Origin of the sequence: Streptomyces sp. NBC_00873, assembly GCF_045207415.1 — a bacterium.
In the GTDB taxonomy this organism is placed as follows: domain Bacteria; phylum Actinomycetota; class Actinomycetes; order Streptomycetales; family Streptomycetaceae; genus Streptomyces.
In genome coordinates this window covers 917,300-974,017 of the sequence record NZ_CP108803.1, presented here as the reverse complement: position 1 = coordinate 974,017, position 56,718 = coordinate 917,300, and the positions used below count along the sequence as shown (strand labels likewise).

Annotated in this window: 53 protein-coding genes, 1 pseudogene and 1 riboswitch (2 of these 55 only partly in view); of the genes and pseudogenes, 27 read left to right on the top strand and 27 right to left on the bottom strand. The window is 69.3% G+C overall.

All coding sequences use genetic code 11. The annotated features are described in order from the left end of the window. Window positions 1-111 carry the end of an extracellular solute-binding protein gene (locus OH809_RS04605; RefSeq protein ID WP_406514849.1) on the top strand. It extends 1,524 nt beyond the left edge of the window, so only the last 111 of its 1,635 coding nucleotides appear in the window; its start codon lies off the left edge, out of view; its stop codon occupies window positions 109-111. A 40-nt stretch (window positions 112-151) separates the two neighbouring features. On the opposite strand, the gene OH809_RS04600 is transcribed toward OH809_RS04605, so the two are convergent. The 5 genes from OH809_RS04600 to OH809_RS04580 form a co-directional block, all read right to left on the bottom strand. Then, window positions 152-613: a universal stress protein gene (locus OH809_RS04600; RefSeq protein ID WP_406423734.1), complete on the bottom strand. Its 462-nt coding sequence runs from the start codon at window positions 611-613 to the stop codon at window positions 152-154. A 10-nt stretch (window positions 614-623) separates the two neighbouring features. Further along, complete coding sequence (locus OH809_RS04595; protein WP_406423736.1) at window positions 624-866, bottom strand: hypothetical protein; 243 nt, start codon at window positions 864-866, stop codon at window positions 624-626. A gap of 259 nt (window positions 867-1,125) precedes the next feature. Then, window positions 1,126-1,653 (bottom strand): hypothetical protein, encoded by a 528-nt coding sequence (locus OH809_RS04590; protein WP_406423738.1) that lies wholly within the window; start codon window positions 1,651-1,653, stop codon window positions 1,126-1,128. A 183-nt stretch (window positions 1,654-1,836) separates the two neighbouring features. After that, window positions 1,837-2,601 (bottom strand): hypothetical protein, encoded by a 765-nt coding sequence (locus tag OH809_RS04585; RefSeq protein ID WP_406514848.1) that lies wholly within the window; start codon window positions 2,599-2,601, stop codon window positions 1,837-1,839. 15 nt (window positions 2,602-2,616) lie between these two features. Next, the gene (locus OH809_RS04580; protein WP_327242784.1) at window positions 2,617-2,748 is read right to left on the bottom strand and encodes a hypothetical protein; all 132 of its coding nucleotides are present in this window, start codon (window positions 2,746-2,748) and stop codon (window positions 2,617-2,619) included. A 562-nt stretch (window positions 2,749-3,310) separates the two neighbouring features. Here OH809_RS04580 and OH809_RS04575 point away from each other — a divergent pair. The 3 genes and pseudogenes from OH809_RS04575 to OH809_RS04565 all read left to right on the top strand — a co-directional run bounded on the left by OH809_RS04575 (window position 3,311) and on the right by OH809_RS04565 (window position 7,480). Further along, window positions 3,311-4,288: pseudogene (locus OH809_RS04575) on the top strand (SCO0930 family lipoprotein). A gap of 202 nt (window positions 4,289-4,490) precedes the next feature. Beyond that, window positions 4,491-5,309, top strand: coding sequence for an SAM-dependent methyltransferase (locus tag OH809_RS04570; protein WP_406514847.1), 819 nt, complete (start codon window positions 4,491-4,493; stop codon window positions 5,307-5,309). Further along, a complete protein-coding gene (locus OH809_RS04565) occupies window positions 5,306-7,480 on the top strand; it encodes a putative bifunctional diguanylate cyclase/phosphodiesterase (RefSeq protein ID WP_406423744.1) in 2,175 nt (724 codons plus the stop codon). The genes OH809_RS04570 and OH809_RS04565 overlap by 4 nt, the downstream gene beginning before the upstream one ends. A gap of 28 nt (window positions 7,481-7,508) precedes the next feature. Here OH809_RS04565 and OH809_RS04560 read toward each other — a convergent pair whose 3' ends face one another. Further along, window positions 7,509-8,429, bottom strand: a complete 921-nt coding sequence (locus OH809_RS04560; protein WP_406514846.1) for a LysR family transcriptional regulator — start codon at window positions 8,427-8,429, stop codon at window positions 7,509-7,511. 95 nt (window positions 8,430-8,524) lie between these two features. Between OH809_RS04560 and OH809_RS04555 the strand changes: the two genes are divergently transcribed. From OH809_RS04555 to OH809_RS04545, 3 genes are read left to right on the top strand one after another with little or no spacing between them, the layout of a single operon-like run. Beyond that, on the top strand, window positions 8,525-9,232 hold the full coding sequence (locus OH809_RS04555; protein WP_406423748.1) for a succinate dehydrogenase: 708 nt from the start codon (window positions 8,525-8,527) through the stop codon (window positions 9,230-9,232). A 1-nt stretch (window position 9,233) separates the two neighbouring features. Next, window positions 9,234-11,183, top strand: coding sequence for a fumarate reductase/succinate dehydrogenase flavoprotein subunit (locus OH809_RS04550; RefSeq protein WP_406514845.1), 1,950 nt, complete (start codon window positions 9,234-9,236; stop codon window positions 11,181-11,183). After that, the gene (locus OH809_RS04545) at window positions 11,180-11,926 is read left to right on the top strand and encodes a succinate dehydrogenase/fumarate reductase iron-sulfur subunit (RefSeq protein ID WP_406423752.1); all 747 of its coding nucleotides are present in this window, start codon (window positions 11,180-11,182) and stop codon (window positions 11,924-11,926) included. The genes OH809_RS04550 and OH809_RS04545 overlap by 4 nt, the downstream gene beginning before the upstream one ends. A gap of 91 nt (window positions 11,927-12,017) precedes the next feature. On the opposite strand, the gene OH809_RS04540 is transcribed toward OH809_RS04545, so the two are convergent. From OH809_RS04540 to OH809_RS04530, 3 genes are all read right to left on the bottom strand, one after another. Next, on the bottom strand, window positions 12,018-15,206 hold the full coding sequence (locus tag OH809_RS04540; RefSeq protein ID WP_406514844.1) for a glycosyl hydrolase family 95 catalytic domain-containing protein: 3,189 nt from the start codon (window positions 15,204-15,206) through the stop codon (window positions 12,018-12,020). 372 nt (window positions 15,207-15,578) lie between these two features. Beyond that, complete coding sequence (uvrA, locus tag OH809_RS04535) at window positions 15,579-18,002, bottom strand: excinuclease ABC subunit UvrA (protein WP_406423756.1); 2,424 nt, start codon at window positions 18,000-18,002, stop codon at window positions 15,579-15,581. 152 nt (window positions 18,003-18,154) lie between these two features. After that, entirely contained in the window at window positions 18,155-19,546 is a 1,392-nt protein-coding gene (locus tag OH809_RS04530; protein WP_406423758.1) for a polysaccharide pyruvyl transferase family protein, read from the bottom strand. Between the two features lie 268 nt (window positions 19,547-19,814). Here OH809_RS04530 and OH809_RS04525 point away from each other — a divergent pair, with 268 nt between their 5' ends. Continuing rightward, complete coding sequence (locus OH809_RS04525) at window positions 19,815-20,273, top strand: hypothetical protein (RefSeq protein ID WP_406423760.1); 459 nt, start codon at window positions 19,815-19,817, stop codon at window positions 20,271-20,273. A 15-nt stretch (window positions 20,274-20,288) separates the two neighbouring features. Here the strand turns inward: OH809_RS04525 and OH809_RS04520 are convergent, their stop codons facing one another. Continuing rightward, complete coding sequence (locus OH809_RS04520; protein ID WP_406423761.1) at window positions 20,289-20,504, bottom strand: dodecin; 216 nt, start codon at window positions 20,502-20,504, stop codon at window positions 20,289-20,291. A gap of 584 nt (window positions 20,505-21,088) precedes the next feature. Between OH809_RS04520 and OH809_RS04515 the strand changes: the two genes are divergently transcribed. Both OH809_RS04515 and OH809_RS04510 read left to right on the top strand, forming a co-directional pair. Further along, window positions 21,089-21,946, top strand: coding sequence for a GNAT family N-acetyltransferase (locus OH809_RS04515; protein ID WP_406423763.1), 858 nt, complete (start codon window positions 21,089-21,091; stop codon window positions 21,944-21,946). Continuing rightward, window positions 21,943-22,800, top strand: a complete 858-nt coding sequence (locus tag OH809_RS04510) for a lysophospholipid acyltransferase family protein (RefSeq protein WP_406423764.1) — start codon at window positions 21,943-21,945, stop codon at window positions 22,798-22,800. The genes OH809_RS04515 and OH809_RS04510 overlap by 4 nt, the downstream gene beginning before the upstream one ends. Here OH809_RS04510 and egtD read toward each other — a convergent pair. Genes egtD through egtA form a run of 4 tightly spaced genes read right to left on the bottom strand, consistent with a single transcriptional unit; the run spans window position 22,743 to window position 27,125 of the window. Beyond that, window positions 22,743-23,705, bottom strand: coding sequence for an L-histidine N(alpha)-methyltransferase (gene egtD, locus OH809_RS04505; protein WP_406423766.1), 963 nt, complete (start codon window positions 23,703-23,705; stop codon window positions 22,743-22,745). The genes OH809_RS04510 and egtD overlap by 58 nt on opposite strands. Further along, window positions 23,702-24,457, bottom strand: a complete 756-nt coding sequence (gene egtC / locus OH809_RS04500; RefSeq protein ID WP_406423768.1) for an ergothioneine biosynthesis protein EgtC — start codon at window positions 24,455-24,457, stop codon at window positions 23,702-23,704. The genes egtD and egtC overlap by 4 nt, the downstream gene beginning before the upstream one ends. Continuing rightward, entirely contained in the window at window positions 24,457-25,791 is a 1,335-nt protein-coding gene (egtB, locus tag OH809_RS04495) for an ergothioneine biosynthesis protein EgtB (protein WP_406423770.1), read from the bottom strand. Before egtB ends, egtC begins: the two co-directional genes overlap by 1 nt. Then, entirely contained in the window at window positions 25,788-27,125 is a 1,338-nt protein-coding gene (egtA, locus tag OH809_RS04490; protein WP_406423772.1) for an ergothioneine biosynthesis glutamate--cysteine ligase EgtA, read from the bottom strand. Before egtA ends, egtB begins: the two co-directional genes overlap by 4 nt. A gap of 148 nt (window positions 27,126-27,273) precedes the next feature. Between egtA and OH809_RS04485 the strand changes: the two genes are divergently transcribed. After that, window positions 27,274-28,128, top strand: a complete 855-nt coding sequence (locus tag OH809_RS04485; RefSeq protein ID WP_406423774.1) for a TIGR02452 family protein — start codon at window positions 27,274-27,276, stop codon at window positions 28,126-28,128. A 99-nt stretch (window positions 28,129-28,227) separates the two neighbouring features. Here OH809_RS04485 and OH809_RS04480 read toward each other — a convergent pair whose 3' ends face one another. Next, window positions 28,228-28,722 carry a type II toxin-antitoxin system PemK/MazF family toxin gene (locus tag OH809_RS04480; RefSeq protein WP_406423775.1) on the bottom strand — a complete coding sequence of 165 codons (495 nt, stop codon included), beginning with the start codon at window positions 28,720-28,722 and terminating at the stop codon, window positions 28,228-28,230. A 492-nt stretch (window positions 28,723-29,214) separates the two neighbouring features. After that, window positions 29,215-29,418: a hypothetical protein gene (locus tag OH809_RS04475; RefSeq protein ID WP_406425384.1), complete on the bottom strand. Its 204-nt coding sequence runs from the start codon at window positions 29,416-29,418 to the stop codon at window positions 29,215-29,217. Window positions 29,419-29,482: 64 nt separating this feature from the next. Here OH809_RS04475 and OH809_RS04470 point away from each other — a divergent pair, with 64 nt between their 5' ends. The 3 genes from OH809_RS04470 to OH809_RS04460 all read left to right on the top strand — a co-directional run bounded on the left by OH809_RS04470 (window position 29,483) and on the right by OH809_RS04460 (window position 32,624). Further along, a complete protein-coding gene (locus OH809_RS04470; protein ID WP_406423777.1) occupies window positions 29,483-30,505 on the top strand; it encodes a LacI family DNA-binding transcriptional regulator in 1,023 nt (340 codons plus the stop codon). A 56-nt stretch (window positions 30,506-30,561) separates the two neighbouring features. After that, the gene (locus OH809_RS04465) at window positions 30,562-30,894 is read left to right on the top strand and encodes a hypothetical protein (RefSeq protein WP_406423778.1); all 333 of its coding nucleotides are present in this window, start codon (window positions 30,562-30,564) and stop codon (window positions 30,892-30,894) included. Between the two features lie 293 nt (window positions 30,895-31,187). Further along, entirely contained in the window at window positions 31,188-32,624 is a 1,437-nt protein-coding gene (locus OH809_RS04460; RefSeq protein ID WP_406423780.1) for an aldehyde dehydrogenase family protein, read from the top strand. 98 nt (window positions 32,625-32,722) lie between these two features. On the opposite strand, the gene trxA is transcribed toward OH809_RS04460, so the two are convergent. Beyond that, a complete protein-coding gene (trxA, locus tag OH809_RS04455; RefSeq protein WP_406423782.1) occupies window positions 32,723-33,094 on the bottom strand; it encodes a thioredoxin in 372 nt (123 codons plus the stop codon). A gap of 117 nt (window positions 33,095-33,211) precedes the next feature. Here trxA and OH809_RS04450 point away from each other — a divergent pair, with 117 nt between their 5' ends. After that, a complete protein-coding gene (locus tag OH809_RS04450; protein ID WP_406423784.1) occupies window positions 33,212-34,651 on the top strand; it encodes a dihydrolipoyl dehydrogenase family protein in 1,440 nt (479 codons plus the stop codon). Between the two features lie 156 nt (window positions 34,652-34,807). On the opposite strand, the gene OH809_RS04445 is transcribed toward OH809_RS04450, so the two are convergent. From OH809_RS04445 to OH809_RS04435, 3 genes are all read right to left on the bottom strand, one after another. Then, complete coding sequence (locus OH809_RS04445) at window positions 34,808-34,963, bottom strand: hypothetical protein (RefSeq protein ID WP_406423786.1); 156 nt, start codon at window positions 34,961-34,963, stop codon at window positions 34,808-34,810. Between the two features lie 219 nt (window positions 34,964-35,182). Beyond that, window positions 35,183-35,677 (bottom strand): Asp23/Gls24 family envelope stress response protein, encoded by a 495-nt coding sequence (locus OH809_RS04440; RefSeq protein WP_406423788.1) that lies wholly within the window; start codon window positions 35,675-35,677, stop codon window positions 35,183-35,185. Between the two features lie 364 nt (window positions 35,678-36,041). Continuing rightward, the gene (locus OH809_RS04435; protein ID WP_406423790.1) at window positions 36,042-36,620 is read right to left on the bottom strand and encodes a histidine phosphatase family protein; all 579 of its coding nucleotides are present in this window, start codon (window positions 36,618-36,620) and stop codon (window positions 36,042-36,044) included. A 325-nt stretch (window positions 36,621-36,945) separates the two neighbouring features. Continuing rightward, a riboswitch (adenosylcobalamin (AdoCbl) riboswitch) is annotated at window positions 36,946-37,094 on the top strand. A gap of 3 nt (window positions 37,095-37,097) precedes the next feature. Here OH809_RS04435 and OH809_RS04430 point away from each other — a divergent pair. After that, the gene (locus OH809_RS04430; RefSeq protein ID WP_406423792.1) at window positions 37,098-37,316 is read left to right on the top strand and encodes a CbtB-domain containing protein; all 219 of its coding nucleotides are present in this window, start codon (window positions 37,098-37,100) and stop codon (window positions 37,314-37,316) included. 28 nt (window positions 37,317-37,344) lie between these two features. Continuing rightward, entirely contained in the window at window positions 37,345-38,118 is a 774-nt protein-coding gene (locus OH809_RS04425) for a CbtA family protein (protein ID WP_406423794.1), read from the top strand. 67 nt (window positions 38,119-38,185) lie between these two features. Here the strand turns inward: OH809_RS04425 and OH809_RS04420 are convergent, their stop codons facing one another. Both OH809_RS04420 and OH809_RS04415 read right to left on the bottom strand, forming a co-directional pair. Then, on the bottom strand, window positions 38,186-38,749 hold the full coding sequence (locus OH809_RS04420; RefSeq protein WP_406423796.1) for a GNAT family N-acetyltransferase: 564 nt from the start codon (window positions 38,747-38,749) through the stop codon (window positions 38,186-38,188). Window positions 38,750-39,178: 429 nt separating this feature from the next. Then, window positions 39,179-39,535: a tetratricopeptide repeat protein gene (locus tag OH809_RS04415; protein ID WP_393310120.1), complete on the bottom strand. Its 357-nt coding sequence runs from the start codon at window positions 39,533-39,535 to the stop codon at window positions 39,179-39,181. A gap of 165 nt (window positions 39,536-39,700) precedes the next feature. Here OH809_RS04415 and OH809_RS04410 point away from each other — a divergent pair, with 165 nt between their 5' ends. After that, window positions 39,701-40,666: a pirin family protein gene (locus OH809_RS04410; protein WP_406423798.1), complete on the top strand. Its 966-nt coding sequence runs from the start codon at window positions 39,701-39,703 to the stop codon at window positions 40,664-40,666. Window positions 40,667-40,853: 187 nt separating this feature from the next. Here OH809_RS04410 and OH809_RS04405 read toward each other — a convergent pair whose 3' ends face one another. Further along, window positions 40,854-41,603, bottom strand: a complete 750-nt coding sequence (locus OH809_RS04405; protein WP_406423800.1) for a restriction endonuclease — start codon at window positions 41,601-41,603, stop codon at window positions 40,854-40,856. A gap of 97 nt (window positions 41,604-41,700) precedes the next feature. Between OH809_RS04405 and OH809_RS04400 the strand changes: the two genes are divergently transcribed. Beyond that, complete coding sequence (locus tag OH809_RS04400; RefSeq protein WP_406423802.1) at window positions 41,701-41,838, top strand: hypothetical protein; 138 nt, start codon at window positions 41,701-41,703, stop codon at window positions 41,836-41,838. A 797-nt stretch (window positions 41,839-42,635) separates the two neighbouring features. Next, a complete protein-coding gene (locus tag OH809_RS04395; protein WP_406423803.1) occupies window positions 42,636-44,762 on the top strand; it encodes an alpha-L-fucosidase in 2,127 nt (708 codons plus the stop codon). A gap of 172 nt (window positions 44,763-44,934) precedes the next feature. Here the strand turns inward: OH809_RS04395 and OH809_RS04390 are convergent, their stop codons facing one another. Further along, window positions 44,935-45,123, bottom strand: a complete 189-nt coding sequence (locus OH809_RS04390; protein ID WP_406423805.1) for a hypothetical protein — start codon at window positions 45,121-45,123, stop codon at window positions 44,935-44,937. Continuing rightward, window positions 45,099-47,306: a DUF4838 domain-containing protein gene (locus tag OH809_RS04385; RefSeq protein WP_406423807.1), complete on the bottom strand. Its 2,208-nt coding sequence runs from the start codon at window positions 47,304-47,306 to the stop codon at window positions 45,099-45,101. The genes OH809_RS04390 and OH809_RS04385 overlap by 25 nt, the downstream gene beginning before the upstream one ends. A 495-nt stretch (window positions 47,307-47,801) precedes the next feature. Between OH809_RS04385 and OH809_RS04380 the strand changes: the two genes are divergently transcribed. The 7 genes from OH809_RS04380 (at window position 47,802) to OH809_RS04350 (ending at window position 55,415) form a co-directional block, all read left to right on the top strand. After that, window positions 47,802-48,944: an ROK family transcriptional regulator gene (locus OH809_RS04380; protein ID WP_406423809.1), complete on the top strand. Its 1,143-nt coding sequence runs from the start codon at window positions 47,802-47,804 to the stop codon at window positions 48,942-48,944. A gap of 176 nt (window positions 48,945-49,120) precedes the next feature. Further along, on the top strand, window positions 49,121-50,608 hold the full coding sequence (locus OH809_RS04375; protein WP_406423811.1) for a sulfatase-like hydrolase/transferase: 1,488 nt from the start codon (window positions 49,121-49,123) through the stop codon (window positions 50,606-50,608). 59 nt (window positions 50,609-50,667) lie between these two features. After that, window positions 50,668-51,495 (top strand): ABC transporter permease, encoded by an 828-nt coding sequence (locus OH809_RS04370; protein WP_406423813.1) that lies wholly within the window; start codon window positions 50,668-50,670, stop codon window positions 51,493-51,495. A gap of 4 nt (window positions 51,496-51,499) precedes the next feature. Then, window positions 51,500-52,282 (top strand): ABC transporter ATP-binding protein, encoded by a 783-nt coding sequence (locus OH809_RS04365; protein ID WP_406423815.1) that lies wholly within the window; start codon window positions 51,500-51,502, stop codon window positions 52,280-52,282. Beyond that, window positions 52,279-53,292: an aliphatic sulfonate ABC transporter substrate-binding protein gene (locus tag OH809_RS04360; protein ID WP_406423817.1), complete on the top strand. Its 1,014-nt coding sequence runs from the start codon at window positions 52,279-52,281 to the stop codon at window positions 53,290-53,292. Before OH809_RS04365 ends, OH809_RS04360 begins: the two co-directional genes overlap by 4 nt. A 67-nt stretch (window positions 53,293-53,359) precedes the next feature. Further along, window positions 53,360-54,397 carry a formylglycine-generating enzyme family protein gene (locus OH809_RS04355; protein ID WP_406423819.1) on the top strand — a complete coding sequence of 346 codons (1,038 nt, stop codon included), beginning with the start codon at window positions 53,360-53,362 and terminating at the stop codon, window positions 54,395-54,397. Window positions 54,398-54,896: 499 nt separating this feature from the next. After that, a complete protein-coding gene (locus tag OH809_RS04350) occupies window positions 54,897-55,415 on the top strand; it encodes a transposase (RefSeq protein ID WP_406423821.1) in 519 nt (172 codons plus the stop codon). A gap of 23 nt (window positions 55,416-55,438) precedes the next feature. Here the strand turns inward: OH809_RS04350 and OH809_RS04345 are convergent, their stop codons facing one another. Further along, entirely contained in the window at window positions 55,439-55,573 is a 135-nt protein-coding gene (locus OH809_RS04345; protein ID WP_406423823.1) for a hypothetical protein, read from the bottom strand. Window positions 55,574-55,869: 296 nt separating this feature from the next. Then, window positions 55,870-56,718, bottom strand: the 3' portion of a protein-coding gene (locus OH809_RS04340) for a glycoside hydrolase family protein (RefSeq protein WP_406423825.1). 375 nt of this gene lie beyond the right edge of the window; 849 of the gene's 1,224 nt are visible here — the last part of the coding sequence; its start codon lies beyond the right edge, outside the window — the gene reads right to left on this strand; it ends in the stop codon at window positions 55,870-55,872.

The window sequence follows — 56,718 nt, the reverse complement described above, 5'->3', positions numbered from 1 at the left end:
GCCGGGCGCAAGAGGATGAGCGAGTGGAAGCCGTTCTGGTCGGAATGGGGCTCCAAGGGCCTGGACCAGATGAAGAAGCAGTACCAGAAATCCCTCGAGCAGAACCCCTGACGGTCCGGAAGGCGGGGCCCGCCCCGAAGCCGCCCACCGTTCAGGGAACGACGGTGACGGGCCAGCGCCCCGCCTTCACCAGCCGGATCGCCACCGATCCGATGAACCGGTGTCCCGCCGACTCCGACGCGCCCACCACGACGGCATCCGCCTTCAACTCGTCTGCCGCGGTGACCAGGCCGTTGTACGGATCACCGCGGAAGGTGTGGAACTCCCAGCGCACATCCCATATGTCCTTGAGCCGCTCCGTGGCCGCCCTGATCTCGCTCACCAGGCCCTCCGCGACCTCGCCGGTCGTGTCGGCGACCGGTGCGCCGAGCGCGGCACCCGCGGGCATCACCGGCTGGACATAGACGAGGGCGAGCATGGCGTTCTGCCGACGGGCCAGCCCGGCGGCGTACGCGGCGGCGCGCATCGAGGAATCGGACCCGTCGAGGCCCGCGACGATCACTTTCGGACCGTCTGTGCCACGTTCGAACTGGTGAGGCTGCTGGTCTGTCACGGCAGTGAGGTTAGCCGCTCCCGGCGCCGGACCCGGACCGGGCATATGCCGGCGGCTTCACCGTGGCGCCCGCCACAGGTGCCCCGCCGGCGACCGGGTGGCCGCCTGCCGAGGCTGCGGCACCGGGCGGGGGCGGACCGGGCTCGAGGTCCGGACCGTTCCGCATCAGTGCGAGGCCGCTGAGCATCACCAGGGCGATGGCGCCCCAGGGCGAGTGTCTGGTCCGCTCGGGGCGCCAGTGGTCCCGGCCCATGGTTCTCCCTTCGTCGTGACGAGGGGAACGGTAGGCGTGAGGCGGCCCGGCGGCGATCAGGGACGGGCGAACGGGTGACCGCCCGAACGGCGCATCCGATCGGAGCGAACGAGCGGACAGCCGATTCTGACTGCCCATGACCTGCGACTCCGTCAGATTGATGGACAGGACGAACGTCGCAACGGTCCGGTACGCCCGTCGCCCCGGGGCCTGGACCAGGCCCCGGGGCGACGGGCGTACCACCGACGGTCTGCGCCGGTCAGTGGCTGTACCTCTCGTTGCGCCGGCGCACCACGAAGACGGCGCCGGTGGTCGCGGCCACAGCCAGTGCGGTGCCGCCGACCAGTTGCGCGGCATTCATCCGGCCGATGCCGCCGAGATCACCCTGTACACCGTTCGGCGCGATCGCCGTGGAGCCGGGGGTGGGGGTGGGGGCGGAGATCGTGAGACCGATCTCCGCCGTGGAGGTCGGCGATGTATTGCAAATGAACGACACTTCATAGGAAGCGCCGGGTTTTGCATCCCAGTCGACCGTGGCCGAGGCGCTGCCTCCTCTGGGAATGGTGACGCTGTCGAAGATGCCCGAGCTGGCCGTTGCTGTTGTTAGGCACCCCCGTGCGGCCAGGGTGACCTGGCCGCCCGGCGCGATCACCGACGGAGCAACGGTGTATCCGGTCGCGCCCGGCGCGCCCCCCGACGTCACGGCGTACGCAGTCGCAGCCGGAGCGGTCAGGGCGAGAGCGGCGGCGCCGAGCAGGGCGACGGGTGCGACACCTATGGCGCGCATGGTGAATCCTCCGGTTCCCCGAGGAGCAGCTGCGGAACGGATATCCACAAAATGTCAAATATGCACCTCGATGGAGGAAACGTTAGAAGTGCCGTATATCGCTCGCGATCGGGGACCGGCGAATGGGGCACCGGTGTCCCCCGGGCGGCGCACCATCCGGACGTCAGGCCGTCAGGGCGCCGGTCAGCCCGACACGTTGGGAAAGAGGTCGAGGAACGGCGCGGCCGTGGCCGAGATGCCGCGGCCGAAGGGGGAGTCGAAGTCCCAGATCAGGAAGAGCAGGAAGGCGATGAGCACGCTGAACAGCCCGGCCAGCAGCAGTTCCCGGAATGTTCGGCGGATCTGCAGGGTGAAGACCAGCCCGACGGTCACCAGCGCCCCGGTGATCAGACCGAACCAGACCACGCCCGGCATGGTGGCGCCGGCGCTCTGGGCGCGGGCACTGCGCGCGTCGTCGGCCGCGGCGACCTGGTCGACCAGTGGCTGATACGCCTGCCCCTCGTGGTCGTTCCTCGGCCTGTAGTCGGTGACGTCGGCACGTACCCGGCCGAGGAGTTCGGCGCCCTCGTCGGTGAGGCTTCCCTGCTCCGCCATCGCCCTCCACTCGTCGTGGACGACATGACCGACGTACGCGTCGACATCGGCGCGGATCCGGGTACGCACCTCGGCCGGGTAGACCGACGAGCGGGCGTTCACCTCGTGCAAGGCCTGGGCCTCCTGGCGGACGTATTCCTGGGCGGCGCTGCGCCCCTCCCAGACGCCCGCGATGGCGAGGCCGAGCACGATGGCGTACACCACGCCGATCATCATCGTCATGTATTCGATGACGTCAGGGGTTTCGGACGGGTCGTCGTCCTCCCTGACGCGGCGATTGTTGAGGACGGCGATGGTGAGCACGACGGCGCAGGCCGCGGCCATGGCGAGGGTGAGAACGAGCCATTCCGACATGGGCTTCTCCGAAGGTCAGCGGGAGCGGGGACGTAGCACGGCGACGGCGAACACCGCGGGAGCGGTGATCAGCAGGGTGAGGGTGACCAGGGAGGGACCGCGCTGGGGGACCTTGCGCGGCGGCTTGCGGTAGGTGGGGATCGCCACCGGCTTGGGCGGGGGTGGCGTGGGGCGTACGGAGGGCGTGGGTTCCGGAGGCGGCGGTGTGGGTGCCGGCGTTGGTGGGGGCGCCGGTGCCGGGGGTGGTGGCGGAGGTGGAGGCGGTGGGGGTGGTGGGGGTGGCGGAGGAGGCGGGGGAGGGGGAGGGGGTGAAGGCCGCGGGGTCGGCCTGGGCGCTGGGCCCGCCTGGCAATGACCGTCACCCGATGTGGCGACTGCCGAGTTCCCGCCGCCGTCCCCGATCGAGGCGTACGAGCAGTTGTCGGCCACCGCGGGCACCGGGGCGGTCAGGAGCCAGCTGAGTGCGACGGCTGCGGTGAGCCGCCCGAAGAGGGATCCGTACACGACGGGGAGCATGTTCCGGCCGGTTGGACGGCACGCGGACCACGGTCCTGATTCCCCTGATGGAGGGGACCTGGGGCGCTGAGGGTTTGCGGATTCACCGAACCCACAGGACACGCACCACCAACACCGACCTGACCAAGCCCTACTAGGGACATGAACGACGCGGTCTCCCGTCACAACGTGCGGAAGATTCACGGGAGTTGACATGAACACCTGGCGGAACGCCTCGCTCGCGGTCACCGCGGCGGCCCTGTTGGCGCTGACGACGGCGTGCGGTCAGGAGCAGGGCACGGATTCGCCCAACGGTCAGAACGTCGGCAATGCCGGCCCGGCCGCTCAGGCGGGCAGCGGCTACGACACGGACAGCGGATACGGCTCCGGCAGCGACTACGGATCCGGTTCCGGGGCGCAGGCGGGCAAGTCCAAGCAAGCGGGACAGCTTGCGGTGTGGGACAGCAAGAAACTCGGCAAGGTCGTGACGGACAGCGAGGGATTCACTCTCTACCGTTTCGGCAAGGGCACCGCGAGCCCGCCGAAGTCGAATTGCGAGGGCGACTGCGCGAAGACCTGGCCGGTCGTTCCCGCGGGCGATGTGACGGCCGCCGCCGGTGCCGATGGAGCCCTGATCGGCAAAGTCACCCGTGCGGACGGCACCCGGCAACTCACCATTGCGGGGTGGCCGATGTACTGGTACGCCAAGGACACCAAGCCCGGAGACGCCAATGGTCAGGGAGTGGGAGGCGCGTGGTTCGCCTCTGCGCCGGACGGCAAGAAGGCTGCGGCGTAGGCGGACGGTCCGAGCGGTGGTGAGCCGCCTGATCTCGCGGGTCTTTCGGTCCGAAAGGACCCGAAACTCGGAGAAATAGTCGTCCACAAGCGCGGCATGACGGTCTATCGGTTCAAGAAGGACACGGCATGGCCGATGAAGTCGGCCTGCACCGGAGCCTGCCTCTCGAAGTGGCCAGTTGTCGCCCCGTTGGCCAAGAATGATGTGAAGGGCGTGACCACCAAGGGCTTTGTCACTTTCAATCGCCCCGATGGCCTCAAGCAGCAGGCCATCGACTGCTGGCCCATCTCTACCTTCTCCGGTGGCGCGAAGCCGGGTGACACCAACGGCCAGGGTGTCGGGGGCACATGGTACGCGGTGTCCCCTGACGCAAAGCTAGTCGGCCCCCCGAAGTAGCCCCACAACAGCCGTTCCGGACCGGCCAGTCGCCGAATGTCACCGTTAGCGACGGGCCGGTTGCACATGCCACTGGTGTGTGACCAATAACGGACCGCTAATTTCCGTTTCCGCTCGCTCTCCTGGCGGTCGATCAGTAGCCTCTGGTCAACACTGACCATGAACATGGCCGGACCGCCGTGGCGACTTGTTGGAGACATCGATGGAGCGTCCCGCCTGGGCACCGCAAGGCATTGACATTTCAGTGCCGAGCGTGTCACGCATGTATGACTTCTATCTGGGCGGATCGCACAATTTCGAGGTGGACCGGGAAGCGGCCCGCAAGGCCATGGAGTTCATGCCGGGACTTCCCAAGATCATGCAGGCCAATCGCGCCTTTATGCGCAGGGCAGTGCGCCATGCGGTGAGTGAAGGCGTCACTCAGTTCCTGGACATCGGTTCCGGCATACCGACCTTCGGCAATGTCCACGAAGTCGCCCAGGCCGCGGACCCGGAGGCGCGGGTGGCGTATGTCGATCACGACCCCGTTGCGGTCGCGCACAGCCAGGCCGTACTCGAAGGAAACGACCGCACGGTCATCGCCACCGCCGATCTGCGACGCCCGCAGGAGATTCTGAAGAGCCCCGAGGTCAGCGAACTCCTCGACCTGGAACGCCCGGTGGCGCTGCTGCTCGTCGCTGTCCTGCACTTCATCGAGGACGCCGACGACCCGCAGACGGCCGTTGCCGAGCTGACCGAGTCACTCGCCCCCGGCAGCCTGCTCGTCATCACCCACGCCTCGTACGAGGGCATCCCGCTCACCCAGGAGGAGGCGGGCGGTGCGGTCGGTGTCTACCGGAACATCCGCAACCCGCTGATCATGCGGTCGCGCGACGAGGTCAGCCGGTTCTTCGACGGGTACGAGATGGTCGAGCCCGGGCTCGTGGCCATGCCCAACTGGCGTCCCGACACCCCCGTGGTGCAGGAGCAGGAAGACCCATATTCCTTCTCGGGCTTCGGCGGAGTGGGACGCAAGGCGTGAGCATTCCCGCCCAAGCGTCCGAAGCACCGGACGCGGAGCCCGACGACGCCGAGGACCGGCTCCGGAGATTCGCCACCATCTGGAGCCGGGCCATCTTCCCCTCGACGGCGACTTCCATGACCCGTCCGGAGTTCGAACAGCATCTGCTGCCGCTGGCCCGCAGGTTGAGCGACATTCTGCACGCGCGTCCCTTCGACCCGGCGCCCGCCAACAAGGTGGGAGCCGCGCTCGTCGCCGCGCACTGCATGGACCCGGACGCGCTCAGCTCCACGCTCGGCGTCGTCGACTCGTACCTGGTGCTCTACTGCGGCGGCAACGGCCAGGTGACCCTGTCGACCGAGGACAGCAGGGCCCGCTGTGCCCGCATGCAGCACGCCCTGGCGGGCGGCTTCACCCAGGCGCTGCGCGAGCGGACCCTGGCCGAACAGGAGGCCATCGCCCGTTCGGCGCTCACCGCCCGCTCCAACGCCGAGCAGGCCCTGCACGCCACCGAGGCGCGGTTCCGTGCCGTCTTCAAGGACGCCGCCATCGGCATCGGGATCGCCGACCTGGAAGGCAATGTGCTGGAAGTCAACGACACGCTGACCCGGATGTTCGGCGGCCTCGACCACCATGTCCGCAGCCACAAGGTCAACGAGTGGGTCCATCCCGAGGACTCGCCACACGTGTGGAAGTACTACGAGGAGCTGGTACGCGGCGAACGCGAGCACTACCGCGTCGAGAAGCCGTACTACCGCAACGACGGCACCGTCCTGTGGACCAACCTCACGGTGTCGCTGCTCCGCGATCCCGAGGGCCGGCCGCAGTACCAGCTGGCGCTCATGGAGGACACCACGGAGCACAGGCTGCTGAATCTGCGGCTGCGGTACGAGGCCACCCACGACGCGCTTACCGGCCTGCCCAACCGCACGCTGTTCTTCGAACGGCTGGAGAAGTCGCTCTCCGCCGACGACGGCAGCCGCTTCGGGCTCTGCTACCTCGACCTCGACGGCTTCAAGGCGATCAACGACAGCCTGGGCCACGCGGCAGGGGACCGGCTGCTCGTCGAGGTCGCCGACCGGCTGCAGAGCTGTGCGACCGCGCCGGGCGAGATGGTGGCACGTCTCGGCGGCGACGAGTTCGTGGCGCTGACCACCGGCCCGCACACCGAGTCGGAGGTCGACGAACTGGCCTGCCGGATCCTCGGCGTGCTCGCCACGCCGATCCCGCTCGACGGCCGCGAACTGACCGTACGAGGCTCCATCGGCGTCGTCGAAGGACCGGCGGGCGAGCGCAGCGCCGCCGAGGTGCTGCGCAGCGCCGACATCACGATGTACCGGGCCAAGTCGGCGGGCGGCAACCGCTTCGAAATCGCCGACGCCGAGGCGGACGCCCGCGCCATCACCCGGCACGGGCTGACCACCGCGCTGCCCGCCGCCCTGGAGCGCGGCGAGTTCTTCATCGAGTACCAGCCGCTCGTGCACCTCGGCGACGGCACGGTCCACGGCGCGGAGGCCCTGGTGCGCTGGTGCCATCCGCAGCACGGGGTGCTCGGGCCGGACCGATTCATTCCGCTCGCCGAGCACACCGGGCTGATCGTGCCGCTCGGGCGGTGGGTGCTGGAGGAGTCCGTACGGCAGGCCAACTTCTGGCAGGAGCGGCACAGCGACGGGGGGCCGCTGCGGATCAACGTCAACCTCTCGCCGACCCAGCTGCACCATCCGCGGCTGGTCGCCGAGACCGTGGGCGTGCTGGAACGCTCGGGTCTCGAGCCGGGAGCGCTGTGCCTGGAGGTCACCGAGTCCGCGCTCATCGGAGCCGACGACGACCTGCTCAAGCCGCTGCGGCAACTGGCCGAGATGGGTGTCGACATAGCGCTCGACGACTTCGGTACGGGCTACTCGAACCTGGCCAATCTGCGTCGGCTGCCGGTGAGCGTGCTGAAGCTGGACCGTTCCTTCACCCAGGGCATGCAGCACCATCCGGCCGACCCGGTCGACCTGAAGATCGTCGAGGGGATCGTCTCGCTGGCGCACAGCCTGGACCTGGCGGTCACGGTGGAGGGCGTCGAGACGGGAGCGCAGGCGGAGCAGCTCCGGAAGCTCGGCTGCGACACGGCCCAGGGGTGGTACTACGCGCGGCCCGGGGCGCCTGACCGGATCCACTCCTTGCTGCTGGCCGACGCGGTCTGAGCGGGGAGACCCGGCACCGGCTGCGTCCTCAGCTTCCGGACGGGCTCGATTTCCCGAGCCCGTCCGGTCGGCTGGCCAGCAGTACCCGTTGGAGCTCCCGCGCCGCCCGCGGAGGCGCCACGTCGCTGCGGTGCGCCAGCGCGATCGTGCGCCGCAGCCCCGGCGGGGCCAGCCGTGTCGTCCGCAGGTCGTGCCCCGCCCGGATCGCCACCATGCTGGGCACCACCGCCACGCCCAGTCCCGCCCGCACGAAACCGAGCACCGCGTCCATCTCGCCGCCCTCCACCGTGAACGACGGCTCGAAGCCCTCCGCCCGGCACGCGGCCACAGTCAGCTCCCGCAGGTCGTAGCCGTGCCGGAACATCACCAGCGGCTCGCCCTGCAGGTCCGTGATCCGCACGCTTCCGCCCTTCCCCGGTCGCGGAGCCTCCGCCGCCGACACCACCACCAGGTCCTCCCGGAGCAGCTCCACCGTGGTCAGCGCAGGCGACGCGGCCGGCAGCGGCAGGACCACCAGCGCGAGATCGAGCGCCCCCCGCGCCAGCTCCCGTACGAGGTCGTGCGAGCCGCCTTCCTCCAGCAGCAGCTGGATTCCCGGGTGCTGGTCGTGGAACGTGCGCAGTACGTCGGGCAGCAGCCCCGTGCACAGGCTCGGCGTCGCCCCGAGCCTGACCCGGCCCCGGCGCAGCTGGGCCAGCTCCTGCACCTCGTATCGGGCGGTATCGGCATCCGCCAGGATCCGGCGGGCCAGCGGCAGCAGCGCCTCGCCCGCGTCGGTCAGGGCGATGTTGCCGCGGGCCCGGCTGAACAGCTCCGCCCCCAGCTCGTTCTCCAGCGCCCTGATCTGCTGGGAGAGCGAGGGCTGCGAGACATGCACATCCTCCGCGGCGCGGGTGAAGTGCCGTGTCTCGGCGACGGCCACGAAGTACATGAGCTGCTGAAATTGCATACACCCAGCGTAGCCCGCTCCATAGTCAGAGGCTATGGATATGAGCCACACCATGTCTTGGACCGATGAGCCCCTTCGGTCGTAGCGTCGTGCCCATGGCACTGGCAACACGGACGGACCGACGGCCGTCCATGACGCGTACGATCTGGGACTCGTCCGTCGGCAAGAAGACGGTCATGGCCGTGAGCGGCCTGATCATGCTCGGCTACCTGGTCGTCCACATGATCGGCAACCTGAAGATCTTCTTCGGGCCGGGGGAGTTCAACCACTACGCCCACTGGCTGCGGGTCATGGGCGAGCCCTTCCTGCACTACGAGTGGGCCCTCTGGATCGTCCGTGTGGTGCTCGTCGTCGCCGTCGTGGCGCACGCCACCTCCGCGTACCAGCTGAGCCGCCGGGACATCAAGGCGCGGCCCAGCAAGTACGTCCACAAGAAGCCCCGGGCGAGCTACGCCACCCGCACAATGCGCTGGGGCGGGATCATCCTCGCCCTGTTCATTGTCTGGCACGTCCTCGACCTGACCACCGGCACCGTCCACTCCGGCGGCTTCCAGTCCGGGCACCCGTACCAGAACGTCGTCGACACCTTCTCCACCTGGTACGGCAACGTCATCTACATCGTCGCCATGCTCGCTCTCGGACTCCATGTCCAGCACGGGTTCTGGAGCGCCGCGCAGACCCTCGGCGCGGGCAGGGCCAGCCGCGACCGTGTTCTCAAGACCATCGCCAACGTCCTCGCACTGGTGCTGACGGTGGGCTTCATCTCCGTACCTGTCGCCGTCATGACCGGAGTCGTGAGCTGACATGACCGACTACTCGCACTACGAGACCGGCGCACCCGTCGTCGATACCAAGGCCCCCGAGGGCCCCGTCGCCGAACGCTGGGACACCCGCCGCTTCGAGGCCAAGCTCGTCAATCCGGCCAACCGTCGCAAGCACACCGTCATCGTCGTCGGCACCGGCCTGGCCGGCGGATCGGCCGGGGCCACGCTGGCCGAACAGGGCTACCACGTCGTCCAGTTCTGCTTCCAGGACTCGCCCCGCCGCGCCCACTCCGTCGCCGCCCAGGGCGGCATCAACGCCGCGAAGAACTACCGCAACGACGGCGACTCGATCCACCGGCTCTTCTACGACACCGTCAAGGGCGGCGACTTCCGCGCCCGCGAGTCCAATGTCCACCGGCTCGCCCAGATCTCCGTCGAGATCATCGACCAGTGCGTCGCGCAGGGCGTCCCGTTCGCCCGCGAGTACGGCGGCCTCCTCGACAACCGCTCCTTCGGCGGTGTCCAGGTCTCCCGCACGTTCTACGCCCGCGGCCAGACCGGGCAGCAGCTGCTCCTCGGTGCCTACCAGGCACTGTCCCGGCAGATCGCCGCGGGCAACGTCGAGCTGCACGCCCGTACCGAGATGCTCGACCTGATCATCGTCGACGGCAAGGCCCGCGGCATCGTCGCGCGTGACCTCGTCACCGGGAAGATCGGCACGTACTTCGCCGACGCGGTCGTGCTGGCCAGCGGCGGCTACGGCAACGTCTTCTACCTGTCGACGAACGCCATGAACTCCAACGCCACCGCCATCTGGCGCGCCCACCGGCGCGGAGCGTACTTCGCCAACCCGTGCTTCACCCAGATCCACCCCACCTGCATCCCGCGCACCGGCGACCACCAGTCCAAGCTGACGCTGATGAGCGAGTCGCTGCGCAACGACGGCCGGATCTGGGTCCCGAAGTCCAAGGGCGACAACCGACCGGCCAACGAGATCCCCGAGGACGAGCGCGACTACTACCTGGAGCGCATCTACCCGGCCTTCGGCAACCTCGTGCCGCGCGACATCGCCTCGCGCGCCGCGAAGAACGTCTGCGACGAGGGCCGCGGCGTCGGCCCCGGCGGACAGGGCGTCTACCTCGACTTCGCGGAGGCCATCCAGCGCATGGGCAGAGCGAAGGTCGAGGAGAAGTACGGCAACCTCTTCGACATGTACGCGCGGATCACCGCGGAGAACCCGTACGAGACCCCGATGCGCATCTACCCCGCCGTGCACTACACGATGGGCGGACTCTGGGTCGACTACGACCTCCAGACCACGATCCCCGGCCTGTTCGCGATCGGCGAGGCCAACTTCTCCGACCACGGGGCCAACCGGCTCGGCGCCTCGGCACTGATGCAGGGTCTCGCCGACGGCTACTTCGTCCTCCCATCGACCATCAACGACTACCTGGCCCGCAACCCGCACCACGGCGAGGTCGACGCCTCGCACCCCGCCGTGGAAGAAGCCGTCGCGGAGACCGAGGACCGGCTGAACCTGCTGCTCGCCGTCGACGGCGACCGCACCCCCGACTCCTTCCACCGCGAAATCGGCGAACTCATGTGGGAGTACTGCGGGATGGCCCGCACCGAGGAGGGGCTGCGCAAGGCGCTCGACCGGATCCCGCAGATCCGCGAGGAGTTCTGGCGCCGCATCAAGGTCCCCGGCACCGGCGAGGAGTTCAACCAGTCGCTGGAGAAGGCCAACCGCATCGTCGACTACCTGGAGCTCGCCGAGCTCATGTGTCTCGACGCCCTGCACCGCGCCGAGTCCTGCGGAGGCCACTTCCGCGAGGAGTCGCAGACCCCGGACGGCGAAGCCGCCCGCCGGGACGAGGAGTTCTCGTACGCCGCCGCCTGGGAGTTCACGGCCACCGGCGACGCCCCCGTCCTGCACAAGGAAGACCTCGTCTTCGAGTACGTCCACCCCACTCAGCGGAGCTACGCATGAAGCTCACCCTGCGCGTCTGGCGCCAGAAGAACGCCGACGCCCCCGGCGCCATGTCCACCTACCAGGTGGACGGCATCTCGCAGGACATGTCGTTCCTGGAGATGCTCGACACCCTCAACGAGGAGCTCATCCTCGTCGGCGACGACCCCGTCGCCTTCGACCACGACTGCCGCGAAGGCATCTGCGGCGCGTGCAGCCTCGTCATCAACGGCGACGCGCACGGCCCGGAGCGCACCACCACCTGTCAGCTCCACATGCGGTCCTTCGAGGACGGCGACACGATCGACATCGAACCGTGGCGCGCCTCGGCGTTCCCGGTTGTCAAGGACCTGGTCGTGGACCGGTCCGCCTTCGACCGGATCATCCAGGCGGGCGGCTACATCTCCGCCCCGACCGGCACCGCACCCGACGCCCACGCCACCCCCGTGCCCAAGCCCGACGCCGACTTCGCGTTCGAGCACGCCGAGTGCATCGGCTGCGGCGCTTGCGTAGCGGCCTGCCCCAACGGCTCGGCGATGCTCTTCACCTCGGCGAAGATCAACCACCTGGGCGTCCTGCCGCAGGGCGCCCCCGAGCGCGAGACCCGGGTGCTCGACATGGTCGGCCAGATGGACAGCGAGGGGTTCGGCGGCTGCACGCTCACCGGGGAGTGTGCCACGGCCTGCCCGAAGGGCATTCCGCTGCCGTCGATCTCGGCGATGAACAAGGAGTGGCTGCGCGCGACCCGGAAGGTCCGACGCTAGGCCTGTTCTGACGCCGGTCGGCACAGCCGGTGAAGAGACCGGCTGTGCCGACGACCCGTGCCGCGCTGCTTCGGCCGGCGGACGGCCGACGTCAGGGCTTGATCGGCTTCACCTTCGTGTCGACGCCGTTCACCCGCACGGTGACGTTCCCCTGGTTCCGCGCCCGGTCGGCCACGATCCTGTAGGACGTGACCTTCCCGTCGCGCCACTCACAGCGGACCTCGTAGCCGCCGCGGGCGCGGAGCCCGGTGAAGGAACCCTTGGCCTTCCATTCGTCCGGCAGGGCGGGCAGCAGGTGGATGACGCCGTCGTGGCTCTGCAGGAGCATCTCCGCCACGGCGCCCGAGATGCCGAAGTTGCCGTCCATCTGGAAGGGCGGGTGGTTGCAGAACATGTTGGGCAGCGTGTTGTAGGTCAGCAGTCCGCGCAGCATGGTCTGGGCGCGGTGCCCGTCACCGAGGCGGGCGAAGAGGGCTGCCCGCCAGGGCCAGGTCCACGAGCGGCGGCTGTCGCCCGACACCGTCGCGGCCGTGAACGGGACGCCTTCCTTCTCGCCGCACCGTGCCTTGAGCGAGACGAGGGCGGCGGCCGCGAAGTCCGGCGTCTTCGGGGTGATTTGGCGGCCCGGGTAGACCGCGAAGAGGTGCGAGGTGTGGCGGTGGATGTCGCTGGGGCTGTCGATGTCCTCCTGCCACTCCTGCAGCTGACCCCACTTGCCGATCTTGTTCGGCGCGAGGCGCGCCTGCATGTCCATGACCTTGGCCCGGTAGTCGGCATCCGCCTCGAGCGCCGCCTCGCAGTCGAGGTAGTTCTGGAACAGGTCCCAGATGATCTGCTGGTCGTACATGACGCCGTCCTCACGCGGCCCGTGCTCGGGGGACCAGCTGTTCGGCGAGACGAGGAGTCCGTCCTCGCGCTCCTTGAGACTGTCCTCCCAGAACTCGCAGATCTCCTTGATCATCGGGTAGGCGACGGTGCGGAGGTAGACCAGGTCCTGGGTGAACGCCCAGTGCTCGTAAAGGTGCTGCGCGTACCAGGCGCTCGCGACGGTGTTCCACTCCCATGCGTTGCCGCCGAAGATGCTCTGGCTGGTGCGGGCGGTCCAGCCGCGCGTGTCCTTGCCGAAGGCATTGCGGGTCGCCACGCGGCTGGGCACCGCCACCTGCTTGATGAACCCGACGAGTGCCTCGTGGCACTCCGGCAGGTTCGTCGTCTCGGCTCCCCAGTAGTTCATCTGGACATTGATGTTGGTGTGGTAGTCGGAGGCCCACGCCGGCGTGTTGCTGTCGTTCCAGAGACCCTGGAGGTTGGCGGGCAGACCCTTCGGGCGCGAGGAACTGATCAGCAGGTATCGGCCGAGGTCGAACATCGTCTGCTCAAGGGTCGGGTCCACTTCGCCCGCCGCGTAACGCGCCAGCCGGGCGTTGGTCGGCAGGGCGACGACGGCGTCGTCGGAGGTGCCCCAGGCGACCGAGACGCGGTTCATGAGGGTGCGCATCTCGGCGGTGTGCTCGTCGCGTATCTCGTCGTAGGACCGGGCGGCCGCCTTGTCGAGCGCCGCGGCGACGACCGGTTGCGGAGCGGCTCCGCGCCACCCGGCGGCGGCGTCGAGCTTGTAGTCGGTGCGGGCGTCGAGGAGCAGGGTCAGGGTCGTGCAGCCGGTGAACCGGAGCACCGACCCGTCGGTGCTGAAGTCGCCGTCGGTGTGTACGACCTGGACGGTGCACGCGTGCTTGAGGCCGTTGCCCATGACACCGCTGAAGGCCATCCGCCGGGCGTCGGCGTCCACGGTCGTCGGGGCCTGATCCTGTCCGGACGTCAGCGAGATCGCTCCGGAGAGTCCCCGGTCGCTGTCCGACGTGTACCGGAAGACCATGACGTCCGCGGACCGGCTGGCGAAGGCCTCCCGCAGGACGCGCCGCCCCGGCTCGCCGAAACGGGTGACATGGACACCCTCGAAGAAGTCCAGGGCGCGCTGGTAGTCGACGAACGTGGACTGCATGCGCGTGTCGAACCCCTTGCCCTCCAGGACGACCTCCGCGATCTGGAAGCCGGTGGACGACTCGCCGGGGGTGAACGTGAGCCGGTAGGTGCGGTAGGCCGTGCTGTTGGTGATCCGGAAGGTCCGGGTCTCGCCGCGGCCGGCGAAGGGCGCACCGGGGTTCTGCGTGTCGAGGGTCACCCAGGCTTGCCCGTCCTGCGACGCCTCGAGCGCCCACCGCCGGGGGTCGTCCTGTGGACGGTCCGGGGCCGCCCTCAGCGTGTACGAGGTGACGGCGGCCGTGGTGGGCAGGTCAGCCTGCCAGACGACCGCCGGTGCGACGGCGTCGACCCGCCAGACCGTGGCCGGATCGCGGTCCACCGAACTCGAGATGTCCGTGGCCTGACCGGATCCCTCGGAGTGCCCGCTGGGCGACGACAGGTACATCGAGCCGCCCCCGCCGAGGTCGACGCCGGACAGACCGATCTCGCTCACCTGGAAGTGGCTGACCCCTGCTTCAGGAACGAAGTCGAACCGGTAGAAGCGGTAGGCCGCGGTGTCGGCACAGGTGAATTCCTTCGTCTGGGACCGGCTCTCGAAGGGCGTCGCCAGAGTGCGGCTGTCCAGCCTGGTCCAGGTGGCCCCGTCGGCGGATCCGGAGAACGTCCACTCCTGCGGGTCGCGCTGCGGCACGTCGTTGGCACTCGTCAGACGGTAGGAAGCGACCTCGACGGGGTCGGGGAGCTCGACCTGCCACTGCACCTTCGAGCCGGGCGCCTCGATGCACCACTTGGTACTCGAGTTACCGTCGTACGTCTTGTCGACGCCCTCCGTCGAGGAGGTACGGTACGGTCCCCCGGGGGCCGTGACCTTCGTACGGCGACCGAAGGTGACGACGACATCACCGAAGTTCCGGTACGAGCCGAAGCCGGTCATGCTTGTGTCGAAAGCGCCGTCCGGCTTGCCCGCGAGGGCGTTGTCGTAGTTGTTGACACCACCCCAGAGACTCTGCTCGTTGAACTGGATACGCTCCTCGGAGGGGTTGGCGAAGAGCATGGCGCCGAGCCGGCCGTTGCCGATCGGCAGGGCCTGCGACTGCCAGTCCATGGCGGGGATCGAATACTTCAGCGCCTTGCGCGACAGGGTCGGCCACTGGACGGCCGCCGGCGTGGCGGCCCCGGCAGCAACGGCCTGTCCCACAGGGATTCCCCCGGTCAGCTGAGTGATCAGCGGTGTGAGGGCGAGGGCACCGCCGAACTTGAGGATGCTTCGTCTCTGCGGTTGGGGTTCATTGGTCACGAGAGACCTCCTGGTCAATTGATCGGTTCTTTAATGGAGGGATGAGAGAGATACATCAACGTATGCCGAGGGCGAGGCCATTTCACCGGATGACAGATCGGATGTCTAGAGTGTGCGGCACTGTCTCTGCTGGTCGCCCCTCCCTAGGAGGGCCGATTCCGTTGGTCCCGGTCGCGGGAGCCGCCCGGTCCCGGGACCAGGAGGTCTCCGGATGGCCGGCCGGTCAGGAGGTGACAGAGATGTCGTCGCCGTAGGCCGTGCCCTGTGCGTGCCAGCCGTGCAGACAGACCGTCACCGCACCCGTGGAGCCGGTGGTGAACGTCTCCGCCGGACCGTAGTCGTGGAAACAGGCCAGTTGAACCTGATGGACTGTCAGGCCGACCTGAGGGCGGCCGCCAGGTACGCCGCGGTCCGGCTGTCCGCCGCACCCGCCACCTCTACGGGCGGCCCCACCGCGACGATCCGGCCACCCCGGTCGCCGCCTCCGGGGCCGAGGTCGATCACCCAGTCGGCACCCGCGACCACGGCCATGTCGTGCTCCACGACCACCACCGTGCTGCCCGCATCGACCAGCCCGTGCAACTGCCGCATCAGCACCTCGACATCGGCCGGATGCAGCCCTGTCGTCGGTTCGTCGAGCAGATACAAGGTGTGGCCGCGACGGGTGCGCTGCAGCTCCGTGGCGAGCTTGATCCGCTGGGCCTCACCGCCGGACAGCTCCGTCGCCGGCTGCCCCAGCCGCAGATAGCCGAGCCCCACATCGAGCAGCGTCCGCAGACTGCGCTCGGCGGCGGGTGTCCCGGCGAAGAAGCCGGCCGCCGACTCCACCGTCAGATCCAGCACCTGCGCGATGTTCAGCCCGCGCAGGGTGACCTCCAGCGTCTGCGGGTTGTACCGTGCGCCATGGCAGTCCGGGCAGGGCGCGTACGTGCTCGGCAGGAAGAGCAGCTCGACGGAGACGCACCCCTCGCCCTGACAGGTCTCGCACCGCCCGCCCGCCACATTGAACGAGAACCGCCCCGCCCTGTAGCCGCGTTCGCGCGCCGTGCCGGTCTCGGTGAACAGCTTCCGCACGACATCGAAGAGCCCGGTGTACGTGGCCAGATTGGAGCGCGGGGTACGGCCGATCGGCTTCTGGTCGACCTGGACGAGACGGTCCACCGCCTCCAGCCCCTGCGTCGACGCGCAGCCGGCCGTGGGCCGCTCGGCGGGAAGGCCGGCAGTGGCGGACGCCTGCCGGTCGGCGAGGACCCCGGCGAGCACCTGACCGACCAGAGTCGACTTCCCGGAGCCGGAGACCCCGGTGACCGCGGTGAACACCCCGATCGGGAACGCGGCGTCCACCCCGCGCACATTGTGCCGGTCGACATCGATCAGCTTCAGCCACCCGGAGGGCGTACGCGGCTCCCGGGCAGGAGCTGGACCCTCGTCGAAGAGGAACCGGCGCGTCGCCGACTCCACGACGTCCGCGAGTCCGGCCGGGGGACCGCTGTGCAGCACCCGCCCCCCGTGCTCACCGGCCAGCGGCCCCACGTCGACCAGCCAGTCCGCCTGCCGCACCACATCCATCTGGTGCTCCACGACGAAGACCGAGTTCCCGGCCTCCTTCAGCCGGCCGAGGACCGCGAGCAACGACGCGGTGTCCGCCGGGTGCAGACCGGCCGACGGTTCGTCCAGCACATAGACGACCCCGAACAGTCCCGAGCGCAGCTGGGTGGCGAGCCGCAGCCGCTGCAGCTCGCCGGAGGACAGCGTCGGAGCCGTGCGGTCGAGACTGAGATAACCGAGCCCCAGCTCGGTCACCGTCCCGATCCGGGCCAGCAGATCCGTCGTCAGCAGCCGCGCGGTGTCATTGCCGCCCGCAGCCGACAGCACGTCGGCGAGGCGCGCGAGGGGCAGCGAGGCCAGCTCGGCGATCGTGCGGCCGGCAAAGGTGACGGCCATCGCCTCCTGGCGCAGCCGAGTGCCGCCACAGACCGGACAGGGGGCGCTGCTCAGGAAGCGCTCTGCCTTGGCCCGCAGGGTGCGGCTCTTGGAGTCAGCGAAGGTGTGCATCACATAGCGCCGCGCACTCATGTACGTGCCCTGGTACGGGCGCTGGATCCGGCCCGCTTCCCGCACCGGGTGGACCGTCACCACCGGCTGATCGTCGGTGAAGAGGATCCACTCCCTGTCCTGCGCGTCCAGCTCCCGCCACGGCCGGTCGATGTCGTACCCCAGTGTGTCCAGCACGTCGCGCAGGTTCTTGCCCTGCCAGGCGCCCGGCCAGGCGGCGATCGCGCCGTCCCGGATCGACAGCGACGGGTCCGGGACGAGTAGCTCCTCGGTGGTGCGGTGGATACGCCCCAGACCGTGGCACTCGGGGCAGGCCCCGGCGGCGGTGTTCGGCGAGAACGCATCGGAGTCCAGCCGCTCGGCCCCCGCCGGATACTCCCCAGCGCGCGAGAACAGCATCCGCAGCGAGTTGGACAGCGTGGTGACCGTACCGACCGAGGAACGGGCACCGGGCACCGAGCGCCGCTGCTCCAGCGAGACGGCGGGCGGCAGACCGGTGATCTCGCCGACCTTCGGCGCGCCGACCTGGTGGATGAGCCGCCGGGCGTACGGGGCGACGGACTCGAAGTAGCGGCGCTGGGCCTCGGCGTAGATTGTTCCGAAGGCGAGGGAGGACTTCCCGGAGCCCGAGACGCCAGTGAAGACGGTGAGGGTGTCGCGCGGGATGTCGACGTGGACGTCCTGCAGATTGTGCTCACGGGCGCCGCGCACCCGGACGTACGGATCGTGGGGGGTGGGCATGCGCGCGGAGCTCCGTATGGATGGGGACAGGGCCGACAGTTGATGACAAACAGTCGGATTCTAGGCGCCGACGGTGTCTGGGCCCGCAACACCGGCGCCGATGTTCCCCTCCGTACCCCCCAGGTCAGGGAGGGGAACTCCGCCTCCGCTCGCTAGCGGGCGTTGCGCAGCGCCCGCTTGATGGGGCCCGGGATCACCCGGCGGGCACGCTGGTACGGCCGCCGCTCGGGTCGCTCGTTCTCGCGCGGGACGGGCAGCCTGCTGGCCTTCGCAAGGCGCCGTTCCAGCAGGGTGTTCCGGTCGGCGAGCTCGGTCATTTGGGACTGGAGCCAGTTGAGGCGGGTGCTCATCTCAGGGACGCCGCTGCCGGTCCAGGGACGGACGCCCGCCGGGAAGGCCAGCTCGCTCATGCGGGACTCGAAGGCCGCGCCCCCGTCACCGTGGGTGAAGGTGTTCTCCAGGCCGTTCTTGTCCAGGAAGTTCATGAACCGGTCGAACCGCTCGTGGTGACCGCGCATCAGAGGCCCGAAGTCCGCCTCGGCGTACAGCTCCGCGGGATCCAGGTTCTCGGGCACCTTGGCGAGCATCCGGTGCGGAATGTCGAAGTAGCGGCACAGCTCCAGCGTCCGGGAGTCGCTGCAGAGCACCGTCGCCGGCGTTCCGGCGAGCAGCGCCGCGATGTTGCCGTGGATCCGGGAGCCGAACGAGAAGTCGAAGCCCCGCAGGTCGTCCACCCATGTCTTGGGGTCGATATAGACCCTGACCTTGCCCTCCGCGAACATCGGGTGGTCGGGGTGGGTCGGGATGTCGGTGACGGCGGCGTTCGCGTGGCTCAGGTCACGCCAGTGCAGCTGGCGGGCATCGGACAGGTTCTGCCCGATGAAGCGCAGGTGGGGATAGCGCGCATGGGTGTGGTCGATGATCCGCCCGAGCTTGTGCTTCTTCACGGCGTCGTGCGATCCGTTGATCGCGATCCGCGACTCGGGTCCCAGCGGCCGGGTGTTCTCACGGATGAAGAGATCACGGCCGCCTATGAACATCGACGGACAGCCGATGACCTCCACGTCACGGAAGCCCATGTCCCGCAGGTAGCGCTCGGTGAACTCCCCGCGCACCCCGATGGAAGCGCTGTGGTCCAGCACCGCGGAGACGAACGCGTGCACGCTGGGCGCCATGGGCCGCAACCGGTCCGCGGAGTAGTTGGTGCTGGTCTGCGCGCCGACGCCGGGCACGATGACCGGGATCTTCAGCTTCGAGATGAGCTGGGTCAGCCGCTTGAGCTGGGGCTCGAAGGACGGCCGGAAGGCATTGGCGAGCGGAATGACGAAAGCGTCGTACTCCTCGTTGATCCGCTCGGCGGCGGCGACCCTGGTCCGGATGCCGTTGGAGACCACCTTGGTCCGCGGCGTCTCAAGGATCTTGTGCGCGGCATCGCTGAAGATCAGGTTGCCTGAGTTGGTTGCGAACACGTCCTCGTGGAGGGCGCGCTCAACAGGAACGACGTCGTAAGGGCTCTTCCCTGAGCGCAGGAGTATTCGCTTCACATCGGTAACGTTAGATGCCACGAATTAAGGTTAGCTTTACGTAGGTTTTAGTTTCCATCTGGATCAGTACAACCTTTTCGGTGAACGCGGAACGTGACCGCCCGGCTACTCGGTCACCTGCGTGGATCGGCTCGGACGAACCGGAGCCCGCCTTTGCCGCGTGTCGTCGCAGGTGTCCAACTCGTCCCACATGACGCGCTCTTGAGGACGTGCGCCCCCGCCCTATCCTTCTCCTGCGCAGAGGCGCGCCGATCGGGGGAGGCAGAAGATGATCATGGCGGACTCGCTGTCCGATGACGACGTGCTCGAGGCGGTGGCCCGGCACGCCGGCCGGCCCGGACAGGGAGCACAGATCCGGCGTGAGGGTGCGGAGATCACCTCGGTGCCGATGCTCGGCCTCACCATCGACCGGTCCATCGAGGCCCGCACCACGAAGCCGGTGCGCAGGGGCGGCAGACCCGGCCTCTCGCACCTGCCGGAGTACGAAGGCGATCTGCGCGACTGCCCCGTCGATCCGCCGACGGACCCGGCGCGGTCGAAGACGGTGGAGTTCGTCCTGCGCGGATCGGTGCGGACGGTGCCCTGCATGTGTGTGGGCGGCCGGATCCTGTACGACGAGCTGGTCTGCGACGCGGCCGAGCCGGCCGGTTTCACCGTGGTGCGGGCTCGCTGGGCAGTGGCCTCGCCCGCGTTGAAGGACGCTCAGGAGTGTGCGGGGCGTACCTGACCGCGGTGTACCGGGTCAGGTGGTCTCGTCGAGCCGGAAGCCGACTTTCAGGCCGACCTGGTAGTGCTCGATCCGGCCGTCCACGATCTGACCACGCACCTGGGTGATCTCGAACCAGTCGAGATTGTGCAACGTTTTCGCCGCCCTTGCGACGCCCCGGCGGATGGCGTCGTCGACGCCCTCGTGGGAGCTTCCTACGATTTCGGTGACCCGATACGTGTTGTTGGACATCGTGTGTCCCCTTTCTTCCATACCACGGTGCCCCACTCGGCGCGGGTACGCGAGAGGTCGACCTGGAAGCCGTGGCGCGAACGGCCCTTGACCAAATGATTGGTCCATACCAAAATCCAGCCACGCCCGTGCGAGCACCGCCCGCAGTTCCCCACACCGGGTCCTGATTTCGTCGTGCCGTTTCGCAGAAGGTGGCCCAGTGAAGAACTGCGTACTCATAGGAGCCGTCACGCTCGTTTCCACCGTGGCGCTGGGCGGCTGCGGCTACCTCTCGGGCTCGGGTGGCCCGGCGACGGGACATGTCGGCCGTTGTGCGGGGTGGTGACCCGCTGGCCGAGGCGAAGTCCGCTTCGGAACGGATCACCGCCGAGCTCGCGGGCAGCTGACCGGGCCGGGCCGTCGGACGGCCCACCGGGTCCGCCCGAGCCGCCGCCCGACACCTCGGGATTCAGCCGTCGCACATCCAGGCGCTCCACAGCGGTCATGTCGAGGCCAACCGGTCACGGAAGAAGTAAGGGGCCGGGCCGTCGCAGCAGTGCGGCAGCCCGGCAGCCGCCCTTGCCGATCCGTCCCCGGAGACCGCCATGAACGCGCTGCCCACCCCTCCGCTCGTCGCCGGCCCTCTCACCTCCACCTCCTTCGTGCCGGAGCAGCCCGCCCCGGCGCGGTCCGAAGCTCCCGCGCTGCCGCTCTACCGCGTCTCCCTCGCCGTCACCCAGGACGAGGTGCGGGCCGCCCAGCGGCTGCGCCACCAGGTCTTCGCCGGTGAACTCGGCGCCCGGCTGGACGGGCCGGAACCCGGTCTGGACAGCGACGCCTTCGACGCGTACTGCGATCACCTGCTGGTACGGGAGCTCGCGACCGGCGATGTCATCGCCACCTACCGCCTCCTGCCGCCCGACCGGGCCCGTGTCGCCGGACGTCTCTACGCGGAGAGCGAATTCGATCTCGGCCGGCTCGGACCGATCCGCGACGACATGATCGAGGTGGGCCGCTCCTGCGTCCACCCGGCCCACCGGGACGGCGCCGTCATCGCCCTCATCTGGGCGGGGCTCGCCCGCTACATGGAGCGCAGCGGGCACAACTGGCTGGCCGGCTGCTGCTCAATACCCCTGGCCGACGGAGGCATGCTGGCCGCAAACTCCTGGGACACCGTACGGGCGAGGTACCTGGCCCCCGAGGAGTACTGGGTCACCCCGCACCGCCTCTGGCAGCCCAACGCCGCCACCCGCCCCGGCGGAGCCGCCGGGACCCCCGCGCGCACCGGACTCGCCGCCCTCCCGCCGCTGCTCCGGGGCTACCTCCGGCTCGGCGCCTGGGTTTGCGGGGCGCCGGCGCACGACCCCGACTTCAACGTCGCCGACCTCTACGTCCTTCTGTCGCTGCGCCGCACCGACCCGCGCTACCTGCGCCACTTCCTGTCTCTCGTCCCGCTGACATGAGCGCCTGGCTGCCCACCGCGCCCTGCACGCCGCACACCTGCGCCGGTCACGACGGCCCGGTGCGCGGCGCCCTCCCGGCCACGGCCCTGCTGCTCGCCGGGTGCACCCTCGTCCTCGTCGGCGCGGTGTGCGCCGCTCCCGTGCTGCTCCTCGGCGCGGGGCAGCGCGACCGGCTGATCCGGTGGTGGGCGTACGCGGTCGTGCGGGCGTTCGGAGTACGGATTCAGGTGACGGGCGACCCCGCGCCGACGGCCGGGGCGGATCGCGCCGGTGCTCCCGGTGCGCTGGTAGTCGCCAACCACATCTCATGGCTGGACATCCCGCTCGTCGCCGCCGTGTTCCCGGGCCGGATGCTCGCCAAGAGCGAGATCCGGCGCTGGCCGGTACTCGGCCCGCTCGCCGCGCTCGGCGGCACGCTGTTCGTCGAGCGCGACCGGCTGCGGGCACTGCCCACGACCGTGCGCACCATCGCGGGGGCACTGCGTGGCGGGTCACGGGTGGTGGTCTTCCCCGAGGGCAGCACCTGGTGCGGGCGTGGATCCGGTGGCCGGTTCCGGCCCGCTGTGTTCCAGGCGGCGATCGATGCGGACGCCGAGGTCCGTCCGGTACGCATCACCTACCGCACCGCGCGGACGGACGGGCGGATGGCCGGTGCCGCCGCGTTCGTCGGTGACGATCCGCTCACCGCCTCGCTGTGGCGGGTGGTCACGGCGGCCGGGCTGACCGCCGAGATCCGCGTCCTGCCGCCGATCCCCGCGGGCACCCGCCCCGGCCGCCGTGCTCTTGCCCGTACCGCTCAGACCGCCGTGGCCAGCGACACCGCGAACCGGTCCGCGGAGTCCGTCCACCACTGAGTCAACGTGAGTCCGGCCGAGGCGAGTTCGCTCCGGATCCCCTCCTTGCGGAACTTCGCCGAGATCTCCGTACGCAGCTCCTCACCCGCCGTGAACGCCACCACCAGATCCAATTCCGGGATCTTCACCGTGAGGTCTCTGCGGGCCCGCAGACGCATCTCGATCCACTCCCGCTTCGGGTCCCACAGCGCCACATGGTCGAAGTCCGCCGGGTCGAAGTCGGCTCCCAGCTCCCGGTCGACGACCGCCAGTACGTTCTTGTTGAAAGCAGCCGTCACCCCGGCCGCGTCGTCGTACGCCGCGACGAGCGTCTCCTCGTCCTTCACCAGATCGGTGCCGAGCAGCAGCGAGTCACCGGGCGAGAGAAGCGACCGTACCGACTTCAGGAACACCGCCCGCTCGTCCGGCAGCAGATTGCCGATCGTGCCGCCCAGGAACGCGACGAGCCGCGGGCCCGGTGTGTCCGGCAGGGCGAGCCCATCGGTGAAGTCGGCGATCAGCGCATGGATCGACAGGTCCGGCCGCTCCGCGAGCAGGGTCTCGGCCGCGCCGCGCAGCGCGCTCTCGCTCACGTCGACCGGAACATAGCTGTGCAGCGCGGGGAGCGCGTCCAGCAGATGCCGGGTCTTCTCCGACGAGCCGGAACCCAGTTCGACCAGGGTCTGTGCCCCGGACACCGTGGCGATCCCGGACGCGCGGGCGACCAGGATCTCCCGCTCGGCGCGGGTCGGGTAGTACTCGGGCAGCCGGGTGATCTCCTCGAACAGCTCACTGCCGCGCGCATCGTAGAACCACTTGGGCGGCAGGGTCTTGGGGTGCCGGGTCAGGCCGTGCAGGACATCGGCGCGCAGCGCCGCGTCCGTCGCGTCCGCCGGCAGGGTGCGGGTCAGCTGAATGGGACTCACTCGGTTGGCTCCTTGAGCGGGGTGAGCAGAACGTCGGTGCAGGTCGCGACGAGCAGGGTGCGGTCGGGGACCGTGCGCCAGTGCGGATCGTCGTCGTACGGCTCCGAGGCCACGACCGCGCTGCGGCCCGGCTCGGTGAGGTACCAGAGGGTGTCTCCCCAGGCCGTCGCCACGATGGTGGTGCCGTCTGTGAGCAGCAGGTTCAGCCGCGAACCGGGTGCCGCCTCCGCGATCTCGCCCACGGTGTCCGCGACGGCCTGCGGTATGTCGTCCCCCTGAGCGATCCGGTGCTGCACGAGTGCCCAGACCAGGGCGGAGTCGCAGCGGGCGGTGAGGGTGAGGAGTTCGGCCGGCGGCAGCGCGGCGGCGAGCGGTGCCAGCGATCCGGGCCAGCCCTTCACCGCACCGTTGTGGCTGAAGAGCAGCCGGCCCGAGGCGAACGGCGCGGCTGCCGCCTCGCCGTCCGCCCCCGGCTCGGTGGCGTCGCGTACGGCGGCCAGCAGTGCCGTGCTCCGCACCACCCTGGCCAGATCGGCGAAGGACAGGTCGGCCCAGATGGGCCCCTGGCGCCGGTAGCGACCGGGCACCGGGTCGTCGTCCGCGTACCAGCCCACCCCGAAACCGTCCGCGTTGACGGTCCCGTACTTCTGCCGCCGGGGCTGCCAGGACTGCCGGACCAACGCGTGGGACGGCTGCGCCAGCACCGTGCCGAGCGCAACCGGTGGCCCGACATAAGCAATATGACGGCACATCAGAGATCCCTCGCGGTCCGGAATCCGGAGAAGACCTGGCGCCGCACCGGCAGATCCCAGTTGCGGAACGTGCCCCGGCAGGCCACCGCGTCCACGGCGAACGAACCACCGCGCAGGACCTTGTGCTCGGGCCCGAAGAACACCTCCGAGTACTCCCGGTACGGGAACGCCGCGAAGCCCGGATAGGGGCGGAAGTCGCTCGACGTCCACTCCCACACGTCGCCGATCAACTGACGTACACCGAGCGGCGATTCACCCGCCACGTACGCGCCTGCCTGCGCCGGACGCAGATGGCGCTGGCCCAGATTGGCCCGGTCCGGGGTGGGGTCCTCGTCGCCCCACGGGTAGCGGCGCGAGCGGCCCGAGCCCGGGTCGTGGCGCGCCGCCTTCTCCCACTCGACTTCGGTGGGCAGTCTGCGCCCCGCCCAGCGGGCGTACGCGTCCGCTTCGTACCAGCTCACATGGAGAACCGGCTCGTCGGCGGGCACCGGCTCCGTCACCCCGAACCGACGGCGCAGCCACTGTCCTGCGTCCCGGTGCCAGAACAGTGGGGCGGTCAGCTCGTGCTCGCGGACCATGGCCCACCCTTCCGGCGCCCACCAGCGCCGTTCGGTGTAGCCGCCGTCCTCGATGAAACGCTCGTACGCGCCGCAGGTGACCGGTGTCGTGTCGATGAGGAAAGCGGGGACGTCGCGCACATGGGCGGGCCGCTCATTGTCGAGGGCCCAGGGTTCGGTGGACGTTCCCATGGTGAACGGGCCGCCGGTCACCAGGACCTCGGCGGGCAGGGAGGCCGCGTCGGTGGGCCGCGGCGGTTCCGGTGCGGTGAGTACGGCCGGCCCCGACCTCAGCTGATGAGTGATCAGCATCGTCTCGTCGTGCTGCTGTTCATGCTGGGCGACCATCCCGAAGGCGAAACCCGCATCCACGAGCGGGCGGCCGCCGGTCAGGGCGGTGCTGTCGAGGATGTCCAGGGCCCGGCCCCGTACCTCCGCCGCGTAGGAGCGGGCCTCGGCGGGCGGCAGCAGCGGCAGGGACGGACGGCTCGCCCGCGGATGTTCGAAGGCGTCGTACAGTCCGTCGATCTCGGGCCGCATCGCCTCCCGCCCGGCGACGCCCCGCAGCAGCCACAGCTCCTCCTGATTGCCGATGTGCGCGAGATCCCACACCAACGGCGACATCAACGGTGAATGCTGGGCGGTCAGTTCGTGATCGTCCACGCTGTCGGTGAGGAGCGTGGTGCGTTCCCGGGCAGTGAGGAGCGCCGCAAGAGCACGCCGGCGGAGCGCCTCGGTGTCCAGGCCGGTGGCCGAGGGGGTGGGGGAGTGGGTCATGAGCCTGCCTTCCTTCCCGGTTCCGGACGGAGCGCCGCCGCGGGCATCGCATGCACCGCCGGCCTCGACAGCAGTCCGGACAGATCATCGGCCGGACATCGCCCCCGGGCGACATAACGGTCGTGGAAATTCGCCACCGCCTCCTGCACAGCCTTGCTCGCACCCATCCGGGGCAGCGCCTCGCGGGCCAGCTGGAAGCAGACGGCGGCCACCGCCCGCAGTTCGGGGTCGGCCAGGCCGTCACGGGCAGCGCCGGTCCAGAGCGGGTTGCGCGGTGCCGACTGCGGGCCCGCCGTCTCGGCCAGCGGTTTGACGGTGCGGTACACGGTCTCGGCGGCTTCCGGGTCGTCGAAGAGAGCGGTGGTGACGGCGAGCGGCACGAGCCATCCGTCGTCACCAGGCTGCGCGTCGATCATGCGCAGTTCGAGATGTCCGCGCGGGCGCACCGGCGGAAAGAGCGTGCTGATGTGGTAGTCGAGATCGGCGCGCACCGGCGGCCGTGGCGCGCCCGTACGGATCCAGGCGCGGAAGGTCAGATCCGCCGGGACGGCCCATGGCCCCTCGCCGCCCCGTATGCACATCACGGGGGTGTCGAGCACATGCGTGGCCCAGGCGTCGCGCGGGGCCAGATGGCCCGGCGGCGCCAGACTCCGTACCGGATCGAGATCCGCCCAGATCGACTGGCGGGTGGACCGCAGTCCCGTCGGCCGGCCCTGCCGGTACGGCGAGTTGGCGAACGCCGCCACCAGCACCGCACCCAGCAGATGCGACAGCTGCCAGCGCCGCCCGTAGCCGAGTGGCCCCGGCTCCTCCTCGCCGGCGTCCAGACAGACCTGGATGGATGCGGTGGTGCACATCATGGCGCGGCCGGCCGTACCCGACCGGTCGAGCGAGACCTCCATGGCGTCGTAGCGGGGCTCCTGCAGCAGACGGTGCGGCGGATGCCAGGGGTCGACGCCGACACCGACCGGTGCGAGGCCCTCCGCGTCGAGGGCGGCACGTACGGCGGCCAGATCGGTGACCATGGCATCGATGCAGGCCATGAGGGAGTCGGCGGGGCGCGAGCTCAGCTCCAGCTGGCCGCCGGGTTCGAAGGTGAGTGCCGCACTCAGGGGCAGTGCGCGTACAGCGGCGACAGCCGCGTGGAGACGGTCGTGGGGGACCGGGGTCCTGGGGTGATCACGGTCGTGGATGAGCCATTCGAGCTCGACACCGACCGTGTGGGGCGGGCCCGTCTTGAAGCAGATACATCGCAGTAGATCCTCCGCCTCCCCCTCGCCGAGGGGGAGCTCGTACTCGGCCGGACCGTGGCCGACAGGTGCGTCCGGTGACATTCCGGGGCCTCCTTCTTCGGTGCGTCCGTACCACCCAAACCCGTGCCGGGAGATCGCACAAGGGGGCCCTTGTGCGACAGGAATTCGGTTGCATCCGGGCCTCGGAAGCACCGACCATGTCCCGTATGCACCACACGGGGGAGTATTGATGAGCGCACGGCTTCGCGCCATCGCAAGAGAGACCGAGACCATCGTCGAGCAGGGGCTCTACCGCACGCCCGCGGGGCGTGAGGTGAGTATCGAGCGTGCTCTGGCCGCCGCGCTCTCCGGGACCCGGCTGTACGGGCCCGAGCCGGTGCCCGTCGCCGTTCTGGACTCCGACCGCACCACGGTTGTCGAGGTCACCGGCGAGAGCAGCCTGCAGGCGGCGCGCCGGATGACGGACGAAGGGCCCGGCAAGGTCGCCGTGCTGAACTTCGCCTCCGCCCGTAACCCCGGCGGCGGCTATCTCAACGGCGCGCAGGCCCAGGAGGAGGCGCTCTGCCGCAGCTCGGCGCTCTACGCCACCCTGCTGCGCGCCCCCGGCCACTACGCCCACCACCGCGCCGAACGCAGCGCCTTCTACACCGACCGGGTCATCCATTCACCCGGCGTACCGGTGTTCCGCGACGACCGGGGGCGCCTGCTGGACATCCCGTACACCGTGGGCTTCCTCACCTCGCCCGCACCCAACGCCGGAGTGATCCGCAGCCGGACCCCCGAGGACGCCCCTCGCATCCCCGCCGCGCTCGCGTCCCGCGCCGAACGGGTGCTGGAGGTCGCTGCGGTGCGCGGATACCGCAGGCTGGTGCTCGGCGCCTGGGGCTGCGGCGTGTTCCGCAACGATCCGGCGCAGGTGGCCGGTGCCTTCCGGGCGCTGCTCACCGGCGGGGGCCGGTTCGCCGGGCATTTCGAGCAGATCGTCTTCGGCATCCTCGACCGCGGTCCTGAATCGGCCACTCGTATCGCATTCGCTCGCGCATTCGAAAAAGAGCTGCGGCCGTCGAGACCGGACACTCCCTGACCCTGCCGTTGAGCCAGAGGGGTGGACACCGACCGACACGGTGACGTTGAGCCAGAGGGGTCAACGTCAGCCGCAAGGGCCGCACCCCGACCCCGCCGGTCAGTTCCAGCCGTAACGCTCCCGCAGCCGGCCGGCGACCAGATCGAACCGGTCCCGGTCCAGCGCGCACGCCTCGCGCCGCATCCCGTCCTCATGCACCCGCAGCACCCGGTCCAGATCGACCCAGGACGGCCGGCCGGAGCTGTCCCATGGCCCGGCGCCGAGGGCCACCCACTCGCGGTCCCGGTCGTGCTGCTTGCTGGAGAGCTGCACGGCGAGCAGCGTGCCCGACGCCTCCCGGGCCACCACCAGTACCGGGCGGTCCTTGCCGCGCCCGTCGTCCTCCTCGAAGGGCACCCAGGTCCAGACGATTTCGCCGGGGTCGGGATCGCCGTCGCGGTCGGGGGCGTACGAGGTGCGGACCGGGCCCACGTCGTGCGGGTTCGCCTCGGCGGTCGCGGCGGGGCCTGAGCGCCCGGGGAAGTCGGCCGAGCCGTCGGCGGCGCGGGTGGAGTCCGAGAGGTACGTGCTGTCTGAACGGTGAGGGATGGTCATCGGAACACCGTAGGGGCTGTCCGGCCCATTCCGTGGACCGGGCCCGCCGAACGGGCAGCAGTCTCGGATCATGGTCATCGGACACGCGCCCCGCGGACGTGCGCAGTGCACCCCTCGTCACGCTCGCACGCCCGTGCCCGGCGTTCCTGGCGCAGGGCACGGTGTGCGGCCGCCGGACTGGTCGTGGCGCCGTTCCCCAGGCCGCGCCTGCCGGAGCGTCAGCGCTCTCGTACTCACCGGTCTCGACGTCAACCGAAGGTTCAGGGTCGGACCGCGTCGCCGTGCCTCAACAGGCCGATCAACACAATGATGGCAGCGAGTACGAGACCCGCCGTGACGCCGATGACCATCGGCACGCGCCCCCTTATCTCAGTACCCTGCCGGCACCGCTGAACAGAGGGAGTCTTCTCCTGTGCGCGACGGCGGAGAAGAGGTGTGCGCAACCTTGCCGCAATCTTGACTGCCGCACCCGGGACGCCGGTCCTTCACACCTCAACTGTCGTAAGCAGGAGCCACATAGACCGTGCGCGGCAGCAGATACTCGATCACCGTCACCACCGTCCCCGGCTCGATACGGAACCCCGGCGGGGCGGGATGGGCGAGGAAGTGCTCGGCGCCCCCACGGATCTGCACGATCACCTCACCGACCAGCCCCGGCCCGACCGTCCCGGTCACCCTGCCGAGCAGCCCCACCATCGACGAGTCATCCGTGCCCCGGAGCGTACCCACCTCCAAGCGGTCTGGAAGACTGCCCGACGCGATGAGCCAGTTACCCAAGCAGCCCGCCGAAGGCCCCGTCCCGACCAGCGCCGACGTGGCGCGGCTCGCCGGGGTCTCGCGGGCCACCGTGTCGTACGTACTCAACAACAACCCGACCGTCCGGATCAGCGAGCCCACCCGCCGCCGGGTCAGGGACGCGGCCTCCGAACTCGGCTATGTGCCGCACGCGGCGGCCCGGAGCCTGCGCGCCGGACACACCCGGACGGTGCTGATGCCCACCGGGAACCACCCGGCCGGTCTGCTCCGCCACCGCTTCCTCCAGGAACTCGAATCCGGGCTGCGCCGCCTCGACTACACCGTGGTCCAGCACGGGAGCCTCGGACTGGACGCCGACGACGCCGCCCGGGCCTGGGCGGAACTCCGCCCCGTCGCCGTGATCGCACCCGGCGGGGTCGCGCTCACTCCGCAGGGCATAGCCGTACTGCGACGCTCCGGCGCCAAGGCGGTGATCACCCTCGGCCCGCAACCGGTGGACGGCGCCCACGCCTTGGTCATGGACCAGCGGGAGGTCGGCAGTTGCGCGGCCGGACACCTGCTGGAACGCGGACGACGCCGGATCGGCGTCGTCATGCCCGAGGAACCGGGCCTCGCCCTGCTCGCCGAACCGAGGCTGTCCGGAGCCCGGCGGGTGGCGGCCGATGGCGGAGCCCTCATCGAACCGTTGCCCCTGCGGTACGACGAGGAGTCGGCCGGCGCGCTCGCCGCCCGGTGGCGCACGCTCGGACTCGACGGCGTGTTCGCGTACAACGACGCCTACGCGATGCTCCTGATGCGGGCCCTCCAGGACGCGGGCATCGAGATACCGGGCGAGACGGCTGTGGTGGGCGCCGACGACCTGCTGCTCGGCAGGCTGCTGAGGCCCCGGCTGAGCAGTGTGCGGATGGAACTGGCCACATCGCAGCCGCTGGCGGACCTCGTCGACCGGCTGGTGCGGCATCCGGGAGGCGTGCCGGAGCGCCATGACCTGCTGAGGGCGCGGACGATCCCCCGCGAGTCCAGCTGAGGCGGGTTCAGCGCGGCAACGTGCGCGTCGCGTGTCGCTTGCTTAGCGTCATGACCATGAACCATCCGCAGAGTTACGAAATCCTGCTGGTCCCCGAGTTCACCGAAGGCCCCGCTGAGGCCTTGAAGGCCAAGAACGCCTCCGAGGCCTCCGGAACCCCCGAGTCCGCCGACGCCGGCGGTGTCCGGTCCGTCGGCGCCCCTATCCGCTCTGCCGTCGTGGAGGCCACCGGCGAGACGGGGGCGTCGGGCTACCCTCGGTACGCCGGTGAGGGCATGGTGGCGGACATCGATCCGGCGACCCACACCGTGGAGGCCCTGCTTGTCGACGGTGCCGAACTGGACCTCGGGCTCTCGGTCAGGATCTCGGAGCGGACCGCCGACAGCTGACCGTCCGTGCTGACAACCACCTTGCAAAAGGCTGGAGTTGGGCAACCCGCTCGTGCGTGACCTCTGCACCGTTCCGCGCGCGCAAATGGGAGCAGCAGTTCGATCAATTCCCTTTTGGATCGGTGCGGCGTGACTACGATGTTGCACGTTCAACCGGGCGAGATCACGTTCGATGGCCGAACGCAGCTCGCACGGCTGCGCCGGATCGCGTAGTCCCGCGAGGCCGCGGCCGCACACCCCGCGCGCCCCACCGCATGGGACCACCCCTCGAACCGATCGACTGGAGAGTCTTCATGTCCCTGCTCGACCCCAAAACCTGGCAGTCCCGCACGTTCGCGGGAGGTGAGTCGGATGTCGTCGAGCCCGCCACCGGCGAGATCCTCGGACACGTCACCCTCGCCGCACCCGAGGACATCGCGGCAGCCGCCGAGTCCGCGGCCGCCGCCCAGTCCGCCTGGGCCCGCACCCCGCACTTCGTGCGCGCGGCCGTCCTGCGCCGGGCCGGTGACCTGTTCACCGCCCACGCAGACGAGCTGCGCGAATGGCTCGTACGGGAGTCCGGATCGATCCCCGGCAAGGCCGACTTCGAGCTCCACGTCGCCGCCCAGGAGTGCTACGAAGCTGCCGCGCTCGCCTCCCGGCCGGCCGGTCAGGTCCTGCCCAGCGAGGACCAGCGGCTCTCCTACACCCGCAGGGTCCCGGTCGGGGTCGTCGGCGTCATCGCCCCGTTCAACGCGCCGTTGATCCTCTCCATCCGGTCCGTCGCGCCCGCACTGGCCCTCGGCAACGCGGTTCTCCTCAAGCCCGACCCGCGCACCGCGGTCTGCGGCGGGCTCTCACTCGGCGCGGTCTTCGCCGAGGCCGGACTCGGCGAGAACCTGCTGCATGTCCTGCCCGGCGGCGCCGAGGTCGGACAGGCGCTCGTCGCCGAACCTCGCGTCCCGGTCATCTCCTTCACCGGCTCCACCACGGCGGGCCGCGCCGTCGGCGAGGTTGCCGGGCGATTCCTCAAGCGTGTGCACCTCGAGCTCGGCGGCAACTCCGCCCTCGTCGTCCTGGAGGACGCCGACCTGGCGGGCGCTGTGGCCCAGGCGACCTGGGGCTCCTTCTTCCACCAGGGCCAGATCTGCATGACCACCGGCCGCCACCTCGTTCACGCCTCGCTGCACGACGAGTACGTCGAGCGGCTCGCCGCGAAGGCGGACGCGCTGGTTGTCGGCGACCCGAACCGTGAGCAGGTCCATCTCGGCCCGGTCATCGACCGCGGCCAGCTCGGCAAGATCCACCGGCTGGTCGAGTCGAGCACCGCACGGGGCGCGAAGCTCGCGGCGGGCGGCACCCACCGCGACCTGTTCTACCGGCCCACCGTCCTCACCCACGTCGACGACCAGACACCCGCCTACGCGGATGAGGTCTTCGGTCCGGTCGCCCCCGTGCGGTCCTTCGACACCCTGGACCAGGCCGCGGCGCTGGCCGCCGACAGCCCGTACGGACTCTCGCTGGGCATCGTCACCCGCGACACCGCCCTCGGTCTGGAACTCGCCGACCGGATCCCGACCGGCATCGCCCACATCAACGACCAGACGGTGAACGACGAGGCGGTCGCACCCTTCGGCGGCATCGCCGCATCAGGCACCGGGGCGCGCTTCGGGGGCGAGGCCAACCTGGAGGCCTTCACCGACCTGCGCTGGACGACGGTCCGCCGCGAACCGGCCGGCCACCCCTTCTAGTCCGGCGGATCAGGGGCGGACACCCCCAGGGACATCCCGAACGCCGAAGGGCCCGGCCGAACCGGCCGGGCCCCTTCACCGTCGCCCGCTCGCGCCGCCTACTTCGGTTCCTTCTGCTGGTCCTCGATGGACTTGCGGACCTCGTCCATGTCCAGCTTGCGGGCCTGTCCGATGACATCCTCGAGTGCCGTCTCCGGCAGGGCCCCCGGCTGGGCGAACACCGCCACATTGTCCCGGACGATCATCAGGGTCGGAATGGACCGGATCTCGAAGGCCGCCGCCAGTTCCTGCTGCGCCTCCGTGTCGACCTTGGCGAAGACCAGGTCGGCGTGGCGCTCGGACGCCGCGTCGTACACCGGCGCGAACTGCCGACACGGGCCGCACCAGGAAGCCCAGAAGTCGATCAGGACGAACTTGTTCTCGCTGACGACCTGATCGAAGTTTTCCTTGGTGAGCTCTACGGTGCTCATGCTCTCGTTACCTCTTCCTGTGCCCGTTCGGACGTGTCCGGCACAACCGTGCCCGGTTCCGCGCTATTCCGCCTGCCCATGTGGCCACGGCTCACACTCACGGCCAGACTGTCCCCCATGACAGATGCTGTGGAGAACGCCGTGTACGACGTCGTGGTGATCGGTGCGGGACCTGTGGGTGAGAACGTGGCTGATCGGACCCGGGCTGCCGGACTGTCCACGGCGGTCGTCGAGACGGAGCTCGTCGGCGGCGAGTGCTCGTACTGGGCGTGCATGCCCAGCAAGGCGCTGCTGCGCCCGGTCGTGGCCCGCGCCGACGCGCGCAAGGTCCCCGGACTCAGCGCGGTGGTCCAGGGACCCCTGGACACGGCGGCCGTCCTCGCCCGCCGTGACGAGTACGCCTCGCACTGGAAGGACGACGGACAGGTCGCCTGGCTGGAGGGGATCGGCGCGGATGTCTACCGGGGTAAGGGACGTCTGACCGGTACGAAAGAGGTCTCCGTCACAGGTCCTGACGGCTCCGAACACCGGCTGACCGCCCGGCACGCCGTCGCCGTCTGCACCGGCAGCCGCGCCGTCGTTCCCGGCCTTCCCGGAGTCGCCGACGCCCGCCCCTGGACCAGCCGCGAGGCGACGAGCGCCAAAGAGGTGCCGGGCCGACTGGTGATCGTCGGCGGGGGAGTCGTCGGTGTGGAGATGGCCACCGTCTGGCAGGCTCTCGGCGCGCACGTGACGATGCTGATCCGCGGCAAGGGGCTGCTGCCGAAGATGGAGCCGTTCGCGGGCGAGCTGGTCGCCGAGGCCCTCACCGAGGCCGGAGCCGACGTCCGTACGGGCGTCTCCGCCACCTCCGTGCGGCGTGCCGGCCCCGACGGACCGGTCACCGTGGAACTGGACAACGGCGAGCGCATCGAGACCGACGAGATCCTCTTCGCCACCGGCCGTGCCCCGCGCACCGACGACCTGGGCCTGGAGACGGTGGATCTGAAGCCCGGATCCTGGCTCGAGGTCGACGACAGCTGCCGCGTCGAGGGCAGCAACTGGCTGTACGCAGTCGGCGACGTCAATCACCGGGCACTCCTCACCCACCAGGGCAAGTACCAGGCCCGCATCGCGGGTGCCGCGATCGCCGCCCGGGCGCAGGGCGACACGCCGCCGGCGACCGGCCGCTGGGGAGCACACGCCGCCACCGCCGACCACGCGGCCGTCCCCCAGGTCGTCTTCACCGACCCGGAGGCCGCATCCGTCGGGCTCACCCTCGCCGCGGCCGAGCGCGCCGGGCACCGGGTCCGCGCCGTCGACCACGACCTCGCCGCCGTCGCCGGCTCCGGACTGTACGCGGACGGCTACCGGGGCCGCGCCCGCATGATCGTCGACCTCGACCGCGAGATCCTACTCGGCGTCACCTTCGTCGGCCCCGGCATCGGCGAGCTGCTGCACTCGGCGACGGTCGCCGTTGCGGGTGAGGTCCCCATCGACCGGCTCTGGCACGCGGTCCCCGCCTATCCGACGATCAGCGAGGTGTGGCTGCGCCTGCTGGAGGCGTACCGCGGCTGAGTACGGCTGGCGAGCCGTTGCGTCGGCGACGGGTCCCGCCGTCCCTCGGAGGGAGGGCGGGACCCGTCGCCAGGGTGCGTCGTCCCGCGCAGGCGCACGCTGCAACTACGTCTTCGACGTGCCGGTGAGCTCACGGGGCGATGCGTTTTCCGGTTCTCACCAGTAGTGGCGCCGCCCACCGAGCCCGCGGCCGACAGCACCGAGAATCCAGAGGACCGCACCGATCAGCACGAGGGCGACGCCGATGGTCCACAAGATGGAAATCCCGGCCACCATGCCGATCACGAGCAGAATGACTCCGAGGACGATCATTGCGTCCCCCAATCCTTCAAGGCCACCTTCGAGTATGCGCCGGACGGCGTATCTCCGCGTGGCAGACGACTGCTGTTGCTCGTACTGCCGTCCAGGACCGCAGGGCGGTGGCGGGCTGGGGTCCCGGACAGCTCGGCGGACCTCGTGAGACAGCCGGGGTTTCAGGCCGACGTCACGGCCGGTGGACCTCGACCAGGCGCGATCCGGTCCGGCGAACCGCTACGCGACCCGCCTCTCCGGCACCTGCTGTTCCTCTTCCTCGTCGGGAAGCTTCACGTCGCTCACCAAGATGTTGACCTCCACGACCTCCAGACCGGTCATCCGCTCGATGGCGGCGATCACCTCGGTCCGGACGTCGCCCGTGAGCTCGACGATCGAGTATCCGTATTCGACGATGATCGACAGGTCGACCGCCGTCTGGACCTCGCCGACCTCGACCTTGACACCGCTGGTGACGGACTGACTTCCCGCTCCGGGCACCCTCTCCCGCACGGCCCCCATACCGCGGGCGAATCCCCCTCCCATGCCCTGGACTCCGGGCACGCCCCGGGCGGCCAGCCCGGCGATCTTCGCCACCACGCCGTCGGCGATCGTGGTTCGGCCCCGCGACCCAGGTTCCGTTCGGCGGTTTCCGCCATGCGGTCCTGCTCCGTGCGTGGCCTCGGATTGCGGGCGGGCGGTATCGGGCCGATTCACCTGCGTTTGATCGGTCATGGTCGGTCGCCCTTCCGGAGAGAAGGTGGATTCGAAAGCCTTGGCCAGTCTACGTACCATTTGTCGACATTGCTCGAGCGGTAGGGGTACGTGGGCGGACCCACGGGCGGGCGCCGCCGTGGGTAGGCTGCCCCCTTCTCGTCCTCCCTGGTCCCGGTGTCGCGTAAATGGCGGCGTTGCGGGGGTCCGGCCGCGGGCGCTCGCCTTAACTGCCTCCCCGCGGTAGGGAGCCCACTCCCTGTCGTGGGGCAGGCCGAACGGTGCCGGCATGGAGGGAAGGTGCAGACCGACCGGTCGTCGGGGATGCTGTCACCTGACGTCACCGGCGGGGCGGGCCGGTCCGGCGGTGGAGGCCGACGCCGGGTTACGGGGCGTCGGTTCCGGTGCTCAGGGACTGCCCACAGCGCAGGTTCCAGCGGCCGGACCGGCCGCTGAGCTCTGTCAGTGTCAACGGGGCGACGTCCAACCGCCAGAAAGCCTGCGGCGGAAGGCCCAGCGCATGCACGATCGCGGCGCGCACCACCGCGGGTTCGACCACGGCGATCACGCGGCCGTCCCCGGCGCCGTCCCGATGCAACGAGTCAAGCCAGCCACCTACCCGCGCACACAGGTCCAGCAGCGACTCACCGCCGTGCGGTGCCGCCGAAGGGCCGGACAGCCAGACCGAGACCGCCTCCGGCTCGGCCTCGCTCACCTCCGCCAGTCGCTGCCCGCTCCAGCGCCCCAAGTCCCAGCCGCACAGGGCTGGTTCGGTCTCGGACAGCAGCCCCAGCGCCTCGGCGGTCCCGGCGCACCGCTCGTCCGCTCCGCGCACCCGGCGATCGGCGGCAGGCACCGCGGCAGCGGCCGCACGCGCCCGCCGGACACCGGACGCGTCGAGCGGGGCGTCGCCGTCGAAACGGGCTTCACGCAGCGCCGCATTGAGCGCCGGTGAGATCAACATCACTTGTGCCGTCAACACCGGTGTCAACTCCCTGAACTGTGGCCTTTCGGGTAAGACCGGCCGGCAATTGGGGGGCGGCGTCGCGGGGCTGGGGCACGCACCTCGCGGTGTTGTCGTCGATCACCATGTTCCCCGAGCTCTCGGCTTCGCTCGAGCAGGGGAGGCCCCATTCGCCATGGCTCAATCCTCGGCCTTGCGATGCACGCACCCCAGCCCCGCTCCTTCACCCACCCCCCAATTGCCGGTCGGTCCAAGCACACCATGGCATCCGGGCCCCCGGCCCTCCAGATGGCGCCATGGCGGCGCGTGCCCGCAGGCGGTATGGTCGCGACGAACATGACGACGGTGTGACGGAAGTCCGGTGAGAATCCGGCACGGTCGCGCCACTGTGAACCCGTACCCCTGCGGGAAGTCAGACCCGGCACTGTCGTCTCAGGCACCACGATCGGGACGCGTGTTCCCTCAGGAGGTTCTGCCATGGCACAGACTGCTGCCCCCGCAACCGTCGCCACACCCGCCATCACCCCCATCTCGCTGAAGGCCATTGCCCCGTGGGCGGTCTTCTTCGGCATCTTCATGCTCGTCCTCCTGTACTTCGTCGGCGCCGAGCAGGGTGCCACCGCTGTCATCTCCGGCGAAGGTGTCCACGAGTGGGTTCACGACGGTCGCCACCTGCTCGGTTTCCCCTGCCACTGACACGCTGCGCACCTCAGGGGAACCGCTCATGAACTCCATATCTGTCAGAGCGCTGCTCGTCCGCGGCATGCTGGCCGGACTTGCCGCGGGCGCGCTCGCTCTTGCCGTCGCCTACTTCCTCGGTGAATCCCGGGTGGACGCGGCGATCGCGCTCGAAGAGGCTCACAGCCACGACCACGGCGGCGGCGAGGAACTCGTCAGCCGCACCATGCAGTCCACCGCGGGTCTTGCCACCGGTGTCCTGGTCTTCGGTGTGGCGATCGGCGGCATCGCTGCGCTGGTCTTCTGCTACGCCCTCGGCCGCATCGGCAGGTTCGGCCCGAGGGCCACGGCCGCATTGATCGCGTTCGGCGCCCTGCTGACCGTGTATGTCGTGCCGTTCCTCAAATACCCGGCCAATCCGCCGGCTGTCGGAAATCCCGACACGATCGGCCAACGCACCGCCCTGTTCTTCCTGATGGTCGCCCTCAGCGTGCTGTTGGCCGTCGCTGCCGTCATCTTCGGCAAGCGGCTGGCTCCCCGTCTGGGCAACTGGAACGCGTCCATTGCCGCGTCCGCGGCCTATGTGCTCGTCATCGGGCTGGCCTACGCCTTCCTGCCCTCGTTCAATGAGGTCGGCAAGGACTTCCCGGCCAGTCTGCTGTGGGAGTTCCGCCTCGCCACCCTCGCCGTTCAGGCCGCGCTGTGGACCACTTTCGGTCTGGTCTTCGGCTATCTGACCGAGCGGCTGCTGGTGCCGAAGACCGGCCCGGTGACGGCCGGGGGCGGTACCACGTCCCACGCCGCAGCCGCTGCGAGCTGAGGCGCCGGCCGACTCGTCGGCCGTATGACGGCAGAACCCGCCGGGGCATCCCGGCGGGTTCTGCGTCTTATGCGGCGTCCGTCGCGTCGGTCGCTTCAGCCACGTACGTCGCATCCGTTGTGTCCGACGCCTCCGACGCCTCCGACCAGTCGATCAGGAAGTGCTTCACCCGGTCGTCCGCCCTGACGAAGCGCATGCCTGCCGCCACCATGACGTGCTGGGACGCGATGTTGTCGAGGTCGGCATCGCCGTTCACGGCGGCGATGCCCTCGTCGCGGGCGAACTCCAGCAGCGCCCGCAGCGCCTCGGAGGCGTACCCCTTGCCGCGCGCCGCAGGGGTCAGGCCGTAGCCGATCGTCACCTGCCCCTCCGGGTTCGGAGCGCCGTGAAAGCCCACTCCGCCTATGGCGTGTCCGTCCTGGCGGAGGCGGATCTCGTAGGCGCCGAACGGCTGGGGGTTGCCGGTGTCGGCGCAGTGCTCCAAGAAATGCCCGGCCCCGGCCGCGTCGCCGTCGGTCGGGTACTCCGGTGCCCATAGGGCACCCGGCCCCGGACGGCGGGCCACTATGTTCTCCGCCTCGGCGGGACTCAACGGGTGGAGTACGAGTCGAGGTGTCACAAGATCTCCCATGACTCGACGGACTATCACGACGGCGAGCTTCGGTGCACCGGAATTATCGGATTTTTTGCTGCCTGAAGGAGTGGGTAGCGGGGCTGGGTAACGCTGATACGTGGAGTGAGCCGGTCCGATCCGTGCGGAGCGCAGGGTCCGCCTCGCCTACCCGCAGGCGTACAGCGAACCCATTCATGAGCGGGACATGGCCGCCGTGTCGGTGCGCCCTTCTCGACGACGCCCACCGCGGGGCGACGTACCGCGGCCGCGGCCGCGGCCGACGCAGGCGGCACCTCCCAGGCCGACGCACGTGGGCACGGTCCTGCCGCAGCTGTGGGCCCGGTCGGCATGCGTACGCTGACCGGGCCCACAGCCTTGCACCCACAGCGGCCGGGAAGGAGGGCGGGGCTTCCCCGTCGGACAGTGTCCGTCTCGAAGCCCGCCGTCTCAGCTGCTCACGTCCTCCCCGAAGTCTCCGGACATCGCCGCCGCCATCCGCAGATGAGGCGTAGCCTCCTCCTGCCGGCCCTGCCGCTCCAGGGTGCGGCCGAGCATCAGCCGCGCATAGTGCTCCACCGGGTCGCGCTGCAGCACCGCCCGCAGCTCCGTCTCGGCCTTGCCGAGCCGCGCCGAGTGGTAGTAAGCGCGGGCCAGCAGCAGCCGCGGCGCGACCTGCTCCGGCGCTTCCTCGACCAGTCCGCCCAGGATCCGGGCCGCGGTCAGGTACTCCTTGGCTTCGAAGAACATCCGGGCGCGGTCCCAGCGATCGGCTGCCGTGCCGAACTCGTAATAGGTGTCGTTCACTTGCCCTCCTCGGTCGCGGCCTTGGGAGATCCGTCGGGCCATGCATCCAGTCGTTCGCGCGGCCCGCTTTCAGCCTGCACAACACCTCATTATGGTTGAACATTCCATCAAACTTTTCGCGTGGGTACCGACCGCCCGCGCCTGCACAGGAATAGGTTGAGCGCCATGAGCAATCTCGATCGCCAGGCCGCACTCTCCGTCTGCGGCGGCCGGGGCTTTGTCGTCGCCGAGCCGGTGCGTGAACTCCTCGCCCCGCGTCACGTCCAGCTCGGTGAGTCCACCGAGGTTCGCAGGCTGCTGCCCAACCTCGGCCGCCGGATGGTCGGAGCCTGGGCCTTCGTCGATCACTACGGCCCCGACGACATCGCCGACGAACCCGGGATGCAGGTACCGCCCCACCCTCACATGGGCCTGCAGACGGTCAGCTGGCTCCACGACGGCGAGGTGCTTCACCGCGACAGCCTGGGGAGCCTGCAGACGATCCGCCCGCGCGAACTGGGACTGATGACCTCCGGCAGGGCCATCAGCCACTCCGAGGAGAGCCCGAAGCCGCACGCTCGATTTCTGCACGGCGCTCAGCTCTGGGTTGCGCTGCCCGACGCTCACCGCCAGGTCGAGCCGCACTTCCAGCATCACACCGACCTGCCGACCGTCACCGCCCCCGGCCTCACCGCCACGGTGATCCTTGGCGAGCTGGACGGTGCCACCTCGCCCGGCACCGCCTACACCCCGATCGTCGGCGCCGACATCGCCCTGACCCGTGGCGCCGAGGCGCGCCTGCCGCTCGATCCGGACTTCGAGTACGCCGTGCTGTCAATGTCCGGCGAGTCGGAGGTCGACGGCGTTCCCCTGCTGCCCGGATCGATGCTCTACCTCGGCTGCGGCCGCACCGAACTCCCGCTGCGCGCCGACTCCGACGCGGGTCTGATGCTCCTCGGGGGCGAGCCCTTCGAGGAGGAGATCGTCATGTGGTGGAACTTCATCGGGCGGTCCCACGAGGATGTCGCACAGGCCCGCCTGGACTGGATGGCAAGCACTCGCTTTGGTCAAGTGGAGGGCTACGACGGGGATCGGCTGCCCGCTCCCGAACTCCCGCCTGTGCCCCTCAAGCCCCGGGGGCGTGTGCGCTGACCTGGGGTGATGTGCAGGGGGCGGCGAATTGTCGAGTCTTACAAATCGGTCCCGTTCTCGGCATGCGGAATGAGGCGCGCCACCTCTCTCGTGCCCCCTGCGTGGACGTGCAGGGTGCTCCTCCTGCATCACGAATCGGGTTGACGCCGGGGTGGTGGGCCGACCGGTTTGCGGCCCGGCGCCGGGGCTACGGGGCGGTGAGGGCGTGGATGATGTCGTAGAGGTGGGTGCCGTGTGCCCATCTCTTGAGGTCCTCGCGGCCTATGGTGATGAGACGGTGGCGGGCGGCGAAGTCGATTGCGGGCTGGGTGAATCCGTTGAGCCCGACAATGACGGCGTGGTCGGCGCCGTGCTCCGGACGGGCTGTGCCGTTGAACTGCTGCATCGCCGGTGAGTTGACGGGTCGGCTGAGCTGCTTGCACTGGACCATGATGGTGAGGCCGTCGGGGTCGCTGGCGATGACGTCGGCGCCGAGGTCGCCTGAGCCGCCCACTCGCCGGGTATGGAGGAACCCCTCCCGGGCGAGGAGTTTGGCGCAGGCGTGCTCGAACCCGGTCGGGCTCATGGCTTCGAGCTGCTTCATCCAGTAGGTGAGCAGGGCCGGCTCCGGCTCGATGGGTGTCGCATCCACGCTGACTGCGACGGCGCGTGTGGTGAGAAGGTCGAGGACGGCGCCGGCGAGCCGGGCGAGGAGCAGCAGTGCGGTGAGCGAGCCGAGCACGACGAGCGCGGTCCACCAGGGGTGCTCGGTGACCGCGCCCCACAGGTCCACGGTGATCCAGTCGATGACGGTGCCGATCAGCCCACCCCCAAGCAGGGCGAGCACGGCCACGACGGGCCACCACCGTACGAGCACCTCGCCCACCCACACGAGCAGCCGCACCACCAAGGAGACCGCTGCGGCGGCGACCAGGGCCGCCGCCCCGTACTCAGCCACGCCACGCGGCCGACGGATCGTAAAGGGCGCTGGCACGTTGGCTGGCAGGGTGGGAGGATCCTCCCACCCTGCCAGCCAACGTGCCAGCGCCCTCGCGATGGTGTTCAAGCTCGCCGAGTCCGCACAGGCCCGCCGGCGCGCGATCACCGCACCACACCTGGCCGCCCTCGTCCGCGCTGGCGCCCGCTTCGAGAACGGTCAACTCGTCGATCGCCCCGAGGCCGCCGCAGCATGAACAACCTCAACCGACCCACAAGTCTTTGACAATTACTCCGCTGCCCCGTGTCCCGACCTCTGTGCGGGGTCGGCGTCCCGGCCAGCCGGTTCACCCGAATTCTTCATGGTGCATCCCGCCACGCCGGCTGCCAGGACCATGACAGCGACAGCGCCCGGGACGAAGGTTCTGCGAAACTGCTCCATCACGACTCCTGTCTCGATCCAATAGGTTTTTTGTAGCGCGACGCTGCGTCATTGCCGCGCCGTCGTCAAGGTCTGCGGCACGAGAAAGGCGACCAATTCGCCCGCTGCACGCCCAGCCTTCAGAACAGCCCTCCCGACGTCTGTCGACACCCGGGCTCTTGAGCTGGGAAATCTCGAGCCGCGGCCGTGCTTCCCCTAGACCGGACACTACGGGCTGCACCGCGACTGGGGCTGGACCTCACCTCCGCTCGCCACGAGCCGGTCCGGCCATGCCGGGAAGAGGGGAATGTCGACCCCCTTGACTTCCCAAGATCAATCTCGAAATCATATAGGGAACGCTGGCGGTGCATCGGGGCGAGGCGGAGCGTCAGACCGAGATGGCTGTTGGTGCACGTGGGAGTGGCGATGATCGCAGGGCGGCGTAAAGCGGGGCAGCAGCAGAATGCAGCCCGCGTTCCTGCACTTCAACACGCCAACATACGGCGGTCTGGGGTCTTCTGCTCTTCCGATGGGCTTTGACGGCTCCCGTACGCGCACTGCGCTTCACTTCAGGAGGGAATCATGGATAGGCGAAGTTTCCTGGTTGCTAGTGGGTTGAGTTCGCTCGCGGCGGTGATCGCAGCCGAGCCGGCATTCGCCACAGCGCAGAGGTCGACAGATTCAGCGAACGCCTCGGCGCTAAGCGGCGACTACGAACCCACCGTCGAGTCGCTCTCGACGCATCCGCTGCCCGAGTGGTACCGGGACGCCAAGTTCGGCATCTTCATCCATTGGGGTCCGACCGCGGTGCCCGCGCAGGACGACTGGTACATGTGGTCGATGAACCAGCGTGGTAGCTCGACATGGAACTACCACAGGCAGAAGTACGGGGAGAACTTCAACTACGACGACTTCTTCCCGATGTTCACCGCGGCGAACTACGACCCGAAGAAGTGGGTCGAACTTTTCGAGGAAGCCGGGGCGAAGTACTTTGTCCTCACCGCCAAGCATCACGACGGGTACGCACTCTTCCCCAGCCAGTACACCGACCGCGATTCGGTCGCGCAGCCGCCACACCGCGACCTCGTGGGCGAGCTCATCGACGCGGCCAAGGAGTACGCTCCAGACCTGCGCCGGGGGCTCTACTACTCGATGCCCGAGTGGTACAACCCGTCCTATCGCTGGGGGGGCGTATTCGCCGGTGGGCCGCCGCACAACCCCTATACAGGTAAGGAGATCCCTTACACCGGCTACATTCCGGTCGACAACCACGTCAAGGACTTCCAGAAACCACAGATGATCGAGCTCATCGACCGGTACGCCCCGCAAGTCCTGTGGTGTGACATCGGTGGACCCAACGACAGCCTTCCCGTGATCGCCCACCTGTACAACAAAGATCCAGAAGCAGTCGTCAATGACCGGTCTGGCGCACCCGTCCACGACTTCGTCACGCCAGAGCAATACGTGCCAAGCAATATCCTGAAAGCTAAGTGGGAGACCTGCGACGTCATCAACTCGTGGTTCTACATGGACCACCCTTACAAGAACTACACGGCAGAGACCGTCATCGAGGAGCTGACCGACGTCGTCAGCAAGAACGGGAACCTGCTCATCGACATCGCGCCCAAGCCGGACGGGACGATCCCAGACCACCAGGTCGCCGTGTTACGAGGAGTAGGTGAGTGGCTGCGGACCAACGGAGAGGCGATCTATGGAGCGACGTACTGGACCAACCACCAGGACAGCTCGGCGAACGTGCCGGTACGGCTCACCGTAAAGCAGAACGCCTTTTACGTGACCGCCTTCGACTGGCCTGGCGCCACGCTCAACCTCGACGCGAACCTGGTCCCCACCATGGATGGCACTCAGGTGCATCTGCTGGGCACCGCCGGCAGTAAGTCGCTGTCCTGGCACAAGGAAGACAGCCGCATCATCATCGACACCCCTGTCGAGGGACCATCCGCGACACACAGCAAATACGCCTACACCTTCAAGATCACAACACCGGGAATGTCGTACGTCCGTGCCAGCTTGGACAGCTCGACCACGCCAACCCGCGGGCAGAGCGTTTCCGCCACCGTGACGGTCACCAACGTCGGCGGCGAGGACGCAGGAGCCGGTAAGGTCACGATCTCCACACCGGATGGGATCAGCGCCCAGCCGTCGTCGTTCGCGCTCTCCAAGCTGAACCTCGACGAATCGGCAACCTTCAAAACCACTCTCACAACAGCGCCAGACATGCCGTACGGCAACTACAAGGTGACGTTGAGCACCTTGTTCGGCGGGCGGCCGATGATTGGCGGCATGCCCTTCAAGGTCGCGCCGCCGAACGTCGCGGCGGGTAAGGCCACAACACAATCGAGCACGGACTTTGGCGGCACCCCCGACCGCGCGGTCGACGGGAACACCGATGGCGGCTACTTCGCGGGATCGAGCTCGCACACTGGCTACGACCAGAACGCCTGGTGGCAAGTCGACCTCGGGAAGAGCTACCAGATCTACGAGATCGACATCTGGAACCGCACCGACGGGTTCACTGACCGGCTCAGCGACTACTACGTGCTCGTATCTGACGAGCCGTTCACGAGCACGTCCTTGGACGAGACGCTGAACCAGCCCGGGGTCTGGTCGTCCCACCAGATCCAGGTGGCCGGCAGGCCCACCGCAGTCCCGGTCGCACACTCTGGAAGGTACGTACGCATACAACTCAGAGGCACGAACTGGCTAACCCTCCCGGAGGTCCAGGTCTTCGGCGAGTGATGTGCCAAGGAAGGGCCGCTCCGGCATGGAGCGGCCCTTCAGTGACAGCGTGAAAGGCACAGGCGTCTCATCCGGTCGCACGCGAACAGGGTGGGCCGCGCTGTGAGGTGCCTGCCGGGCAGGTCCTGTTCAGCGCGGTTTACCTCGAGCCCAGCATCCCGCTCTCCAGTGATCACTTCCGAGAGACCGCAGTGGGCCGTCCGGCAGGGATGTCTTCATGGCAGCGTCGGCAGATGACCAAGGTCTTCCGCTTCCGCTTGGCCATGAGATGGACCCATGACGGTTTCTCGCGTCGGCCAGGCCGGGATCTGGCCGCCCGGCCAGCTGGAACCGTCTCTACCGGGACACGTTGATGGTGCACTGAGCCGACGTCAGTTCATCGCCGGCGGCGGCAAAAGCGACGCTGACGGTGTAGTTCCCGGGTGCGACGTCGGTCCCGGCGCTCAGGCGGACCGTTTCCGAAGCCTCGAGCGGGCCCGTGGCTCGCAGACGGCCCTGGGTGCGCTCGGCGGTGAGTCCCTGGGGCGTGATGAGTGTCCAGTCCACGTCGTGCCCCTGGAAGTCGACGTCCTGGGCCGTGATCGTCACATCGACGGAACCACCCTGCCGCACGGTGAACTGGATCTGCGGCAGGTAACCCCACGCCGGGGAGCGGTACTGCTTGGCGATCTGCGCCCGGGTGACCTGTTGGCCATAGCGTGGGGTGGTGTAGAGCGATTCGATCTGGATGCCGTTGAAGCGGTGCCGCTGGGTCAGCTCGCGGTAGCGGGCCATCGCCTGCTGTTTGCCGACCTGGTCGCCCGCCTGGGTGTACCGGGTGATGTCGATGTCGGACAGGGCGAGTTCGCAGCCCCAGGCCAGGCGGTCGACGACGAGCGCGGCGGCGCTGGTCCCGGCGATCTTCGCACGCGCCGCGGCGACATGGGCCGCGGCGGCCTCGTATTTGGTCCGCAACGCCACGCCTTGGCCCGGCGCGTTGAGGATGTCCGGGTCGTCTGCGGTGCGCAGAAGGTAGTCGGCCATCTCCTGCGCCGCAGGCCCGAACCGCGCGGGCAGGTAGCTGCTCGTGAAGTCGTTATAGGTCAGCGTCGGATCCCAGGCGCTGCGGGCGCCGAACAGATGGATCGCCTCGAACTGCAGCCAGTTCGCCGGTTCCGAGTACATGCCGAGGCCGTTGACGCCGACGCTGCGGTACACCTCAGCGTCCTGGGCGAGGACACTGATCGGATTGCCGAGTTCGCGCCAGCGGTAGCGGCGCGAGTAGTCGTAGATCGCCAGGGTACCCGGGTGGGCCGCGCGCCAGCGGCGCAGCACCTCCAGATGGTGGGCGTTGACGGACGAGGACGGATCGCCGAACGGGACGGTGTACGTGCGTCCGTAGGCGGCGAAGTCGATGAGCACGTTCGGGTCGAACGTGTACCCGGCCGTGGGCGTGTCCAGGCCAGGGCCGTACGCGATGCGTTCGACCTGGACGTGGAGTCCGGCGTCGGCAAGGGCGGCAACGAGGTTGTTCACCACGTGGACTTCGGCGTTGGTGGCGGTGCCGAACTTGGTGAGGGTCGCCTTCGGCCACGACGCCCCGTCCGGCGGCCAGCAGTCGAAGACGGCGATCTCGGGGTGGGCCCGCAGATAGGCGACAACGTTGGCGACGTACTGGGTCACCGCCGCCTCGTCGTGCACGTTGAAGACGTTGACGCCGGGGGTGTAGTACTGCGGGTAGTCGGCCCGGCGGAGAAATGCGTCGTACCCGTGGCCGCCGACTTCCACGGTGATGCCGCGCTTCGCGAGTTCCGGTGCCATCCCTGCGGCGAAGTCCTCGTAGCGGCTGACTCCGGCCCCGTAGTAGTCGTACGGAAAGACCAGGATGTTGAGCCGCTGCTTGCCCATCCAGTCGATCAGCGCGGTGAGGCCGGCCTGGCTGATGCTCCAGCCCTCCTCGATCGCCTTGCGCCGCACCGGCCAGGGTGGAGTGACCAGGCTGGTCTGGGGGCGGACCGTGATGTCGCCGGTCTGCGGTACGGTCTCGGCGGCACCCTGGTAGTAGCTGAACTGCGGCGCGAAAAAGCCGACTCCGAGCTGCTCCAGCAGCGCGTATGTCGCGTACACCACGCCGCGGTCGCCCACCCCGCTCAGCAGCACGCCGAGCGGGGTGGCCCTGATCAGGTAGCTGTCCGTCACTTGATCGCGCAGCTGCGTGTCGGCCTTGGCCAGCCACACGGGCGGGATGGTGGTCGCCTGGCGTCGGCTTCCGGGCAGCACGAGCACTCCGGAGGTGGCCGTCCGCGGCTGTTCGGGCTGTGCGTGCAGGATCTGGAGGCGGGTACCGCTCATCCGCTGTACGTAGTCGGCCAGTTCAGCGGCCGCGAACTGTGCGGTGGCGCCGCCCCACCACAGCACCGTCGCCTTGCCAAGGCCATTGTGGGTGAGCGCGAACGCGGGTTCGGACCCGCTGTCCTCCGCCGCCTGGGCCGGCGCCCCGATGGTTGTCGCGGCGACGGCTCCGGCCGCGCCTGCAAGGAACGATCGACGCTTGAGGTGGTGCATGGCGCCTCCTGGAATGTGCATCGGGTGTCATGGATGTGGGGGGTACACCGCTGGCCGACGCCTTGTGCGGGCGACGTGCGATGTTCACCGGCCGCAACGGAGGCTCGTACGAGCGCCGGGCGGTGGGGGGCCTGCGGAGTGGGCGGCGAGGCGGTGACCGGAACAGGTTCAGAAGTTATTCCGAAAGCGGATCGTATTGAGGGCGAGGCAAGGCCGCAAGAGGCCTACGCCAGAACCCGTTCCGAACGGTTGCAGCGGGTCCGCTTCGTCCAGTCGTGGTCTCTGTGCCCGGCCGTCGCCCTGCCCCCCGGACGCATGGCGACCCTGTATCAATGGTCGCCGCACGGGTGTTGGCCAGCACGGACGGAGTGTGATCACCTGATCCCGTCCACCGCCGCGGAAGCGCAACTTGCTGCGCTGGGAGACCCAGGCCACGACCGAGGCGACTTCTTCCGAACTTTGCCCAAATAACGAACTAGGGCGCATCATGCTGCGGTGACTGCTACTCCTGCCCGCCGCAACAGGGCGGCCTACGACGATCTGGTTCTCGCCGAACTGCGCCGATCGGGGGCGCTCAGCCGCGCCGAGCTGAGCCGGTGCACCGGCCTGCCCAAGACCACGCTGTTCAGCATCGTCGCCGGACTGCTCGAAAGTGGTGTCCTGGTCGAGCAGAGCGCCGACGACACCGCTGGCCGCGGCCGCGGCCGGCCGGCGACCCGGGTCGTGCTCAATCCTTCCGCCGGCCTGTACGCGGGGTTCGACATCGGCCGCAGCCGGATGCGCCTGGTCATCGTCAACACCTCCCACGAGGTGGTGGCCAGCGGCATGCACGACCTGCCTTCCGCGGTGCGCGCCGACATAGTGGCCCCGGCGGCGGCGGAGCTGCTGCGGCGAGCGGCCGGTGAGGCGGCGGTCGACCCGTCGACGCTGACCGCGATCGGCGCGGGCCTCGTCGGAATCGTCGGTGTCGAGTGGAAGCCCAAGGAGATCGAAGCGCTGCGGACGCGCATCGCCGAGGAGTTCGGTGTGCCGGTGGTGCTGGGCAACAACTCCCGCGCCGCGGCCCTGGCAGAGGCCACCTGGGGCGCGGGACGCTCGGTGGAGGATCTTGTGTATGTGCGCTGGTCCACGGGAATCGGCAGCGGTTTGGTGGTCGGCGGTCAAGCCGTGACCGGGGCGCACGGGCGTGCCAGTGAGATCGGCCATCTGAGCGTTGATCCGGGTGGGAAGCCCTGCCACTGCGGCGGCCGGGGCTGCCTCGAAGGAGTCGCCGGGGGCGCGGCACTGCTGGAGCAGTGCGCCCGAGGGGGTCTTGTCCTTGCCGACCTGGACGCCCTGGTCGCCGCCGTGCGGAACCTTTCCCCGACGGCAATCCGGGTGGTCTCCACCGCTGCCGACCGGCTGGGCTGGGTACTGGCCGGGACTGCGGCGCAGCTGGACCCCTCACGGATCGTGGTGGGAGGGGAGTTGGCGCAGCTGGGGTCGCTGGTCCTGGACCCGATCCGCCAGGCGATCGACCGGCTGACCCTGCCGCGTGCCGCGGGGCGGGTGGATGTTGTGCAGGCGGATCTGGGAGTCAATGCGGCGGCTCTCGGGGCGGTGGCGCTACTGCTTCGGGAGGAGCCGACGAGGGGGTGAGGGGCGGTCGGCGATTACCGGCCGCCGCCCCCTTGTGGACCAGAGCCCCCGTAAATATGATCCGATCCAGGAAAAAAAGCGCTGTCGAGAGCTGGCCGCCACCTCCTCCTGTGGCCCGGCCTGACGCTGTCCCCACTCGCTCCTCTCCCAGGGTCCGATCGGAAGGTCGTCTGCCTGTGTCACCTCGAAATCTCCTGTTCCTGATGACCGATCAGCACCGGGTCGACACCTTGGGCTGCTATGGCAACACCACCATCAGCACCCCCGCGCTCGACTCCCTTGCAGCTGAGGGCACCCGGTTCGACAGTTTCTACACCCCGACCGCCATCTGCACCCCGGCCCGCGCCTCACTCTTCACCGGGCAGCACCCCTTCCGCCACGGCCTGCTGGTGAATCCCGAGCGCAACGGCGGCGGACGCGACGAAGTCGAGGACGGCTCGCCGGTGCTCTCCCAGCCGCTGCTGGCGGCCGGCTACAACATGGGCCACGTGGGCAAGTGGCACATCGGCCGCGCCCGTGGTCCCGAGTACTACGCCATGGACGGCGAACACCTTCCCGGGGCGCTCAACCCCTTCCGTCATCCCTCCTACGAGGCATGGCTGGACGCCAAGGGCCACCCCCGCTTCGCAGTCAAGGACGCGGTGTTCGGCTCGGCGACGAACGGCACCGGCCGCGGTCACCTGATCGCCGGCCGCCTCCAGCAGCCGCCCGAGGCCACCGTCGAGACCTACCTCACCGACAAGACCCTCGAGCTACTGGACCGCTACGCCGACGCCTGGCACACCGGTGGCAAGCCGTTCATGCTGTCCTGCCACTGGTTCGGTCCGCACCTGCCCTACCTCATCCCGGACGAGTACTACGACATGTACGACCCGGCATCGGTGCCGCTGCCGGCCTCCATGGCCGAAACCTTCGCCGGTAAGCCCGACGTGCAGCGCCACTACTCCGCGTACTGGTCGGCGGACGGCTTCGACGCCGACACCTGGCGCAAGCTGATCGCCGTCTACTGGGGTTATGTGACCCTCATCGACCACCAGGTCGCCCGCCTCCTGGACGCGCTGAAGGCCCGTGGCCTGTGGGAGGACACCACCGTCGTCTTCACCGCCGACCACGGCGAGTTCACCGGCTCCCACCGGCTCAACGACAAGGGCCCCGCGATGTACGAGGACATCTACCGCATCCCGGGAATCGTGCGCGTCCCCGGCTGCCCACCGCAGGTCCGCGACGACTTCGCCACTCTCATCGACCTCAACCCCACCCTCCTGGGGCTGGCCGGTCTGCCCGCACTGGAACCCTGCGACGGGGCGAGCCTGCTGCCGGTACTGGCCGGCGAACCGGCCGACGGCACCCGCGAGCAGGTGGTCACCGAGTTCCACGGCCACCACTTCCCCTACTCACAGCGGATGATCCGCGACCGCCACCACAAGCTGGTGTACAACCCTGACAGCGTCAACGAGCTCTACGACCTCGAAGCGGACCCGCACGAACTCCACAACGTCCACGAAGCACCCGCGTACGCCGCCGTCCGGCGAGAACTGACGGCCCGTCTGTACCAGGAGCTCCTGCGCCGGGGTGACCCCGCCTACACGTGGATGAGCTACATGTCCGACATCGGCGGCGGCCGTGCGCCGGACGTCGACGGAGTGGCGGATGAGGTGGCATGAAACAGCACGCCACATCCGCCGGGACAACCCGGCGTACAGCCCCCTTGGAAAACGCCCCCATGACGACCGGCGAGGCCCTCGACCCCGCCCCGTCCACGGGTGGCCGCGCACGCAATCCGGCCAGACGGCTGCCCCAAGGTCTCAACCTCCGTGGTTTCCTGCTCTCCCTGTGCTCCGCGGCGCTCGGGCTACTGGTATGGATCGTCCTCGCCCACAGCGGCATCCAGGGTTTCCCGGGCCCGCTGTCGGTGCTGAGCCGCGGCTGGGAGCTGATCCGCGACGGCATCCTCCTCGACGACCTCGGCGCCAGTCTCAGGCGCGTCCTCACCGGCTACGTCATCGGCGTGGCCCTGGCCGTGCCAGTCGGCTTCGCCATGGGCTGGTACCCGATCGTCCGCCGACTGATCGAGCCCTGGCTGCAGTTCTTCCGGATGGTCCCACCCCTGGCGGTCATCCCGCTGGCCATCGTGCTCATGGGCATCGGCGAGACTCCGAAGATCTTCGTCATCTTCCTGGCCGCCTTTCTCTCCTCGGTGGTGTCGACCTTCCAGGGCGTGGTGTCGGTGGACCCCACACTGGTGAATGCCGCCCGAGTGCTCGGCGCCAAGGACAGCCGGGTGTTCCTCGGCGTGGTGGTTCCCGCCTCCACCCCGTTCATCCTGGTCGGCATGCGGATCGGCCTGGGCGCCGCCTGGGCCACCGTCGTCGCCGCCGAACTGATCGCCGCCCAGGGCGGGCTCGGCTTCCGGATGCAGCAGGCCCAGCTGTACTACGACCTGCCCACGATGTTCGTCCAGCTGATCGTCATCGGCGCCGTCGGTCTGGTCATGGACCGGCTGCTCCTCCTTGCCGAACGCCGGCTGACCGGGTGGCAGGAAAGGAGATAGCACCATGCCCTCCATCGAGTTCCGCGAGGTCTGCCGCGGCTTCGGCACCAAGGGTGGCGGCTTCCTCGCCCTGGACAACGTGAGCCTCACCATCGAGGACGGCGAGTTCGTCACCGTCGTCGGCCCCTCGGGCTGCGGCAAGAGCACCATGCTCAACATCGCGGCCGGCCTGCTGGATGCCACTGGCGGCTCGGTCGCGGTTGATGACGAAGAGGTACGCGGACCCAGCCCGGAGCGGGGCGTCATCTTCCAGCAATACGCGCTCTTCCCATGGATGACCGTCACGGAGAACGTCGAGTTCGGCCTGAAGGTCGCCGGCGTCGGCCGGCCCGAACGGCGGGCCACGGCCCGGCGGATGATCGACATGGTCGGCCTGGGCGACTTCGCCGACGCCCTGCCCAAGACCCTGTCCGGCGGCATGAAGCAGCGGTGCGCCATCGCCCGGGCGTACGCCGTGGATCCCAAGGTCCTCCTCATGGATGAGCCTTTCGGCGCACTGGACGCCCTCACCCGGGTCCGCATGCAGGATTCGCTGCTGGAGACCTGGAGCCGGGACCGCCGCACGGTCATGTTCATCACCCACGACGTCGACGAGGCGGTCTACCTCGCCGGCCGAGTCGTGGTCATGGCCGCCCGCCCTGGGCGCATCCACCGGATCATCCCCGTCGACCTGCCGTATCCCCGCACTGAGGAGATGCGCCTGTCCGCCGAGTTCGCCAGCCTGCGGCGGCAGGTCTGGAACGCCGTCTACCACCAGCCGACCATGCTCGAAGGAACCCCCTCATGAAGCGCAGGACCGCCGGCCTGTGGGCCGCCGCCACCGTTGTCGTCCTCGTCGCATCTGCAGCCGGCTGCAGCTCCACGCCCTCCTCGTCCTCCGGCCAGACCACCTCGGTCACCTTCGGCTACATCGCGGACTACAGCGGCTCGGCCGCCCTGGCCGTCGCTGCCAAGCAAGGCCTGTGGCAGAAGGCAGGACTGAGTCCCGACCTCAAGGTGTTCACCAACGGCCCGCTGCAGGTCCAGGCGCTCGGCGCCGGCGACCTCGAATTCGGCTACCTCGGCCCCGGCGCCCTGTGGCTCCCGGCCTCCGGCAAAGCCAAGATCGTCGCAGTCAACATGCTCGGCCAGGCCGACCGCGTCATCGCCCGCCCTGGCACCGGCATCACCAAGCCCGCCGACCTCAAGGGCAAGAAGATCGCCGTGGCCGAGGGCACCTCCGGCGACATGATTCTCAACCTGGCGCTCGGCCAGGCCGGACTGAAGCCGTCCGACATCACCCGGGTCACCATGGACCCGAGCACCATCGTCACGGCCTTCTCTTCCGGCCAGGTCGACGCGGCGGCTATCTGGTACCCGCTCATCGACACCATCAAGAAGCGGGTGCCCGACCTGACCGAGATCAGCCGCACCGAGGACTACTACCCCAAGCTGACCTTCCCCAACGTCTTCGTGACCCAGCCCGACCTGCCCGACAAGAACCCGACGCTGGTCCGCAAGGTCACCTCCGTGCTGCGGCAGGCGGACGACTGGATCGCCGCCCACCCGGAGGAGTCCGAGAAGGTCACCGCTGACTTCCTAAAGCTGCCCGCCGACCAGCTCGCCGGCTCCACCAAGTACGTGAAGCTGCTCTCCTCCAAGCAGCTGACCGACCTGACCGCCAACGGCACCGTCGACGGCTGGTTCAACGGCCTGATCGGCGTCTACACGAGCATGGGCAAGCTCAAGTCGCCCTCCGACGCGAAGGACTACTACCTGGGCGACCTCTACAAGGCGGCAGGCAGTCCGCAGCAGTGACCTTCCCGGCGGCCCCCCACGCCGGCCCACCCAACGCCGCCACGTGCGGCGGAGAAAGGAATCCGCGATGCCCGACACCATCTCGCCGGGCACGCCCCTGCCGTTGGCCGGCGGCGGTGCGTGCTGCGGCCCGCACCGCAAGCCTGCCAAGGCGGACACCTGGATCCCTATCGCCGCGGCGGCGCGCGCGACGGACACGCTCCCGTCCCCCGTTCCCGTAAAGGAGCGCCAGGAGATCCTGCGAGGCATGGTCGCCATCCCTGGCGGCACCTTCTGGATGGGCGGAAACGACCCCGATGCCATCCCCGGCGACGGCGAGGGCCCGGTGCGGCAGGTAACGCTTCGTCCCTTCCACATCGACGCCACCACCGTCTCCAACACCGAGTTCGCCCGCTTCGTCAAGACCACCGGATACGTCACGGAGGCCGAGCGGTACGAGTGGTCGTACGTCTTCGCCGGCTTCGTCCATCCCGACGCCGGCAAGCACGTCATCAACGGCAGCGTCCCCGGCGCACCGTGGTGGCGCGCCGTGCGCGGCGCCTGCTGGCTGGCCCCGGAGGGGCCCGGCTCCTCGATCGACGACCGCCAGGACCACCCCGTGGTACACGTCTCCTGGCACGACGCCGCCGTCTACGCCGACTGGGCCGGAAAGCGGCTGCCCACCGAGGCCGAGTGGGAGCGGGCCGCCCGCGGGGGGCTGGAGCACAAACGGTTCCCCTGGGGTGACGGGCTCACCCCCCAAGGCCGCCACCTCTGCAACATCTGGCAGGGTGACTTCCCCCACCGCAACACCGCCGTGGACGGCTACCTCTCGACCGCGCCCGTCAACGCCTTTCCCCCCAACGGCTACGGACTCCACAACATGACAGGCAATGTATGGGAGTGGTGCCTCGACTGGTTCAGTCCCCACTGGCACGCCGCCGATACCCCACGGACCCGCATCGCCCCGACCGGCCCACCCAGTGGCAGCACCCGGGTGATGCGCGGGGGCTCCCACATGTGCCACCGCTCCTACTGCAACCGCTACCGGGTCGCCGCCCGCACCTCCAATGCCCCCGACAGCTCCGCCGGTCACACCGGATTCCGCTGCGCCTACTCCGGCTGACCTGCCTCCTTCCCTGAGTTGCCCGATTCCGCCTCTCGGTGCCGCCGCGCGACGAAAGGCGACAGCGAGATCCCGCCCACCCGGGTGGACCCCGGCCGACGAGCAGCGTCGCCCAGCCGGGGCACCGGGGCAGCAACCTGGAGCGGGTGGCGGACCCCGACGAGATCGTCTGGCACCGGCCTGCCGCCTGCGCGGGCTGTGGCGACGCGCTCGGTGTGGACGCCGAGCCGGTCGGCTTCGCCTGGGGCCAGGTCTTCGACCTGCCCGACCCGCGCACGACCGTGACCGAGCACCGGATGCTCAAACTGCGCTGCGGCTGCGGGCACAGCACCTGCGCGGCGGCCCCCGAGGGTGTCAACGCTCCGACCCAGTACGGTCCGGCGCCCACGCGCCGGCCATCTACCTGCTGGTCGCCGAGCATCTGCCCAGCGCGCGCGGCGCGGACGCGGCCGGCGAGCTGGCGGGCGCGTTCTTCTCCTAGGGCTTCCTGGACACTGTCTTGCGCCGGGCTTGCGAACAGCTCGTCCCCTTCAGCGCGCAGGCGGCCGTCCTGCCCCAGCAGGCACCCGTAGCGCACTTCGACGAGTCCGGCATCCGGGTGGCCGCCGCCCTGCACTGGGTCCACGTCGCCTGCACCACCACGCTGACCTGGTACACCACGCACCCCAAGCGCGGCCACGCCGGCATCCAGGCCGCAGGCGTGCTGCCGCTGTTCACCGGAACCGTGGTCGCTGACGCCTTCACCTGCTACCAGCGCTACGGCACCGCCCGTGCGCTGTACAACGCACATCTGCTACGCGACCTGGACGGCATCCACCACGCCGACCCGGAAGGGCAGGTGTGGGCCAAGGCCGCCACCGACGCTCTGACCGACGCGAACACTGCCTGCCAGCAGGCCCGCACCACCGGCCAGACCGCCATGGACCCCGACCTCGCCCGCGAACCGACCCGCCGCTACGACCGTGAGCGACGCCAGCGGCGGACGCACCCACCTTCAGGAGATCTGCAGCGGCGTTGATCCGCCGGGCGCGCTCAGCGCCATCAACACGGCGTATGGGCACGCAGCACGTCCCAGCGATCCGGCAGCACTGCGATGATGGTCCTGACGCTCGGTTCGAGGGCCACGGCGCCGTCGAGGGCTTCGGCGGCGCCGCGACGCTCCACCTCATTGACCATGGGGTCACTGCTGCAGCGATGACTATCCCGGCGGCCCGCAGGGTGAGGGACTGGACATAGAAGCGTCCAATGGTGCTGGCGTCCATTCCCACCCGACACCAGCGGCAAGACCCTGCTGGCCATGCACCAGCGGGGCCGTTGGTTGGGGGTGTGTGGTCGAGGAGAGCCACTGGGACGGCCTGCCCACTGGCAAAACCCACCGAACCACCACCCGGAGACGTTCCCGCCCGTCCCCCTGGGCGATCAGGCCGTACCTCTGCAGGCGTTGATGCGGTCTCGCATCACGGACTGCGTTCTTACGGCCAACGCAACGGGATGGCGACGTTCTGGGTTCCAGCGGCGGCGCTGCCGCGGGCCATGGCGGCATGCAGTGTCATCGGGCGGCCGTTGTCGTCGAAGAGTAGCTGGGGTCGCTCCAGCGAACCGAGACTGATGAGCGAGCCGTCGGTGAGCCTCAACTGCCTCAGCGAGACCACCGGGTGCTCGGCCGGCTCCCATGCGAGGCCGTCCTTCGAGGTGACCAGGCCGAGCGCCCCGAACTGGGGAGTGAGCGCGTGGGACCGGTCGGCTCCGTTATAGAAGTCCTTGACGATCGCGTAAAAGCGGCGGTCGGCATGGTCGTACCAGAGATACGGATCCTCCGCCTGGGTCTCGGTCGTGCCTAGGGCGGTGGCGGTGTAAGGGAATGGGCCCTCGGGACGGTCGGACTCGCCGACGACGGTGATGTAGACGCCCTTGGCGTTCCAGGTCTTGTACGTCATGAGGAAGCGGGGCCGACCGCCCACTGAGGGGGCCTCGGTGACGGACGGGTTGACCACCATTTGGAAGGTGTTCACGTAGTCGGGGCCGGCGATGGGGACGTCACTGCGGGTACCGCGGCCGGCGATCAGGTCCTCCAGGGTGCGGGCGCTGATCACCCCGATGCGCTGGCCGGCGTGGTATTTCAGCCAGAGAGAGGGCTGCTGGGAGTACCACGGCTCGGGGGTGTTCGCCGGGTTGTTGGCGATGTAGTACAGGTAGTAGCGGCCTCGGAAGTAGCGGATGTGCGGGTTGTGCGCGTTGTAAAGGTCCCAGCGGCCGGGGTCTCCCGAACCCTGCACGACGGTTCGCAAGTGCCGGTACGGACCCTGGGGGCCCGGGGAGAC

Coding starts and splice junctions, on each gene's coding strand:
- OH809_RS04595 (WP_406423736.1), bottom strand. CDS start 866: ATGGGCCGGGACCACTGGCGCCCCGAGCGGACCAGACACTCGCCCTGG.
- OH809_RS04590 (WP_406423738.1), bottom strand. CDS start 1,653: ATGCGCGCCATAGGTGTCGCACCCGTCGCCCTGCTCGGCGCCGCCGCT.
- OH809_RS04585 (WP_406514848.1), bottom strand. CDS start 2,601: ATGTCGGAATGGCTCGTTCTCACCCTCGCCATGGCCGCGGCCTGCGCC.
- OH809_RS04570 (WP_406514847.1), top strand. CDS start 4,491: ATGGAGCGTCCCGCCTGGGCACCGCAAGGCATTGACATTTCAGTGCCG.
- OH809_RS04560 (WP_406514846.1), bottom strand. CDS start 8,429: ATGCAATTTCAGCAGCTCATGTACTTCGTGGCCGTCGCCGAGACACGG.
- OH809_RS04555 (WP_406423748.1), top strand. CDS start 8,525: ATGGCACTGGCAACACGGACGGACCGACGGCCGTCCATGACGCGTACG.
- OH809_RS04550 (WP_406514845.1), top strand. CDS start 9,234: ATGACCGACTACTCGCACTACGAGACCGGCGCACCCGTCGTCGATACC.
- OH809_RS04545 (WP_406423752.1), top strand. CDS start 11,180: ATGAAGCTCACCCTGCGCGTCTGGCGCCAGAAGAACGCCGACGCCCCC.
- uvrA (WP_406423756.1), bottom strand. CDS start 18,002: ATGCCCACCCCCCACGATCCGTACGTCCGGGTGCGCGGCGCCCGTGAG.
- OH809_RS04525 (WP_406423760.1), top strand. CDS start 19,815: ATGATCATGGCGGACTCGCTGTCCGATGACGACGTGCTCGAGGCGGTG.
- OH809_RS04520 (WP_406423761.1), bottom strand. CDS start 20,504: ATGTCCAACAACACGTATCGGGTCACCGAAATCGTAGGAAGCTCCCAC.
- OH809_RS04515 (WP_406423763.1), top strand. CDS start 21,089: ATGAACGCGCTGCCCACCCCTCCGCTCGTCGCCGGCCCTCTCACCTCC.
- OH809_RS04510 (WP_406423764.1), top strand. CDS start 21,943: ATGAGCGCCTGGCTGCCCACCGCGCCCTGCACGCCGCACACCTGCGCC.
- egtC (WP_406423768.1), bottom strand. CDS start 24,457: ATGTGCCGTCATATTGCTTATGTCGGGCCACCGGTTGCGCTCGGCACG.
- egtB (WP_406423770.1), bottom strand. CDS start 25,791: ATGACCCACTCCCCCACCCCCTCGGCCACCGGCCTGGACACCGAGGCG.
- egtA (WP_406423772.1), bottom strand. CDS start 27,125: ATGTCACCGGACGCACCTGTCGGCCACGGTCCGGCCGAGTACGAGCTC.
- OH809_RS04485 (WP_406423774.1), top strand. CDS start 27,274: ATGAGCGCACGGCTTCGCGCCATCGCAAGAGAGACCGAGACCATCGTC.
- OH809_RS04480 (WP_406423775.1), bottom strand. CDS start 28,722: ATGACCATCCCTCACCGTTCAGACAGCACGTACCTCTCGGACTCCACC.
- OH809_RS04475 (WP_406425384.1), bottom strand. CDS start 29,418: ATGGTGGGGCTGCTCGGCAGGGTGACCGGGACGGTCGGGCCGGGGCTG.
- OH809_RS04470 (WP_406423777.1), top strand. CDS start 29,483: ATGAGCCAGTTACCCAAGCAGCCCGCCGAAGGCCCCGTCCCGACCAGC.
- OH809_RS04465 (WP_406423778.1), top strand. CDS start 30,562: ATGAACCATCCGCAGAGTTACGAAATCCTGCTGGTCCCCGAGTTCACC.
- OH809_RS04460 (WP_406423780.1), top strand. CDS start 31,188: ATGTCCCTGCTCGACCCCAAAACCTGGCAGTCCCGCACGTTCGCGGGA.
- trxA (WP_406423782.1), bottom strand. CDS start 33,094: ATGAGCACCGTAGAGCTCACCAAGGAAAACTTCGATCAGGTCGTCAGC.
- OH809_RS04450 (WP_406423784.1), top strand. CDS start 33,212: ATGACAGATGCTGTGGAGAACGCCGTGTACGACGTCGTGGTGATCGGT.
- OH809_RS04445 (WP_406423786.1), bottom strand. CDS start 34,963: ATGATCGTCCTCGGAGTCATTCTGCTCGTGATCGGCATGGTGGCCGGG.
- OH809_RS04440 (WP_406423788.1), bottom strand. CDS start 35,677: ATGACCGATCAAACGCAGGTGAATCGGCCCGATACCGCCCGCCCGCAA.
- OH809_RS04435 (WP_406423790.1), bottom strand. CDS start 36,620: ATGTTGATCTCACCGGCGCTCAATGCGGCGCTGCGTGAAGCCCGTTTC.
- OH809_RS04430 (WP_406423792.1), top strand. CDS start 37,098: ATGGCACAGACTGCTGCCCCCGCAACCGTCGCCACACCCGCCATCACC.
- OH809_RS04425 (WP_406423794.1), top strand. CDS start 37,345: ATGAACTCCATATCTGTCAGAGCGCTGCTCGTCCGCGGCATGCTGGCC.
- OH809_RS04420 (WP_406423796.1), bottom strand. CDS start 38,749: ATGGGAGATCTTGTGACACCTCGACTCGTACTCCACCCGTTGAGTCCC.
- OH809_RS04410 (WP_406423798.1), top strand. CDS start 39,701: ATGAGCAATCTCGATCGCCAGGCCGCACTCTCCGTCTGCGGCGGCCGG.
- OH809_RS04400 (WP_406423802.1), top strand. CDS start 41,701: ATGGTGTTCAAGCTCGCCGAGTCCGCACAGGCCCGCCGGCGCGCGATC.
- OH809_RS04385 (WP_406423807.1), bottom strand. CDS start 47,306: ATGCACCACCTCAAGCGTCGATCGTTCCTTGCAGGCGCGGCCGGAGCC.
- OH809_RS04370 (WP_406423813.1), top strand. CDS start 50,668: ATGACGACCGGCGAGGCCCTCGACCCCGCCCCGTCCACGGGTGGCCGC.
- OH809_RS04365 (WP_406423815.1), top strand. CDS start 51,500: ATGCCCTCCATCGAGTTCCGCGAGGTCTGCCGCGGCTTCGGCACCAAG.
- OH809_RS04360 (WP_406423817.1), top strand. CDS start 52,279: ATGAAGCGCAGGACCGCCGGCCTGTGGGCCGCCGCCACCGTTGTCGTC.
- OH809_RS04355 (WP_406423819.1), top strand. CDS start 53,360: ATGCCCGACACCATCTCGCCGGGCACGCCCCTGCCGTTGGCCGGCGGC.
- OH809_RS04345 (WP_406423823.1), bottom strand. CDS start 55,573: ATGGTCAATGAGGTGGAGCGTCGCGGCGCCGCCGAAGCCCTCGACGGC.